We start from the raw sequence: 56822 nt of genomic DNA, 5'->3' as shown, positions 1-56822 counted from the left end.
GCGGCAAAGATGAAGCACAGCACGCTCGACCACAGCGCCGGCTCAGCGCGGCCGAACAGATCGAAGATCGCGCCGAAGGCCGCTGCTCCGGCGGCCATGCCGATGTAGAATCCCATGGCCAGCAGCCCGTAGATCGACGAGTAGGCGCGCAGATCGAACTGGCGGGCGCAGAAGAAGCTCATCAGGTCGAGTTCCGCCCCGACGCTGGCGCCGAACAGGACGATGCCGGCGGCGATGACGGCCACGTTCGTCCCGGCGACAGCAAGGATAGCGGCCCCGCCGGCGGCGATCAGCACGATAGCCGCCGCCCACAGAGCCGGCGCAGACCGGTCCAGCACGAGGCCGGTCACGATTCGGCTGGCCATGACGGAGCCGGCCAGAAGCGAGAGGAGCCATCCGCCCTGATGCATGGACAGGCCACGCAGCGCGAGGATCGGCTGGAATTGCGTCACGACGCCCAGCGAGCCCGCGCTCAGCGCGAAGACTGCGGCGATCAGCACCCAGAACGGACGACTGTGAATTGCCTCGCTCGTCAATTGCCGCACCAGTCGCGGATCAGCCTGCTCGCCGCCCGTCCTCGTCTGCGCGCCACCCGTCCTGTCCCGGCGCATGAGAATCTGCGCGACAGCGGCGCCGAGCGCGGTGAGACCGGCCAGGCCAAGGTAGGCAGTCCGCCACCCGCTGCCTTCGATCACGGCGGCAACCACCGGGGGAAGAATGACGGCAAATCCGGCAATGCCGAATTGCGCCAGCGCCAGCGCCGTGCCTCGGGCACGGCTGAAACGCCTCGTGATCAGGCGTGTGTACGTTACCGGGCCGGTCCCCGACCCCAATAGGTTGAGCACGAGAAAGGCGACGAAGTACCACGACAGCGCACCGCTTTGCGCGGCCAGGGCAAGGTATGCACAAAGTTGCGCGATGGCGGAGAGACCTGCCACAGCCGCAACGCCGAAGCGATCGGTCAGCCTGCCGACGAGAGGCAGGATGCAGGCGGTGAGTGGCAGGACCAGGAAGGCCACGCCCGCCGCGGAGCTGCTCCACCCGAACTCCTGCCTGAGCGACAGGAAGAACAGGCTGGAGATGGCGGTATAGCCTGCCACCCCGAAGGCCAGCCCGAAGGTGGCAGCGGCGAGTTCGTGCCATCCTTCGCGCAATTCGGCGCGAAAGGCGCTGCCGGCCTGCATTAGCTGTCGGCGCCGAGCGAAGCAGCGCCCGAGGCGATTTCCGCTGCGGCCTGCCGCATCTGGCCGAGGTATCGCGCGGCCGCTTCCTGCGGCCCCATGCTGCGGCGAATGAACGTCATGTTGACGCAGCCGAGCACGCGATCGCCGGCCAGGATCGGAACCGCGATGGCGCCGGATTCGTGCGGCTCCTCGCCGAAGCGTTCGCCATATCCATTGGCCCGGATCCGATCCAGCATGGCTTCGAAAGCCGGACGATCCGCGGCGAACTCGTGCCCCGGCTCGCGCGCCTCGATGAGATTGGCCACGATCTGGGCACGTTCATCGGCACCGCAGAAGGCCAGATAGGCGCGCCCCGTCGCGGCGCGCAGCACGGGCAGGCGATTTCCGACGACGCCGCGGTCGATCGTGAGGGTGCTGGAGGCGCGCGTCGTCTCCCGGATCCACATGAGGTTGTCCATGAAGATGCCCAGGTCGACCGGCCAGAGCACCTGCTTCTGCAGCTTCCTGAGAACCGGGCGCGCGACTTCCGTGATCCAGTCTTCCTCGTTGAAGCCTTCGGCCAGGCCGCGGATGAGCATGGTCAGACCATAGCGCCGCCGCGACAGGTCGAGCCCGACATAACCTGCCTCGCGCAGCGTCTCGAGCATGCGGTAGAGCGCGGGCCGCGATATGCCGGTGCGGCGGCTCAACTCGGTGACGGTCGCGCCGTTGCGCGTGTTGAGCGCACGCAGGACTTCCATGGTGCGCAGCACCGTTCGCATGGGAGCCGCATCGTCGCGCGGATCGGTCCGATTGGTTTGCCCGGCCATGCGGGCAAACGTAGCGCGTGGGGCCGTGGGTATGCAAACCGGGGGCACCTGCGTCGGGGCGCAGATCATTGTGCCTCCGGCTCGTCGCCATAGGTTTCCACCTCCAGCGTACCTATGCCTTCGATCTCCGCCCTGACCCGATCGCCCGGCTTCAGGAACTCGCTCTCGCTGCGCGCAGAGCCGGCGGGCGATCCGGAGAAGACCACGTCGCCCGGCTCGAGCGAGATGATGTGGCTGATGGTGGCGAGTTGTTCGGCGATCGGGAACAACATGTTGGCGGTTGTGCTGTCCTGCTTCAGCTCGCCGTTCACCCACAGCCGGAGTCTTAGGTCCTGCGGCGCGGCAATCTGCCCGGCCGGGCGGATGCACGGCCCCATCGGAGCCCAACTGTCCTGCGCCTTCGCGCGGACGAGGTCGATCCCGATGGCCGAGCCGCGGTCCAGCAGGTCGCGGGCGCCGAAGTCGATCCCGACCGTATACCCGGCAATCGCCGCAACGGCCTGAGCTTCCGTCGCGTTGCGGAGTGGCTGGGCCAGGACGACCGCCAGCTCGATCTCCCAGTCGAATTGCGAGACGTTCCAGGGGATCCGGATGGTGCGGCCCGGCCCGACGATAGATGTGGTGGGTGGGCGCAGGAACAGCGGCATCTTCTCCCAGCGTTCGGCCGGAAGGTTCATCTGCTCGAGATGGTCGCGATAGACCGCGCCGACACAGACCAGCTTGTTGGGGTAAAGCAGTGGCGCGAGCACCCGGGGTTGGTCTATCCGCGCCGCTGCGGGCAACGGTTCGTCCGGCAGGTGGTCGAGCGTGCCGATCAGTCTGCTCCAGTGTGGCATCATGGCGCGCAACCCTCCCTCGGCCACGTCCGCGACCACGCGATCAAGGCGCCACCAGCCATTCTGGGCGGCCAAGGCGGCGACCGGGCGAGAGTCGAGCAGCACAGTTCCCAGTGCATATTCCATCGGTTCTACCTTCGAATTTCCGGGTAATGGGGCCGCACGCCGGCGGGTTCAGTCGGCCAGCCAGGGATTGCCTTCGTCGGGCTTCATCTCGGGGCCATGTTTCTCTTCGGTGTAGAGGCGCAGGCGGTGTCCGTCGGGGTCCTCGACCACGATCAGCCAGGCCTGGATCGCGGTGATCTCCTCGGAGTGCGGCACGGCCAGCTCGGTCAGGTGCGCGCGCCACTCCTGCAGCGCTGCGCGGTCCGTCACCGAAAGGACAATGGGGTTGAAGCGGGCGTGGGCGCGCGCGCGCGACGGATCGAGCCGCAATTCGAGCAGCGTGCCCCAGCCCGGCATGATCAGGATGTGAGCGTAAAGCGCGCCATCCGCTTCGCGCCGATGGTCGGCTTCGGGAATGCGGCGCGCGGCGAACACGCGCTCGTAGAAGGCAAGCGACCGCGCCAGGTCGGACACCGGCAGCTTGAGGTGATGAATTCCTTGGACGATCGGCATGGGGCTCTCCGGGCGCTTTCGTTGAGCGGGCTATAAACGGGCTCCACGCGGGTCCGCGACCAACTTCCCACGTCTGTCCGGCTGCCGGACACATGCTCCGCCGCCGCTGGACAGCAGCGGCGCGCCGCGATCAAGAACCCGCAAAAGCCAAGGGAGAGAACCGCATGACGCGCTTTCATCACGGCGGAGCATCCGCGCTCTGCATCGCTGCCGCTCTCATGAGCCTGCCCCTGTCCGCAAGCGCGGCAGAGGCAGGCGCTGCCGAGGCAGACCAGCCGGCCAACGGTGGCGTGCCGGACATCGTCGTGACGGCTCAGCGGCGTTCGGAATCGGTGCAGCGCTCGTCGGTGGCGATCCAGGTGTTCTCGGGCGAGGCCCTTCGCTCGGCCGGCGTCAATCAGGCGCGTGACATCTCGAAGCTGGCTCCGGGCGTCGTCATCGGGCAAGGGGGCGCCGCAACCCAGATTTACATCCGTGGCGTGGGGGACTTCACCTCGACGCCGATCACCAATCCGGCGGTGGCGACCAACGTGGACGGCGTCTACGTTGCCCGGTCGCAAGCCATCGAAGGCAATTTCTTCGACCTGGAGCGCATCGAGGTGCTCAAGGGGCCGCAGGGGACGCTGTATGGCCGCAACGCCAGCGGCGGGGCGGTCAACCTCGTCACGGCCAAGCCCAAGCTCGGCGAAACCAGCGGCAACGTCGCTTTCGAGGGCGGTAACTTCGATCTGGTGAAAGCCGAAGGTGCAGTGAACTTGCCCCTGGGGTCGACCGTGGCGGCGCGCGGCGCCTTCCAGATCGTCCATCGCAACGGCTACTCGTATGGCGGCACCGACGACGACAAGCACGAAAGCGTCCGTCTGCAGCTCTACTGGGAGCCGAGCGCGAACTTCAACTTGCGCCTTTCGGGAGACTATTCGCACATCGGTGGAATGGGTTCGGCGGCCGTGTTCAAAGGGGTCGCTCCCTCGATCGCGGCAACCCTCGCGAAGCTTGGCGTTGCGCTGCCGTCCGATCCGCGCGCCAACGGCACCGACCCTTCACTTTCGGCGATCTACTATGGCATGGCGGCGGCCCTGAACCGGTGTGCGCCCAATGCCAACCTGGCCCTGGCCGCTACGTTGGCCGGCGTCGCTCCGATCGTGGGGCAACAGGGCTTCTGCCCGGCCGGCACGAGTTCGCTCTACTCTCCGCCGAGCGGATCCTACTTCGGCACGAACCTGCACGTGAACAACCGCTTCCTGAACTTCAGCGGCGAGGCCAACTGGAAGACCGGGAACGTCACCGTGACGGTCCTGCCGGCCTATCGGCGGACCCGGAACGACTACCGCAACAACATCATCTTCACCTTCGACAGCGCCCCCTTCGGCAAGCCCGAAGCGTCCGATGCCGCGTCGCTGGAGGCCCGGGTCGCCTATGACGACAGCCGGCTGAAAGCCGTGGCAGGGTTCTATCTGTTCGATGAGCGGCAGACGATCGCCACACGGGCCGATGCCGGCCTGGTGGCGGGCGGCAACGTCACGCTCTACCATCTCGGCACGACCGCTTACGCCGGCTTCGGTCAGGCCACGTTCAGCGTCACACCGGAGTTGCGCCTGATCGCCGGGCTGCGCTATTCGGTCGACCACAAGACCATCGAGGGCCAGGGGCTCGTCCAGTATCCGGCCACCGTCTTCTTCCCGGGTGGCCCCTGCTTCGGCGCTGCTGCGATCTGCCCTCGCGACAGCTTCTCCAACGTGCGGAATTTCCGCCGTGCCTCCTACAAGGTCGGCATCGAATACGACCTGGGGCCGCAGAACATGGTCTACGTGACCTACGCGACAGGTCACAAGTCCGGCGGGTTCAATCCCTTCTCGCTGCCCGGCACCGTGAATACCGCGTCGTTCTACAACCCCGAGCAGGTCGGCGCGCTTGAGGTAGGCTCGCGCAACCGCTTCGCGGGCGGGCGCATCCAGCTGAATCTCGAAGGCTTTTACTGGAAGTACAAGGACGCGCAGGAGTTCATCACCACGCTCAACCGGGTGGGTGGTGCCGCCAATGCGCTGACCAATGCGGGCCGGGCGACCGTGTATGGGCTTGACGCGCAACTGGCCCTGAGGCCCACCAGCAACGACAGCCTGCAGATCGGTGGGGAATACCTCCACACCAAGTTCGACTCGTTCGTGTACCCGGCGGGCGGTGCTGTCGCCGGCCTGACCACCGCCTGCGGCGTGACGCCGGCAGCGCCGTTCCCGATCATCGACTGCAGCGGCCGTCCCTTGCCGCGGGCGCCCAAATTCTCGGGCACTGCCAGCTACACTCACACCTTCCAGCTTGCCGGCGCAGGCCGGATCGATGCGACCGTAGCAACCCAGTTCTCGTCGTCGCGCTACCTCACCATCGATTTCACCGATGCCTCCCGGGCGAGGGGCTTCGCCACGCTCGACGCCAATCTGACCTGGGCCCCCAACGATACGTTCAAGGTCTATGCGTTCGGACGCAACATCACGAACCGCCTGGTCTATACGGGGGCCTTCACCCAGCCGCTGCTGCCTAGCCTGACGCTTGCCACGCTGGGCGCACCCCGCACCTATGGACTGGGCCTGTCCGCCAAGTTCTAGCACCGCCTGCAATACCCGCCCGTGGGTGGCCGGCGGGCGGTCCTGGGCCGGGCGAGCCCGACCACCGCCCGGCAGATCGCACCACGGCCGCTTCCTACAGGGGGACGGCCGTGGTGTACTTCACCTGGGCAAGGGCGAAGTGCGACGATCCCGTGGCGACCGAGGCATGTCTCAGCACCGTGCGCATGAGGAACCGGTTATAGTCCTCGACATCGGCGACGAGGATGCGAAGCATGTAGTCCCAATCGCCCGACATCGAATAGCACTCGATGATCTCGTCGCGCGATGCGATGAAGTTTTCGAAAGCCTCGGTAGTCTCGGCCGAGTGGTTCTTGATCTTGATGTGGCAGATGACGTTGACCCCGCGGCCTATGCGCGCGGCATCCACCAGGCGGACATGACGGCCGAGGATACCGTCTGCTTCCAGCGCACGCATCCTTCGCCAGCAGGACGCCGTAGAGGCACCGACCCGCTCCGCAAGCTCGGCGTGGCTGATCGACGCGTCGCGCTGAAGCTCGTGAAGCAACTTGCGGTCGATCGGATCGAGCGGCCGGCTGCTGGTCAAGCCACATCCCCATCGGCATCGGGCCGGTGCTCGGGCAAGGCCCGATCCAAGGTGCCCAGGTCCCTGCCGAGGCATCGGGCATTGGAGTTCTGCGGCACAAGGCCACGCGAGGCGATCGCGCGGTACCGTGGGCCGGACTGCTCGCCCTGACGCAGGTTCCACGCCCGCTGAAGGAAATCCAAACCTTTGAAATTAAGCGTGATTCGTGCCCGGTATGAAGCGGGCGAGCGCCCGCTGCCGTGGAGCGCCGCGCTCATCACAGACGGCCCGCGCGGGCGGCGAATCGCGGTGGTGCGGAACCACCATCATCGTGGCCCGGGCCTCCCACGGAAGGGTTGTGATGGAACGTCATCTCTATTCCTGCAAATATGATATAATTGCATCAATATTACCGAAATAATCGCAATATTTGAAACGTTTTTTCGTGCATGTACGCTACATTCTCATCATGGCAAATGCAAGTGAACTGCCGCCCGGCGCGGCTCCGGATTGGACCATCCCGCAGGGCTGGGAGACTTACACTCCGGCCGAGCACGCGATGTGGGATCGCCTTTTCGAGCGTCAGTCCGAAATGCTCCGGCCGCGCGTGGTACCGGCGTTCATGGAGGGGCTCGATGTGCTCAGGATGACGAAGCCGGGAATCCCGGACTTCGACGAGTTGAACGAGCGCCTCACCCGCGCGACCGGGTGGCAGGTCGTGGCGGTGCCGGGCCTGGTGCCGGACGAGGTGTTCTTCGAGCATCTGGCCAACCGTCGCTTCGTTGCCGGACGCTTCATCCGCAAGCCTGACCAGTTCGATTACCTGCAGGAACCGGACATCTTTCACGACGTGTTCGGTCACGTCCCGCTGCTCGTCCATCCCGTGTTCGCCGATTACATGCAGGCTTACGGCGAAGGTGGGCTGCGGGCCGCCCGGCTGGGCATGATAGAGGCCCTGGCGCGGCTTTACTGGTACACGGTCGAATTCGGGCTGATCCGCGACGGCAGCGATCTCAAGCTCTACGGCGCGGGCATCGTTTCGTCCTACGGCGAAAGCGTGTTTGCTCTCGACGATCCGTCTCCCCATCGCATCGCCTTCGATCTCGAACGGGTCATGCGCTCGCAGTACCGGATCGATGATTACCAGCAGAACTACTTCGTCATCGAGAGCTTCGAAGACCTGCTGCAGCAAACGCGCGACGCCGATCTGGGGCCGATCTACGAGCGCTTGCGCGGGCATGAGCCAATCGCGGTCGGGACCCTGCTTCCGGCCGACCGGGTTCTCCACGCGGGCACGCAGGACTATGCACGCACCAGGGCCGGCATATGACGCTTCGGAATCAGGCATTTGCGGGCCTTGAGCCGCAACAGCCGGACGGGCTGCTGGCCCTGATCGCGCAATGCCGCGCCGATCCAAGGCCCGACAAGGTCGATGTGGGTGTGGGCGTCTACCGGGGCGAGGCTGGCGGCACGCCCGTGATGCGCGCGGTCAAGGCCGCGGAGGTGGCCCTTGTCGCCGGGCAGGACAGCAAGTCTTACCTCGGGGCCGAAGGCGACGAGCGCTTCGCCCGGCTCGTGTGGCAGCTAGTGTCCGGCGAGGAGCGGTCTGGCGAACGTCGCTTCGGCCTCCAGGCCCCCGGCGGGACGGGCGCCTTGCGCGTCGGGGCCGAACTGATGGCTTGCGCGCGCCCTGGCGCGCGCATCTGGCTCGGCGAGCCAACCTGGCCCAACCATGAACCGATCTTCAGCGGCGCCGGTCTGGAGGTGCGAACTCATCCTTACTTCGACGCCACCACCGGGGGCATCGCTTTCGACGCGATGATTTCCGCGCTGTCGGACGCGCGGCAGGGTGACGTGCTGTTGCTTCACGGTTGTTGCCACAATCCAACCGGAACGCAGTTTTCGCGCGAGCAATGGCGGGCTCTTTCAGCGCTGTGCAACGAGCGCGGTGTGGTCCCCTTCATTGACCTGGCCTATCAAGGGCTGGGTGACGGGATGGAGGAGGACGCTTGGGGCACCAGGCTGATCCTGGACACCGTGCCCGATGTCCTCCTGGCCTACAGCTGCGACAAAAACTTCGCGATGTATCGCGATCGGGTTGGCGCGTTGTTTGTACAGGCCGGGAGTGCGGCGATGCTGAACCTCGCGAAAGCCAACGCGCTGACCATTGCCCGAAGGCTGTGGTCAATGCCGCCTGACCATGGGGCAGCGGTGGTCGGAACGATCCTCGACGATCCGGATCTGCGGGCAGCCTGGCAAGATGAACTTACCGGGATGCGCCAGCGGCTTCAGACGGTGCGGGAGAAGCTGGCGGCGGCCCACCCCGTTCTGGCTCTTGTGGCCCAGCAGCGCGGCCTGTTTTCCCGACTTCCCATCGCCCCCGATGCGGTCGCCGCCGTAAGGCGCACGCACGGCATCTACATGCCGGATGATGGCCGGATCAACATCGCCGGGCTCAACCAGGCCAACCTCGATCATTTTGTGGAAGGGGTGCTTCCCCATCTGATCGCTGGTCGGGATGCCAGCAACTGCAATTCGCGAAAATCGCAGGAAATTCCCGCATGAAGCTCGTTGTAACCGGCGCTAACGGCTCCCTGGGATTGGCGGTGATTGCGCTGCTGGAGCGGCAGGGGCACGAGGTTGCACGAATTGTCAGAGGAACAAGTGCCGATGAACCGCTCACGATCGTCTGTGAGGACCTGGCGGACGCGACTGCTGCGGAACGCTCGATAGGCAAAGCGGTAGAAGCTCTCGGCAGCCTTGATGGCGTCGTCCATCTTGCAGGGGCGTTCGAATGGCAGCCGGTCGTGGCGAGCGACGCGGCCTTGTGGCGGAAATTGTACCGCGCGAACCTCGAGACGACCCTTAATGTCGTTAATGCAACACTCCCACACCTGAAAGCCGGAGGGGCCATGGTCACGCTCGGCGCCGCTGCGGCGGAGCCGAGCGGGGCGGGTATGGCACCCTATGCTGCTTCGAAATCCGCGGTGGCGCGGCTGACGCAGAGTCTTTCTGCCGAGCTGGCCGGGAGCGGCCTTCGCATCAACACTTTGCTTCCGTCCATCATCGACACGCCGGCCAACCGCGCCGCGATGCCCGATGCCGACCGATCGAGCTGGACGCATCCCGATGCCATAGCCGAGGTTGTTTCGTTCCTGGTGTCGCCTGCTGCCCGCGCAATTCACGGTGCTCTGATTCCGGTGACCAATCGCGTTGCCCACTAACGCAATTTGAGAGGAAGAAGACGTGAGCCTGTTCGAGAACCTCATTGGCCTTGACGGCTTCGAGTTCATCCAGCGCAAGATGGACAAAGGCTTCGGCGAGGGCAATTTCTCGGCCCTGTTTGCAAGCATCGATCGCGATCAGTTGCGGCGTGGGGCCTTGAACGTGGCGGAGCTGGCGTGACAACGTCAACCCCCGCACTCAAGCGCATCCATCCTGCGGCCTATCGTTGCAATGGGCCGAAGCTGTGCGACACCATCCGCAGCGGGATGGAAGACGAAGCCGGACGTCACATTTTCGGTGCCATCAATCAGAAAGTCGGGATAGCATGATCAAGCGGCTTGCGGATCAGGAGCGCGTGGAAGCCTTGGCCGCGCTCCGTGGTTGGGCCCATGAGCCGGGGCGTGATGCGCTGGTCCAGACATTCAACTTCCCGGATTTCGTGACTGCCTTTGCGTTCATGACGGCCGTCGCGCTCGAAGCTGAAAAGGCAGACCACCATCCAGAATGGTCCAATGTTTATGGACGCGTTTCGATATTGCTCACAACGCACGATGCGAATGGGTTGTCTGAGCGGGACACGAAACTAGCAGCCAAGATTTCGGTTCTCGCAGCCGCCCTCACGTGAGGGTCAAGCGCCCCCAGCAAGCGTGAACGACCAACAGATCGTCGCGCGGTCCATTTCCTCTCGCTGGCTTGCCTCGCACAAGGAAGAGCGTCCCGCCGCCATCTCCGCAAAAGCGGTCGGCCATTGATCCGAAGCGACGCGGCTCATTGCCGCCGCCATCCGGCTCGCCTGACCGCATCCGGACGTGATCGGCTGATAGCCCTGATCGCGCAGGGCCAACTGCGCACGATAGCCGTGTTCGCGCATGATCCCGTTCGCGAGCAACTGATCCGCATGACGCGAGACGCCCCATAGCGAGACCGGCCTGCCGGCCAAAATCCTCCGGAGCAGCCTGACCCGGTCCTGCTCCAGCGGGATCGCCACCAAGCCCAGTTCGCGCGCGCGGATGGCAAACTGGCTGCCTGCGGCAAGCGTCGGGTCGTAAAGCGCGATCCTGGCGGCGGTCGCCGCATGGACGCGGCAGGCGCCCAGAAGCGGGACTGCGGCCGCGGCGGCCATGAACGTGCGTCGGCTAAGGTCGATCATCGCCCACCCCGCGCCTTCGGAGTGGTGAGGTAAGCCGCGATCTGCTTGATATCCGCGTCGCTGACTTCGCCTCTGGGGATGGGGGGCATGTTGCCGATGCCCGTCCGCGCCGCCTGGATCACGTAGTCGACCGTCAGGTCGTTCCGCTCTTCAAGCAGCGGGCGATCGGTGCGGCGCGCAAGCAGGCCGGTGCCCATCCCGCCCTTGCCATGGCACATCCCGCAGTATTGCACATAGAGCCGCTCACCGCCTTTCGCGCTTGGCCGGGCGGAAAGCGTCAGCGGTGGTGGCGGCGAGGGCGGGCCCGGGCGCGCTGCGGGAGCGGCAGCCGCTGCCGGATCCTTTTGCTCTGCCGGCTGCGCAGGCGCGGCGGACAGCACGGCGAGCAGGGCGAGGAGGCCGCCGCGCGTAACAGTGGCGAGGCCGTTCATCAGCGATCCCCCGATTGGCCTGCGGCAGTTCCTATCCCGCTCTTGCCCGGCGCGATGATGCCGAAGGGGTCCAGAGCGGCCTTGACCTTGGCGTTCAGCTTGCCAAGGGCGCCGCCGTTGAAATCATAGGTCGATGCGACAAGGTCCATATAGTCAAGGTGCGTGCGGTATTCCCCGTAACCATGCGCCTTCGCATCCGCCACCAGCGTGCGGATGAAAGGATCGACGCGGCGCATCATGTCCGGATCGTCCTTGTCCAGCAGGATGGCGTTGACGTTGATCAGGTGGCGTTCGCCGAACGCAAAGCTTGCCTGATAATCCATGCCGAATTCCTGGTAGCGCTGGTAGGTCCTGCGGAATTGCTCCATCGCCGCGGTGCCCGATTGCGGTAGCACCGGCGAGAAGCCGATATGCCCGCCCAGGCCACCGTGCCAGTTCGCGTTCTGCATCGGGAAGGTGAGCGGCGTACCGGTCCAGCCGGTCATTTCCAGCGGATCGCCACGTTTCCAGCTCGTGCGCTTCATGCTGAGCGGCTTGAGCTTGTTCATCTCGCTTTCGAGGATGGAATAGGCTTCGCGGTTGATCGTCTCGCGTCCGTAGAGGCGCAGGCTGACGCCCCACCAGCCCATCTGGAATTTCTTGCGGATCGCGGCGATCACCGTGTCGGAGAGTGCGCCTTTCTGGTCCGTCCATTCCGCGCGCGTGGTCAGGATGGCGGCGGCCCTCAACCAGTTGCCGATCGTGGGCGATTGCTGCAGCACGCCCTCCCGCCGGAGCGGCGCGATGGCATCGATCAGCGGCCCCAGATCTTCCGGCCGGTCGAATTCGAGGTCCATGCCCATGAGCGATTCGGGTTCCGGCATGAGCCACAGGCCGGCCTTGGTGACGATGCCCAGGTTGGACTGGACGAACATCTGGTCCCACGCCGGACCGAAACCGAAGCGATAGAGCTGCCAGGTGGGCGAGCCGGTGAGCGCGCCCATACCGGTGCGCACCAGCGTGCCGTCGGCAAGCACCACTTCCATCCCGCACAGCTTGGTCGTGTGTTCGCCATAGGGCGTGTAGCCGACCCCGCGATCCAGCGCGTTGCCGATGACCGAGCCCCAGCTGTTTCCGGGCGTCGAAAGCCAGTGCTTGAGCCCGCGCGCCTTCAGGAAATCATACAGATCGTAGAATCCGACACCCGGCTCCAGCAGCACGGTGCCGTTTTCCTCGTCGTATTCGATCTTCTTCATGCGGGACAGGTCGAGGATGACCGAACCTTCCAGCACCGGTGCGGAGCCGCCGTAGCCGAGGTTCTTGCCCCGGCTGATCGGCCAGAGCGGAATCCTGTGCTCGGCCGCGACGCGGACGATCGCCTGGATCTGCTCCACAGTGTCCGGGGCGATCGCGCCTGCGGGGCGGTGCCGGCTGTCATCGACCGCGAACGCGTCGGAATAGGAATCCTGGTCTTCGGCATCGAAGAACAGGTTTTGCGCGCCGACGATGGCGGCGAAGCTGCGGCGCGCGGCGGCCAGTCGTTCCGGCGGAATGCTGTAGGACGAAAGTGGCATGGTTTTATCCGGTCTTTGCTCCGCTTTCCGACGCATGGGCCGGGCGCCCATCCTTCATGGCGGCGTGGTCGGGAAGAAGAGGGAAAGGTTCTGGCGGTTGTCTCTTTATGCTTTGCCTCGGGATAATGCTGCGCCAGGATTTGCGCAGCATCGCTAGCTTTATCGCTACGTCGCGAGCCGGCGCTGATTGGGATCGAGCTTGAGCATCTCGGCGCTTTTCAATGCAGGATCCCAGTGCTCCACAATCTTGCCGTCCTCGATGCGGAAAAGATCGAACCAGCTGGTGTGGTAAGGAGCGTCGTCGGCATCCTGTTCCGGACGGACGAATGTGAACTGGACCATGTCGCGTTCGGCCACGATCGCGATCAGGGGCAGACGGATCGCCGGCTCGATCTCGCGCTCCGGCCGGGACGAACGGATGAAGGCTGCGAGCGCGTCGCGGCCGCTGACGACGTTGGGGTTGTGCTGGATATAGTCCGGCCCGATAAAATCGCTGACGCGGTCCGCGCGGCCAGCCTGCAGCACGATGCGGTACATGTCATAGCACAGCCGCTTGTTGCGCTCGATATCGGGATCGGTGCTGCGCAGCATCGCTTCGTGGTCCGCCGCGATGACCGGCGTGGTCAGCCCCGCGACCGGCTCTGCCGCCGCGATCAGTTCCGTCCTGCCGCTCAAGATGGCTGCTCCTCGTTCCAGGGGCGCGGCCATTTGCGGGTATCGTCCCAATGTTCGACGATCAGACCGTCCTCCAGACGGAACATGTCGAAGGCGTGGCCCAGATAGGTTTCGCCGGGGCGCGTGGGGTCGGGCTGCTCCTGCTCCCAGATGGCGACCACATAGTCGCCCTGCGCCACCGTCCGCAGCAGTTCCTTGCGCGCGGGCGGCGTGAACCCTTCGGGCAGGTTCCGGATGATCTTGACCAGGTGCAGAATGTGCTCGCGGCCGGACGGCATGTTCACATTGTGCTGGATGTAGTCCGGGTGGATGTATTTGAAGACGGCCTCGTCCTGGCCTTCATAGATCACGCCCTTCCACATCGCGATCACGATTTCGGCGTTGCGCTCTTCCAGCGTGCGTTGGTCGGTCATGCCAGCCTCACGTCAGCGCGTAGTAACGCAGGACGTTGCCCGAGACGAGGCGTTCGCCCACGCCCACGAACACGTGCTTGGTCAGCCAGTCGTGCTTGCCGACCGGAGTCTCGAAACTCGGCTGCCCGCGCAGGTAGTATTCCTCGTGTTCCACGGGTTGGCCGCCACGGAAGGCCCAGTCGCGGATGCGTTCCATCGTGTCGGGCTTGCGGCCCCACAAAAAGCCCTTGTTGTTGAGGAGAATGAGCGTTCCGTCCTCTTCTTCGAGCATGTACCGCGCATCGAACACGGCGACATCGTCCGGCCGGAAATAGGCGTAGTCGCCGCCCGAACCCGGCACGGCCTTGCCGCGAAGCCGCGGTCCCTCGAACGTTCCGCTTTCCACGTAAACGGCCCCCCGGTTGCCACCCCAGGGCGTGTTGTTGATCATCTGCACGCGCGGAAAGGAAAGGCGCACTTCCATCACGAATTCCAGCCGGGGGTTTTCCAGCGTGGAGAAGGGCGGGGAGAAGGCGTCAGTCATGAACCTTTCCTCCGGCCGGAAAGGCAAGGCCGGTGGCGGCGTTGCCTGGGTGGAGCGCCGGTTTTGTATTTGCGAACAGGGATTTACCCGGGCACGGTGACGGGAAAACCATAGGTGGGGCGCTCCTCTCTTCCTTTAATCGTTCGACGGTAATCGTAACGATCGTTAGATATTCTTGCAAGTGTGGATATGGCGGGCGCCGGCCGATTGCATTCGCCGACCACAGTCTGGAATGCGCGCGATCGATGGCTTTGCGCGCGCTGCCTGCAGTATTCCTGGCGTTGTGCCGATGCCGGTTTCCCTTCGATCATGGGTCTTGACGAAGACGGGCGCAGCGCCACAGTGAGCCGCTATGTCAAATCCATCCGATCCGTCTGAACCGCCACAGGCGTTACAATCCGACTTGAGCCCGGAAGCGGAAATGCTTCACAACATTCTCAAGCTCGCGAACCGTCTGATGGCTCCGTTTTCGACTTTCCTTGCTCACGAGCATCGGATCAGCCTGAACGAATTCCGGGTGCTGATGCAGATCGGCTTCTATCGATCCGCCGCGAGCCACGAGCTTGTCGAACTGACCGGCGTCAATCCCATGAGCATTTCGCGGGCTGTCGCCACGCTCGAAAAGAACGGTCGCGTCGTGACGGTGACCGATCCGGCGAATCGGCGGCGAAAGCGGCTGACGCTGACGGCGGAGGGCGAGCGGCTGTTCCGTGCGATGCGCCCGGCGACAAACCTTGTCGCGGAGTTCCTGCTTTCCCGGTTGAAGCCCCACGAACGGGCGACGCTGGATCATATTCTGCGCACGCTGATCGCAACGCTGGAAGCGAAGGATGAGCAGGGCCGGTCCCTGTTTCTGGAGAATACCCGGCTGGACCATCAGCCCGAGGAGTGAACCCGTTCAATGGCGATGGCTTGCCGCATCGCCATTGAGGGAAGGGGGTGGTGTGGCCGGGTGGGCACTCCAGCGCGTGAGTCCCGGTAGGGCGTTCGCTGCTTAACCCATGCCGCGGCCGCTGGCCGTGGTGGCGGGAACGGGCTGCGCCACATCCCAGTGCTCAACGATGAGCCCGTCCGCGAATCGGAAGATGTTCATCAGCGCATGCCCGGGATCTTCCGGCCCCTGGCGGCCAATCAGATGGACGAATCCATAATCGCCATCCACCAGGATGCGGCGGACGTCCATGCTGACCGTCGGCCGTGCGAGCAGGCCTTCCAGGTGCGCGATCGCGGCTTCCCGCCCGTCAGTGACGGCGGGGTTGTGCTGCATATAGTCAGGATGAACGTAACGTTCGAAGGCTTTGCGCACCTTCATTTCATCGTAGTAAAGCCGTACGAAATCCAGAAGGAGCGCGCGATTCCGCGCGGTGCGGGCGGCGTATTCCGGGCTTTGGGATTCAGTAATTCCGGCGGTTCTCGGCGGCATGGCGTGTTCTCTCCCTAGGGTTCCGGCACTTGGCGTGATTCACAAGTGCCAACGATGCGATCAGAAATCTGGCACGTGCTCGATTGACCAATCGTAACGATCGTTATATCAATCTCGAACTGGCTTCAAACCACTTTCAAAGTGGAGGGCAAGGAGAGGGTGTGACGAGAGCGACACAGGTTCCTATCGGGCGCTTTTCTGAACGGTGCCGTTCGTTTCGCGCAAAATGCAGGGCGGCCGATGGCCGCGTGTCGCGTGATTTCGCAGGCGCCGGGGGCGCCTGACGGCCAGCGCGTTTCGGATTGACCGGGGCTTGCGGCCACACTGCCGCCAGCCATCCGGCGAACAATCATCATGTGATATATGGGGAGGTAACATGAAAACTGAACTTTTGCGGGCGTGCGCCAGTGCCATGGTCATCGCCGCTGCTATTTCTGTTTCAAATCAGGCATTTGCCGCAGCGGACGAAGCTTCTTCGCCGCAGGCTGACGAAGCAGAAGCAACGTCCGGCGACATCGTCGTCACCGCCCAGCGGCGCACGGAGCGCCTGCGGGACGTGCCGATTTCCGTGTCTGTGGTGGGTGGCGAGCAGCTGGCGCGGGATAACCTGACCAACCTGTCCGCGGTCGCCGATCGTCTGGCCAACGTCCGGATCACGCCTGGGCCGTTCGACCAGCTCAACATTCGCGGTATCGGTTCGTCCAACAATACCGGGTTCGAACAATCGGTGGCGACCTTCGTCGACGGCGTTTACCGCTCGCGTCCCCGCGCGATCCGCGCCGCGCTGTTCGACGTCGAGCGGGTGGAAGTGCTCAAGGGGCCGCAGACGACCTTCTTCGGCAACAACGCGATCGCCGGCGCGCTCAACATCACGACCCGCAAGCCCGGGAAGGAACTGGCTGCCAACGGATCGGCGCTGTATGGCAGCTATGGCGAATACAACGTCGAAGCCGGTGTGACGGTGCCGGTGGGCGACATGTTCAGCGTGCGTGCTGCCGGCCGCCTGTCCGGCATGGACGGTTATGTGAAGAATGCCTTCACGCGCAAAGACGCTCCGCACGAACGCAACCGTGTCGGCCGCATTTCGCTGGCCTTCACGCCTTCGTCCAACTTCCGGTCGGACTTGCGCTACGACACCGGCAAGACGACTTCGGACGATTTCCTGCCGTTCGAGCTGGAAAGCTGCCCGCCGCCCGCGCCGTTCCCGGTGGGTGGAAGCTGCGCGAACTACATTGCGGCGAACGGAACGGCCGTCGACGACAAGCTCAACTGGCGGAACTCCAGCCGTCCCGGCAAGCTCGACTACGCGTTCAATGAGGTGGGCTGGACCAACGCGTTGAGCATGGGTGACTATACGCTCACGTCGATCACGGGTTTCTTCAACCACAATACCGAGTATCTGCAGCAGCTTATTCCGTCGCCCGTGCCCGGTATCGGTGGCGGCAGCCTGCTTCCGGTGTTCCAGCGCGAAACGTTCCGCCAGTGGTCGCAGGAAATCCGCCTGGCATCGCCGACGGGTGGTTTCTTCGAGTGGCAGCTGGGCGGCTACTATTCGAGCAGCAAGATGCGCAACAACGGCGTGACCGGCTTCTTCTTTGCGCCCTTCGGTGCTTCGGCTCCGCCCTATACCGCGCAGACGCCGGTTGCCGGGCGCCTGACCGTGCATGAAGACGCGACCACCAAGTCGGTGTTCGGCGCCGCCACGATCCGGCCGATCGATCGGGTCAAGCTGAACCTCGGCCTGCGCTATTCCGTGGTGGAGAAGGACGGCTTCCGCTTCCTGCGCAACGGCACGGCGGACCCGAATTATCCGACCCCGGAAAACTTCGTGCCGGCGAGCCAGCAGGTCAGCGATACGCTGAACACGATCCTGGGTTCGAACAACCAGAACTTCGCCAACCCGCACCGCAAGGATGACAAGCTCATGCCGTCGGTGAGCTTGCAGTTCGAAGCGACGCCGGATGTCACCGCTTATGCAAGCTATACCAAGGGCTTCAAGGCCGGTGGCTATAGCGGCGGTTCGGCCGGTGGCGATTTCGGCCCGGAAACGGTCAACGCCTATGAAGTCGGTATCAAGGGCAATCTGTTCGATCGCCGCGTTACCTTCTCGCTGAGCGCGTTCCGGGGCGATTATTCCGGCTTGCAGGAATCGGTTTCGGAAACGCTGCCCAGCGGCACCGTGCGCGTCAGCGTCGCCAATGCCGCGTCCGCCCGCTCGCAGGGTGTCGAGCTTTCGGCCAGCTGGCGCATGACGAGCTGGCTGACCGCGAGCACCGATCTTGCCTATCTGGATGCGATCTACCGCAACTATAACGGTGCGCCGTGTTCGTCGATCCAGACGCTGCTGGGTGCCTCTTCGGGCTGTATTGGCCGGCGGCAGGACCTTTCGGGCAAGCGGCGCGGCTTTGCCCCGGAATGGACCGGCAATTTCCGCCTCGACGCGACGATCCCGGCGGGCGACATGAACGTGCGGGTATCGCCGCTGCTCTATTTCAGCTCGTGGTACTTCCAGTCGTCGACTGCCGACGATCTGATCCGGCAGAAGGGTTATGCGAAAGTCGACCTTCGCGTCAGCGTCGGTCCGAAGGACGATCGCTGGGGCCTGGCGGTTATCGGCCAGAACCTGACCAACAAGGCCACGGCCGGCTTCCGGCAGACGGTCAGCGGTGCCAACGGTTCGGTTTCGGCCCTGGCTGAACGTCCTCGCACGGTCGCGGTTCAGCTCACAGCGCGGTACTGAGGGGGCATTACTGAAAAGTGGCGGCGGGGCTTTGGCCCCGCCGCGCTGCGTTGCGCATGAGGTGCTGCCCATGAAGTTCTACCCGATCCTGGCGCTGCTTGCCTGTGCCGCAGCGCCGTCAAGCCAGGCGCAGTCCATCCAGGCAGAGGATGCGCAAGCCGCGTTGCTGGCCAGCCCCGATCCTGTGCTCGCGTCCAACAAGAAGCTTGTTTACGACATGTATCGCGAAGTCCTGCTTGGCGGGCGCGCGGATCTGGTCGACCGCTATTTCACCGTGGAATACCTGCAGCATAACCCGAACGTCGCATCGGGGCGTGATGCGCTGGCGCGTTTCATCCGGGGGTCACGGCCCGAGCGCCCCGTGAAGCCGACGATCACTCTGCCGCTGATCACGATGATCGCCGAGCGGGATTTTGTTCTGGTTGTCACCCAGCGCCCGATGCGCGATGACAAGGACGAAGGGTACGTGACGAGCTGGTTCGATCTCTTCCGGATTGCCGGCGGGAAAATCGCCGAACATTGGGACCCGGCGCTAAAATCGTCCGCCATGCTGAAATTTGATCCCAACAGCGTGTCTGACGCGCTATCAAGGATCGAATCCGAGAAGGCCGGAGCGAGGGAACCGGCACGGCCCTAACCCCGTCGGGATCACTAAGCCTGAATGGGCATCGACCTGCCCACGCTTTGGTTCCGTTGCGGCACCAACTGGAGAGCGAATATGAAGCACGAATTCAAACTGCTGATCGACGGCCAATCCAGGGACGGGGTAACGACCTTCGACGTCGTCAACCCGGCGACCGGCGAGACTTTCGCGCAATGCCCGAAGGCCGATGCAGCCCAGCTTGAGGAAGCGGTCGCGGCTGCCAGGCGCGCTTTCCCGGCCTGGGCCGCGACGCCCGTTGAAGCGCGCGCCGCGCTGGTCGTGGCGCTGGCCGATGCGCTTGAGGCGCGGGCAGCCGAGTTCGCCAGCCTGCTGACGAGCGAGCAGGGCAAGCCGCTCGACCAGGCGATGTACGAGATCATGGGCAGCGTGTTCACGTTGCGCGCCTTCGCGGCCATGCGGGTCGAACCGAAAGTTCTGCGCGAAGAAGGCGGGAACAGCGTTGTCGAACACCGCACGCCGCTGGGCGTGGTGGGCGCGATCACGCCGTGGAATTTCCCGGTGATCCTGCTGATGAACAAGCTCGGGCCGGCGCTGGTGACAGGCAACTGCGTAGTGGCGAAGCCCGCGCCCACGACGCCGCTGACCACGCTTCTGTTCGGTGAACTGGCCAAGGACATCCTGCCGGCCGGCGTGTTCAACGTGTTGTGCGACCAGAACGAGCTGGGCCCCCTTCTGACCGGGCATCCCGATATTGCCAAGATCGCTTTCACCGGTTCCACCGCGACCGGCAAGAAGGTGATGGCGGCCGCTGCGGACAGCGTGAAGCGCGTCACGCTGGAACTCGGTGGCAACGATGCCGCGATCGTGCTGGATGACGTCAATCCGCAGGCCGTGGCACGCAAGGTCTATCAGGGCGCGATGGCGAATGCCGGGCAGATCTGCGTCGCGATCAAGCGGGCCTATGTGCCGTCTTCCATGTACGACGAGTTCTGCGACGAACTGGCGAAGCTGGCCAACGAAGCCGTGGTCGATGACGGATCGAAGCAGGGCGCCACGATCGGACCGGTCCAGAACAGGATGCAGTTCGAAAAAGTGGTGTCGTTGCTGGACAGCGCCCGTGCCGAGGGCACCGTGCTTGCCGGCGGCGCGCCGCTGGACCGGCCGGGCTATTTCATCCCACCCACGATCGTCCGCGATCTGGGCGACGATGCCGCGCTGGTGCGCGAGGAACAGTTCGGCCCGGTGCTGCCGGTGCTGCAATACGATGATATCGAAGACGTGATCGCCCGCGCCAACGACAGCGACTATGGCCTTGGCGGCACCGTATGGGGCAGGGACGTCGCCCGCGCGACGGAAGTGGCCAAGCGCATCGACACGGGCACGGTGTGGGTAAACCAGCACCTTGCGATCGATGCCAACATCCCGTTCCGTGGATCGAAGCAATCGGGCATCGGCGGCGAACTCGGCGAAGCCGGGCTGCTCGAATATACGCAGGCGCACATCATCAACGCCGTGCCGCTGGAAGATTGAAGACCCGGCCCGTCCTGTCCGGTAACGCGAGGACGGGCCATTCTTCCGTGAATGCAGATGAGGGCGGGTGACTTGGGTCGTCCGCCCTCACTGCGTTTGATCAGAGGCCCGCAGGCGCGGCATCCAGCAGGATGGACTTGGTTTCCAGATAGGGCTGGAGCCCTTCCACGCCGCCTTCGCGCCCGATCCCCGATTGCTTGAAGCCGCCGAACGGCATCCCGAATTCCAGGCGCATGCCGTTCTGGCCGATGCCGCCGGTCCGCATCTGACGCGCGATGCGATAGGCCGCGTCGGCATCATGGGTCAGGACCGAGCCGTTCAGGCCGTAGCTGCTTTCGTTGGCGATGCGGATCGCATCTTCCTCGTCTTCCGCCGGGATCAAGGCGAGGACCGGGCCGAAGATCTCTTCCTGCGCGATGCGGCTGCGGTTGTCGACGTTCGCAAACAGCGTCGGTTCGATGAAGTAGCCCTTGTTGAAGCTGGAGGGACGGCCGCCGCCTGTCACGAGATCGGCGCTCTCGCGGCCCAGCGCGATATATTCCTCCACCCGGTCGAGCTGGCGCTTCATGGCGAGCGGGCCAAGCTGCGTATCGGGCGCGTCGCTGTGCCCGATCTTGATGCCCTGCATCACGCGCGCGATGGCATCGGACAGTTCGTCATGGCGCTTCCGGGGTACGATCGCGCGGCTCAGCATGGCGCAGACCTGGCCCGACATCACGGTGATCGTGTTGCCCAGGATCGCGGCGGCAACCTCGATCGGGAAGTCATCGCGCACGATGGCCGCCGACTTGCCGCCTAGCTCGAGCGTGCAGCGCGCGACACGGCTGGCGCAAACCTGGCCGATGCGCTTGCCGGCGGCGGTGGAGCCGGTGAAGCTGACCTTGTCCACGTCCGGATTGTTGACGAGATGGTCGGACGCTTCGCGATCGCCACACACGAGGTTGAGGACGCCCGCCGGCAGCCCGGCCGCTTCTGCTGCTTCCGCCATGATATAGGCTTCGAGCGGCGTTTCCGGCGACGGTTTCATAACGACCGTGCAACCCGCGACGAGGGCGTAGGCCACCTTGCTCGACATCGTGCTGAACGGTGCGTTCCACGGCGCGATGCACGCGGTGACACCCACGGGCTCGCGCACGACGATCGCGGTGTCGACTTGCGAACTCGGCCGCCGTTCGACGAACGGGTAGCTTTCGCCGAGCGAGGCTATGAAATCGAGCGTCGCCACGCCCCCGCCGTGCATGATCGGGGCGAAGCTGGCCAAGCCACCAACCTGCGCCGTCCACGCGGCCGAGAGTTCGCCCACGCGCTCGCCCAGAATCGCAGCCCAGCGGCGGACAAACGCGCCGCGTTCGGCAGGAGTCAGGCCGGTCCAACCGCCGTTGTCGAACGCACGCCGGGCGGCGGCCACGGCGGCGTCCATGTCTTCGCTGGAGGCTTCCGCCACGCGCGCGATAACCTCCTCGCTGTTGGGCGAGGTGATTTCGATCGCGCCGCCCCGTGCCGGACGAACCCATTGTCCGTCGATGAAAAGCTTGTCGGGGTGCGTTATCCGGATGCCATCAGGGGTCATTTCTCATTCTCTCCTGCGTCTCGATAAAGTCATCGAGGTTCTTGCAATAATCATAACGAACGTTACGATGAGGCGCAACGAGATTGTCGCCCAAGCGACCAGCAGGAGAGTTCGGATGTCTGATGAAATCGCAGCGCTGCGCGAGTCGATCGCTGCCTTGAGGGACGAGGTTGGCGCGCTGAAGCGGAAGGCCTCGATCGCGGAATCCCATCTGGCGATCTGCAATCTGCAGGCGGCCTACGGCTATTATGTCGACAAGGGGCTGTGGGACGAGGCGGCCGACATGTTCGCGCCGGACGGCACGCTCGAAATCGCGGGCCGCGGCGTCTATACAGGGCAGGACCGGGTGCGGCAGTATCTTCACGCGCTGCCGCGTTACGAACGCGGCGTCCTGTTCAACCACATGCAGTTGCAGCCGGTGATTCACATCGACTCCGACGGCCAGCGGGCGCAGGGCCGGTGGCGCGCGTTCATCCTCATCGCCTGGCTGGGCGGAGAGGCCCGCTGGGGCGAAGCGGTCTACGAAAACGGCTATCGCCTGATCGATGGCGTCTGGCGCATCCAGTCGTTGCACGCCTTCATCACGTTCTACTGCGAATTCGATCGCGGCCCCAACCACGGCGGCGTGCCCATGGTGCGCAACATCGATGGCCTTCAACCGGATCGCCCGGCGACCCACGATTACGAAGCGTTCCCGGAGGTTTTCGTCCCGCCCTTCCACTATGCCAATCCGGTGAGTGGCAAGGCATGGTAAGCGCGGTGCCTTTCATCCACGAACGGGCGGCGCTCTATGCCGTCATGGACCAGTTCATGGAGGCGATCGTCGCGCGCGATCCGGGCCGGCTGCGCTGGGCCGACGATGTGCGCTCCACGGAAAACAACGTTGCCCTAATGATCGGCGACGGCCTTTGGGGAACCGCCACGGGGCGGGGCGACTACGATCTGCGGTTCGCCGACGTCCGTACCGGGCACGTCGGCCTGTTCACGACCGTGATCGAAACGGTCGAGGAATCGGCCGTCACGTTCCGGCTGGGGGTGGACCCGTCCGGCGCGATCAACGAGGTGGAAGTGCTGGTCGTGCGCGACAGCGACGAGGCGCTGAAGTTTCCCAACCCCAGGTTCGAGCGCAAGCCCATCATGGAAGCCTTCGTACCGGAGGCTGAACGGATGAGTCGGGAGCGGTTGCTGACCATCGCCGATGGCTATTTCAACACGCTGGAACAGAACGACGGGCAGATTTTCACGCGCTTTCATCCCGATTGCAATCGCGTTGAAAACGGTGTGCAGACCACCAACAACCCCGATTTCATCCTGCCGATAGCGGGCCTCCCCTGCGAGGAGCAATTCAAGCTCGGCTGGTATCGCTATGACGATCGCCTGCGTGGGCGGCGCTATCCGCTGATCGACGAGGAGCGAGGGCTGGTGATGGCCTATGGCTTTATCGACCATTGCGGCCGGCTGGCGGAATACACGCTGACCAATGGCGAGCATGTCTCGTCGCTGATCCGGCGTCCGCACACGTTCTATCTCGCCGAACTGTTCAAGATCGAGGACGGCGCGCTGCGCCAGATCGAGGCGAACTTCATCACGGTTCCCTACCACATGCCTTCGCCCTGGGATCGGCCGTGAGCGCACGGCTGGCGAACACGGTCGCCTTCGTGACTGGCGGCGGGCGTGGGCTGGGTGCCGGCATCGCCACCGCGCTGGCGGACGCTGGCGCGGCGGTGGCCGTGGCGGCGCGTACGATGGCGCAGGTCGAGGAAACGGTCGCGTCCATCGGCGCTGCCGGGGGGCGGGCCTTGGCGGTCCGCTGCGACGTCACAGATCGCGAGAGTGTGGCCGCCGCCTATGCGGAGGCGAAGGCCGCTTTTGGCGTGCCCAACCTGCTGGTCAACAATGCCGGCGTGCAGGGGCCGCTTGGCCCCGCCGGGTTGGTCGATACGCAGGCCTGGTGGGATACGCAGAGCGTTCACGTGCTGGGCGCGCTGTTGTGCATCTCGGCCGCCTTGCCCGACATGATCGCGAACGGCGGCGGACGGATACTGAACATCGCTTCGCAGGCCGGTACGTTCGTGGCGCCGTTCGCCTCGGCCTATGCCGTGGCGAAGGCCAGCCTCATTCGCCTGACCGAGCATATCGATGTCGAGCAGCAGGATGCCGGCGTCCGCGCCTTTGCCATCCAGCCGGGCACGATCATGACGGCGATGGCGGAAGAAACGCTGCGCTCTGAGCAGGCGCGCGCCTTCGCGAAGCCGCTGGTCTCGCTGCTGGAAGCGACGACCGAAGAGGAAAGCGCGGAAGGCATGGCGCGGCTGCGCCTGTTCGCCGTGGCATTGGCCGCTGGCGAACACGATGCGCTGGCAGGGCGCTACGTGGATATCGAAAAGGATATCCCCGGCAACGTTACGGGGAATTGATGATCGTGAAATCGGAAACACCTTCCGCCGGGGCGCGGGCATTCCTGCCGCTGCTGCTGTGCGCGCTCGTCATGTGCATCGATGGCTATGACCTTTATGCCTTGCCACTGGTCGTGCCGCATTTGTCGGCTCAACTGGGCGTGCCGCCGCAGTCGTTCGGCGTGGCGCTGTCGGCGGTGTTGCTCGGGCTGGGGCTGGGCGCCGTGCTGATCGCGCCAATCGGCGATCGCGTGGGGCGCAGGCCTGTCATTCTTACCGCGTCCGCCCTGATGGCGTTCACATCGCTGGGGACGGCGGCCGGGGGGACGGTTACGGGATTCGCGCTCTGGCGTCTGGCGACGGGATTGTCGCTGGGGGCATGCCTTCCCAACGTCACGGCGCTCGTGGCCGAATTGGCGCCGCCCGGCAAAAGCGCGCGGACGTTGACCGTCGTCTCCATGGGCATTTCGGCCGGCGGCATCGTGGCGGGATTGCTCGCGCCACCGCTCATCGCGGCCGGGGGGTGGCAAGCCCTGTTCATGGCGGGTGGCGCGGCCACGCTTGCCCTGCTGGGCGTGCTGGCCTGGCAACTGCCGGAATCGCCCACGTTCCGAAACCGGGCGCGGCAACCGCGCGAAAAGAAGAACTCCATCGCATTCGTCCAGTTGCTCAGCCCGCCACTGCTCTTTTCGACGGTCCTGTTCGCCGGTCTTTATGCGGTGAATGCGCTGGTGCTGTATTACGTGACGAGCTGGGTGCCCACGATCCTGCCGCTTGCGGGATTCAGCATGGATACCGCATCGCGCTTCCTTTCCCTGATCCAGTTCGGCGGCCTGACGATCGGGTTGGGGCTTTCCCTGCTGCTCGATCGCGGTTGGGCGGTTCCGGCGATCGTCGGGACCTACTCGAGCGCGGTCGTGGCGCTGCTGCTGCTGGGCGTGGTTGCGCCTGGGCTGTGGAGCTGGGGCGTCCTGCTGCTGGTCGCGGGGGGTGGCATCTCGGCCGCGCACCTTGTCGTCATGGCGGTGGCGGTCGGCTTCTTTCCGCCGCACTTGCGCTCCTCCGCTATCGGCATCGCGGTTGCCGTCGCGCGGCTTGGCGCGATCGGCGGGCCGATGTTGGGAGGCCTTGTTATCGGAGCTGGTGCAAGCACGTCGCTGTTTTTCGTGCTGGCCGTGGCGCCGGCCTGTCTGTGCATCGTCGGGGCACTGCTGATCTCCCGCGCCCTGCGCATCGCGAAAGCGATGACCGAAGCGGACGCCTTCGCTTAGCGGAACCGCGCGCGCCCGGAAACAAGAAGCGCCCGGCGGGAACGTTCCGCCGGGCGCTTCTTGTTTCGTCCGGGGAAAGGGGAAACGCAACCGCGCTTCCCCTTTCGCTTCAGGCTGCCTGCGCGTGGGCCTGTGCCTCAGCGAGCCGCTCGCTCGAAACCCAGGCGCCGTGGACCTGCGCGCGCAAGGGAACAGGAACCGTTACCCGCGCGACCGGTCCGGCTGCGATGTTGCCCGCGTCCACAATCCAAAGCTCGGATGTGAAGCGATTGGGTTCGACCTGGCGATCAACCACCGCCAGCAGCCAGCCTTCGTGATCGCCCTGTGACGAGGGAACGTGCACAGGCTCGCTGATGGCCATGCCGAACTCCAGCGGCATCATGTCCAGCCGGCCGTTGCCGGGTTCCACGCGCAGCATCGCGTTGAACGCGGCGCCGACCGGACCGCCGGGGAGCGGTGGGCCGCCTTGTGGATTGATGGTCAGATACCATGCCGCGCGATAGGCGCGGCCCTGATCGGCATCGCGCAGCCGCGGCATGTCGCCCGGTGGGCCGATAAGGCGCGATTCGAAGCCTTCGTCCTCGCTGGCGAGATCGAAGGTCCAGCGGGTCAACCCGCCGCCCAGTTCGTTCTGCGCGCGGTGGATGCCGCCCGCCTCGCGCATGAAGGCGAACGCGTTGGTGTCGGACAGGCAGATGTCGAGGTGGACCTTGTCGCCGTCATCGTAGGCATTTACGAAATGGAACGCGGAAACGCCCTTCGGCCCCTTGAACCAGCGCATTTCCTCGACTTTGCCATAGCGCGGCATGATGCCGACCCAGCTCTCCAGGTCCTGCTGATGTGCCCAGTGCGGGCCGCCGGCTTTCACGCGGTCGAGGTCCGTCGTGGTCGGAAAGATCGGGAAGACGGCGTATTTCTCGGTGATCGTGAAATCATGGATCGTCGAACAATAGGGTTGCTGGAACCACTGCTCCGAAACGAGGTTGCCGTCCTTGTCGGCGATGCAATAGGCCACGTCCGCCGTGCACAGGCCGCCGGCCTCGTAGCCGAAGAAGAACATCTCCCCCGTTTCGGCATCGACGCGGGGATGCGCGGTGAAGGTCTTGGATTTCAGCGCGCCGTGATAGTCCCAGCGCCCGACCGTTGCGAGCGTTTCGGGATCGATCTCGTAGGCAAGGCCGTCCTCCTTGGTCATGAACAGGCGGCCGGCATGCCAGACGGGCGTGGTGTTCGACACCGTGCCCTCGATCCCCTGGACTACTGCGTCGTCGGTAAACGGGTTGCGATATTTGCCAAACAAGGCGCGCCCCGCGGCCTTCTCGGCCTTGTAGCGCGCGGTTTCGACGTAGCGGATCGCGAAATTCACCTTGCCGTCGCGGATGGCGAATTTGGAGACCATGCCATCGCCCGAAAGGACGATCTCGTCCTCGAACTTGGGCGGGTAGGCCGGGTCGGGCACGGCCCGGAAAAAGGCGCCGTCGATTTCCCGCGGGATCTCGCCGACCACGTCCAGATCGTGCGCCGACCATTCCAGGCGGACCGGGGTGTTCAGGCCAGTGAAGTGAATTGTCTCGGGGAAACTCGCCATGGGCTTGATCCTCTCATGCAGGGGAATGCTGTTTCAGGTGTTGCGCCGCAGGGTCTTGAGGACGTGGTCGGCGCCCTTGTCGCCCACCATGATCGCGGTTGCGTTGGTGTTGCCGGCAGGCAGGGACGGAAAGATCGACGCGTCCGCGACCCACAGCCCATTGACGCCGATGACTTGCAGGTCCGGGTCCACCACCGCCATGGGATCCGTGGGGGCACCGATCTTGGCGGTGCCCACCGGGTGGAACATCGGGATGGCCGCCGCCCGGACGTAGCTCCGCAACTCTTCCTTGCCGGTGAGGGCGGGGCCTGGGCGCAGCTCTTCGGTGATGAACGGCGCGATCGGCGTTTGCGCCAGGATGTTCCTGGCCATGGCAATGCCTTCGACGATCTGGTCGACGTCGTCCTCGGTCGAAAGCTGCTGGTGATGGATCACCGGCGGCGCCATGGGATCGGCGGACTTCAGCGTGATCCGTCCGCGATAGCTGGGGCGCATCAGCCCGACCAGGGTCGAGACCGATGCGTTTTTACGCAGCATGAGCCTGCCTTGGTCGTCGAAGTCGAACGCGAAGGCGGCGAAGGACAGCTGGAGGTTGGGGGCGGGCAGGCCAGGGCGGCTCTTTACGAACGCCTGGGCGTGGCCGATGGACGTGCTGAGCGCACCCTGCCGCGATAGCGCGTAGCGGAATACGGACAGCGCGCCACGCAGTCCTCGCGCATCGTCGTTCAAGGTATGCGCGCTCACCGCGTTGACGATGTGCGTGCCCACGTGATCCTGCAGGTTGCGGCCCACGCCCTCGCGGTTGCACACCAGCGGCACGCCGACTTCGGCAAGATGGCCGGCCGGGCCGACGCCGGACAACATCAGCAGCCGCGGCGTGTTCATGGCGCCGGCACTCAGGACAACGCCGTGCCGGGCGAGCAGCTTCTTTTCCTCGCCGTCCTGAAGATAGGCAATACCCACGGCGCGCCCATGTTCGATCAGGACGCGAAGAACCTGCGCGCCCAGCAATGTCCGCGGCGGGGTCGATCCCTTGAAGTCATGAAGATAACCGCGCGCCGACGAACAGCGCGTTCCGTCCCGCTGCGACACTTGCACGTAGTCGACGCCTTCGGCCTTTTCGCCGTTCAGGTCGCGTCTTTCGATGCCGGTCTGCTCGGCGGCGGCGATCCATGCATCGGTAATGGGATAGCGCGCGCGCCCTTCGGAGACGGCGATGGGGCCGCCCGTCCCGCGCCAGGCATCCGCGCCGCGCTCGTTGTCCTCCATGCGCCGGAAGTAGGGCAGGACGGACTCGTAGTCCCAGCCGGCGGCGCCAAGCGCGCGCCAGTTATCGTAGTCCCACCGGTGTCCGCGGATGAACATCATCCCGTTCAATGCGCTGCCGCCGCCCAGCAGCTTGCCTGCCGGCCAGATGTCCGCGCGGCCGCCCAGGGATTCGTCGGGTTCGACCTGGTAGCACCAGTCGAACGCGGGGTTCTGGACAATCGAGCTGGTCAGGGCCGGGATACGGGAGCGGAAATGTTGATCGGACACACCCGCTTCAACGAGCGTTACATTCAATCCGGCCGAGGCAAGGCGGCCGGTCATTGCCGCGCCGGCCGATCCGCCGCCAATCACGATTATATCGGTTTCGCTCACGCGCTGCGTCTTTCTGTATCGGTTTGCTGGAATTTCTCGAATAGAGGCGTAGCGCGGAGCGACTTTTTCACGCCACATACGGCTGCTTTCGCCGACGATGCCGTGCATCCCGTGCGGCTTCGCACCTTGGAACTCCTTTGCGATTTCAGGCTACCTCTTGCATTTGAAAATAACGATCGTTACGGTTGTGTCAACAGAATGGAGAGGAATACGATGGCTCTTTCGGTTGAGGATCGCTTCGCACTGGAGGACCTGCTGGCTGCCTATGCGTGGGCTCTGGATACAGGGGATGTCGAAGGCCTGGTGGCCTGCTTCACGCCCGACGCCCGCATGGTCGAAGAGGTTTTCGAGGAGCCCGACATCTGGGAAGGCCATGACGGCATTCGCGGAATCGCCGAGCACTACCGCAACGCCGAAGGCTTTCCCGGCCGCCAGCACCATGTGTCGCAGGTGCAGTACATGCCGCAGGAAGACGGCACGGTGAAAATGCGATCGTTCGCGTTCGTGACCGAGTGCGCCGGCGATACGCCGTTCGACCTGCGCTTTGTGGGCTATTACGAGGATCACGCGATGAAGGGCGAAGACGGCTGCTGGCGTTTGCACCGCCGCGTGGCCCGGTTGTGGGACGGCGAAATCCTCAAGAATTTCCCGGGCCGTGGCCAGTGGACGCCACGCAAGCGTCCCGCTTCGCTGATTATAAAGCGGTGAGCCGGGATGCCGGCTTCACGCACCGGTTCATGTGGTGCTGTTGAGCCGAAGCAAGGCCGCTGGATAGCCCGCAACCGGCTCCGTCTCAGCGGAGCGGCGTTGCATGACGGCTGCGTTCTGTCGGCTTCCTGGTAACGGGCGGTATCGCGTCACTTTACGATCCCGATAACGGCATTGACCACCGCGGAATGCGTATCCTGGCGCCGCTCTCCCTTGGTAGCGGTCCACCACCGGATCACGAGTTGCACGTCCAGTCCCGCCACGCCCTCGCAAATCACCTGGGGGGCGGGCTGGTCAAGCACGCCCGTCAGGCCTTTCAGCCGTTGCCGGAGCGTGGCGATAAGCGTGCCCAGATCCTCGCCGCCTGGCGCGGTGACGGAAATCTGATCGCGGCGGGGCCCGTCGACCGGGTCGATCGTCAACGGCGAGGTATAGATCGTGGCATTGGGCATGGCGACGAGGCGGCCGTCGGCCGTGCGAATGATCGTGGCCCGCGCCTCCACCCGTTCGACCTCGCCTTCCGCCCCGGCCACGGCGATGATGTCGCCCCGCGCAAAGGGCTGGTTGATAACGGTCAGGATGCCGGCGAACAGGTTCTGGAGAATGTCGCGGAACGCGAAACCGATGGCGACCGATCCGATGCCCAGCGTGGACAGGATGCCCGAGGGCGAGACGCTGGGAAACACGATCGCCATCGCGACGAGCACAGCAAGCGTCATCATCGAAATGGTCGCGATCGACGATAGCAGGCCGCCGAGATCGGAGCGGTTGCGGCGCGCGGTCAATGAACAGATCCAGCGGCGGATCAACCGGGTAATGCCCCAGCACACCAACAGGAAGACCAGCCCGCCGACGATGTTGGGCAGGATGCTGAAAAACGAGTTCCAGATGCCGGCAAGCGTGTTTTCAACCAGTCTGTAGGGGCTGACGAGTACGGACCGGGCGGGCATGGTTCCCTCTTTCGCGGTTGCTGGATGACGGAACTGGAAACAATGCGTCTGCCAAGGGGGATTTCCGCTTTCCTGTCACAGGTTAGGATCGGCGCGCATTTGGCAAGAGGCCGCGGTCGGCCGGAACCTGAGCATTGCTGGGGCATTGTTTGGCGACGGCAACGGAAGGCCAGAACATGCCTGCAAGACCATACTGGCAGGGCCAGATCAGGCTGGCGCTCGTTTCGATCCCGGTCGAAATCTATCCCGCGACCGAAAGCGGCGCGCAGATCGCGTTCCATCAAATTCACGAGCCGACCGGCAAGCGCATCCGCTATGAAAAGGTCGTGCCCGGCCTCGGGCCGGTCGATGCCGACGACATCGTGAAGGGGTACGAGATCGACAAGGGCGATTACGTCCTGCTGGAGCCCGAGGAAATCGAGGGCGTGAAACTCGAAAGCAAGAAGACGCTGGACCTGATTCAGTTCGTGAGCGCGGATGAGGTCGACGCTCTGTATTTCGAGCGGCCCTATTACGTCGTGCCGGCGGATGAATTGGCCGGGGAGGCATTCGTGGTGATGCGCGAGGCGCTGCGGCGCACGCGGCGCGTGGGCATCGGGCAGCTCGCCATGCGCGGGCGGGAATACCTGGTGGCATTGAAGCCCTGCGGGCGCGGCATGATGCTTGAAACGCTGCGCTATGCCGACGAAGTGCGCCGGGCGCAGGGCTATTTCCGCGATGTCCCTGACGGCAAGCCCGATCCCGAACTGCTCGACCTTGCCGAAACCCTGATCGACCGGAAGACCGCTCCCTTCGATGCGGACCGCTTTCACGACCGCTACGAAGACGCGCTGCTGCGCCTGATCGAAAAGAAGAAGGCCCAGGGCGGACGGATCATCGAGGAGGCCAGCGAAGACAAGCCCGCGCGCCGTGGCGGCAACGTGCTCGACTTGATGGCCGCGCTCAAGAAATCGGTAGGGAAAGCAGGCAAGGACGATGCGCCGCCGAAACCGGCGCGGAAACGGACGCGGAAGGACCGCCCCACCCCGCGGCCGCGCAAACGGGCCTGACCCGATGCCGAAGCCCGATCCGCTCGAAGCTTACAACAGCCGGCGCGACTTTTCGCGGACGCGGGAACCCGAGGGGAAAGCTGCCCCAAGGGCAAGCGGCAAGACGTCCGGCCATCGCTTCGTTGTGCAGAAGCATGCGGCATCGCGGCTGCATTTCGATTTCCGGCTGGAGATGGACGGCGTGCTGAAAAGCTGGGCCGTCACGCGCGGCCCCAGCGCCGATCCCGCGGACAAGCGGCTGGCGGTGCGGACGGAGGATCACCCCCTCTCGTACGCCGGCTTCGAAGGCGTCATTCCCCAGGGCGAATACGGCGGCGGCACCGTGATGCTGTGGGACGAAGGCACATGGGAGCCGGTTGAAGGCAAATCGGCCGCGAAGGGATTGAAGGAAGGCCACCTCCATTTTGTCCTTCACGGCGCGCGGATGAAAGGCGAATGGATACTCATCCGGCTGAAGCCGCGCGGCAAGGAAACGCGCGAGAACTGGCTGTTGCGCAAGGTCGAGGATGCCCATGTCGACGGCGGAGATGATCTGACCGGGCAGGAGCTGACCAGCATCCGCAGCGGCCGCACGATGGCGGCGATCGCCGATGGCGCGACTCCGGTCTCACTGAAAGGGAAAAAAGGCGCGGCCTTCGACGTGGCGATGCGGCGAGCGGAGCGCATCGCCAGACCGGCTCCGCGCGAACGGGCAAAAAGCGTCCGAAAGAAAGGCCGTGCCGGCAAGCTGCCCGCTTTCCGCGCCCTGCAGCTCGCCACCGCCGTCGATGCGGTGCCCAAGGGCGCGGGCTGGATGCACGAGATCAAGTACGATGGGTATCGCTGCCTGATCGCGGTGGCGGGACCGGACATCAAAATCCATTCGCGCAGCGGATTGGACTGGACGCACCGGTTCGGCGGCATCGCCGGCGAGCTGGCCGGATTGAACCTGCCGCCCGCGCTGATCGATGGCGAGATCGTCGCGCTCGACAGCGATGGAAATCCCGACTTCTCGCTGCTCCAGCAACGGCTGGACGCGGATGATCGCGGCATGCTCGATCTGTTCGCTTTCGACCTGCTCGAACTGGATGGCGAGGATCTGACCGACATCCCCAACATCGCGCGCAAGGACCGGCTTGCGGCGTTGTTGCACGATGCCATCGATGCCGGGCACGTCCATGTCGCCGATCACTTGACCGGGGCGGGGGCCACGCTGTTCGGCACCATCTGCAACATGGAGCAGGAAGGTATCCTCTCCAAGCGCGCCGACGCGCCCTATCGGGCCGGGCGGACGCACAACTGGCTCAAGGTGAAATGCGTCAACCGGCAGGAATTCGTCGTGATCGGCTGGACGCGCAGCTCGGCGGCGGGGCGCGGGGTCCGCAACCTGCTGCTGGCACAGCACGATGCGGAGGACCGCCTGGTATATGTCGGCAAGGTTGGAACCGGCTTCAATGCGGGGAATACCGATAGCCTGATGGACGCGCTGGCGCGGTTACAAGCGAAGCGGCCGGCGGCCGAGGTGCCGCGTGCTGAAGCGCGGGACGCGGAATGGGTTACGCCTTCGCTCGTCGCCGAAGTGGCCTTCGCTGAACGCACCGCTGGCGGACGGGTGCGGCACGCGCGCTTTCTCGGTCTGCGACAGGACAAGCCCGCCCGCGAGGTGAGGCCGGAGACGAACATGCCGAGCACGGAGACCGGGCAACCGCAATTCGAGATCAGCCACCGCGACCGGGTGATCTTTCCCGAAGCCAACGTGACCAAGGGCGCGCTGGCGGATTACTACGCCACGATGGGCGCGGCTATGCTACCCTGGCTCGCGCGGCGGCCGGTCAGCCTGGTACGCTGCCCACAGGGCACATCGGGCCACTGCTTCTTCCAGAAGCACGACAAGGGCGGCTTCACTTCCGCCGTGCATCATGTCCCCATCCGCGAGAAAGACGGCGGCGAGTCCGACTATCTCTATGTCGAAGACCTGGAAGGCATCGAAGCCTGCGTGCAGATGGGAACGATCGAATTCCACGGCTGGGGCTCCACCATTGATGATCTCGAACGCCCCGACCGCATGGTGTTCGATCTCGATCCGGATGAAGGCCTCGATTTCGCCGACGTGCGCCGCGCCGCAATCGACCTGCGGGAAAATCTTGCCGACATCGGGCTGACCAGCTTCGCCATGCTGTCCGGCGGCAAGGGCGTGCATGTGGTCGTGCCCCTGCGACCGGTGGCGGAATGGCCGGAGGTAAAGGACTTCGCCAGCCGCTTCGCCCATGCCCTGAGCGAGAATGCTCCCGACCGCTATACCGCGACCATGAGCAAGGCGAAGCGGAAAGGGCGCATCTTCATCGACTGGCTGCGCAACCAGCGCGGATCGACCTCGGTCCTGTCTTATGTGGTCCGTGCCCGCCCCGGCGCACCGGTGGCCACGCCGGTCAGCTGGCGGGAACTGGAAGAGGCGCCATCGGCGCAGATGTTCACCATCGCCGACGAACAGGAACTGGCGAAACGCGCCACGGGGAAGAAGCTGCGCGATTGGGGCAAGGCCGAACAGGATCTGCCCAAAGTCTGAACCGTCAACGGCGAAACAGGCGCAGGACGGATCGCTCCAGCGTGCTGAGCGCCGGTTTGATCTGCGGCTCCCGTCGCGTGGAAACGTCTTGGTGCCGTGCGCCGCGCAACGGCGTGAGGCTCTGGTCCATCCAGGCATCGATTACCGCCGGGTGAATATAGCATTTCCGGCAAACAGCCGGCGTGTTCCCAAGCGCCGATGCCACCGCCGTCACGGCATCGCGGACGGCACGAGTGGCCGCCGCCGTGCTTTCGCACGGTTCGGCCAGCGCCAGGATGCGGGCGGCCATCATCGTTCCCGCCCATGTGCGAAAATCCTTCGCGGTAGCATCGATGCCGGCAATTTCGCGCAGGTAAACATTGACGTCCTCCGACGACACCGCGCGGATGTGTCCTTCTCCATCCTCGTATTCGAACAGGTGCTGTCCCGGCAGTTCCTGGCACTGCCGCACGATGCGCGCGACGCGTCGGTCGTGAAGGCGCAGGTTCCATTGCCTGCCGCTCTTGCCCCGGAAGCGGAACCGCAGTTCCCCGCCTTCGACCCGCACATGGCGCCTGCCCAGCGTAGTCAGTCCGAAGCTGCGGTTGGTGCGCGCATATTCGGCATTGCCGACCCGGATCAGGGTTTTTTCAAGCAGGTAGACCACGGTGGCCAGAACCTTCTCGCGCGGGAGGCCGGCCAGGCGCATATGCGCGTCGACAGCACCACGAATTCTGGGAAGCCGCCGCGCGAAGTCCAGCATGTGCGCGTACTTCGCCTCATCGCGCCACGCCCGGAAATCCTGGTGATAGATGTACTGCTTGCGACCGCGGACATCCCGTCCGGTTGCCTGGATATGCCCATTGCTCCGCGGACATATCCAAACTTCGGTCCACGCCGGCGGTATGGCGAGCGCCCGGACCCGCCGGAGCGTTGAACCTTCCGGGATGGCTTGGCCTTTCGGGTCGCGATAGCTCCAACCCTTGCCCCGGCGACGGCGCGTGATCCCGGCTGCGGTATCGGCACTGTAGACCAGGCCCGCTTCGTCGATGCTCCCGGCCACCACCGGTTCCCTGTTATCCATGCGGGAAAAGCGAAGAACGCACCATCCGGTTCCGCCGATGCCACGGAAAAGGAACACACACACATGCGTTAGCAATGGCCGGCCTGATGGATCGCAGGGCGTTCCGCCCTGTTGATGGCTTGCACAAGCGGCACATTCCCCGGGTGCAGATCCAGGGAACGATACCCGTCTTTAGTTTGGAGATCATCGATGACGGACGAACCGAAAGACGCCGGAAAGCATCAGGACCGGCATACTGACCAAGATCAGCAAAGCCACCCGATCGTCGTTCACAACCACGCCGGGGAAGCCGAGGCGACGGGGGCGGAGCGTGCCCGCGTGCGGCCCAGAAATGCTCCGCTGGTAGCGGAGGATACGCCTGACACGGTCGATCGCATGAACGAAATGCTTCGCTCCGGGCGCCTTGACTACACGGCTTACGAGGGCGAGCCCGCGCATGACGACGAGGAAGACCGGTTCGGCCTCCGCGACGATTGATGCCTTCAATCTTGCAGGGCTATCTGCCGTTCTGTCTATCGCGCGCGGGTCACTTCTCTGCGGCGATCGGCATCGGGATCGAAGGACGGATCACCGCCTTTTTGCCTAGCCAGCCCGAGAAGAGCTTTCGTCCTTTACGCATCGATCAGATCGCCAATCCCCCGCAGCAATGCCGCCATTCGTATCGGCTTCTGGAAGTTCCCTATCCCGCCGAACCGGTCGGGAATTGCCGCGGGGGAATATCCGGTTGTGAACAGATAGGGGATGGAGTGTTCGTCGAGATATTCGGCGACGGCATACGTCATGCCGCCCTCCAGCCCAATATCGACCAAGGCGCAGGCAATGTCCTGCTCCGATCCGGCAAGGTTCAGGGCATCCTCGAGCACGCCGACTGGGCCGATCACGTCCGCCCCCGCTTCAAGCAGACAGATCCGTAGCTCCTCCGCGATCAAGCATTCGTCTTCAACGACAAGGATTTTCGGTCGATTCAACAAGGTCGTGGACATGCATTTATTCCACATCGCCGTGGAATGGGAATCCGGCGGATGCACAAGGCGATGACATGCAACGGGGATTGGGGGAGGGCGACACCACGCGAAAGCTCCCGGCAACGGGTATCGGCTTTGCGCGCTATTCCGTCAATTGACGAAGTACTGATCTATGTTGGTCCGCCGGAACCGGGGCATCGTTTGACTGAGGCACTCCCGATCGGCGCGCAGTAGAAGTTAAGCCGGGTGACCGGAGTGCTGACGAGAAAACGCCCTTGGGGCGCTGGAGCAACCGGCAGAGCCATGTTCGCCAGCGGCTTGCCGTTCGGTCGCCGCTTGCATACCAATCTCTCGCGGTCCGCCGTCAGCGCATATGACCGGCGCTTTTGCAGCCGACCTCAGGCGTGCGTGACAGGCTTTCGCAGGAGGGATGACCAAGCGTTGCGCTATCTGGATTGGGTCTATCACGTTTCGGGCAGGGGCGGACTGTCGTTGTATGACAGTTCCGTCAGCGCGCCCGATGCGTTGTTGGCCGAGGCCGCGCGCAAGACGTTCGGCAGCTCCGGGCAGGCATCCCTCCCGCCGGTGTTCGGCGGCGGCAGCATGGCGATGCGGAGTCATCTGGCAGATGCCTATGGCATCAGCAATGATCGCGTAGTGGCCACCTCCGGCGTTTCGTCGGGGCTCGCGCTTGTATTCGCCGCGCTGGCGCGCCGGGATGACCATGTGCTGGTCGAGCTGCCGGGCTATCAGCCGTTCGAGGACATGGCCCGAGCCGCCGGATTGCAGGCCGAATGCTTCGTGCGCAGCGGCCCGCAAATGCGACCCGATCTGGCCGATCTGCGCAAGCGCCTGCGCCCGGAAACGCGGATGATCGTGCTGTCTCACCTGCATAATCCCACCGGGCTGCCATTGCTGGATAGCGATCTGGCTGCGCTGGCCGAGTTGTGCGAGGCGGCCGGAATCTGGCTGGTGCTGGACGAGATCTATGGAGCGTTTGCCGATGATCGAGGCCTCGCTGCGCTGCGATCGCCCGCGGTCATCAGCCTGTCGGGTCTGTCGAAGATTTTCGGCCTGGGGGCGCTGCGCTGCGGTTGGATCGTGGCTTCCGCTCCCGTGGCGCAAATCCTGCGCCATGCCAGCGTGCATCACGATACCGGGCTTTCGGCGGTGTCCCACGCGATCGGCCTTGCGGTGTTGCGGGACTGGCGCCGGTTTCGGGCGCGCACGCAGGACATCCTTGATGCCAACCGTCCGATCATGGAGGACTGGCTGACCCGGATGGCGGGGGAAGGCCTGGTATCAGGCGGTCTTTCGCCCTGGGGATGCCTTGCCTTTCCCCGCCTTGAGGGCATGGCGCGCACCGATGGGTTTGCCGCCTGGCTGCTGGCGACGCGCGGCGTGATCGTGGCGCCGGGGCACTATTGGGGAGCGCCCGCCCACATTCGCCTGGGTTTCGGCATGGCGCAGGACAACCTGGTGCGGGGGCTGGCGGAACTGGAGCAGTCCTTGCGCGACTATGCCACCATGGACGAACCGCGGCGGCGCGAGGTTGATGCCTTCAGCCTGTGACCTTGCGCTTGGGCAACAATACCATCAGCGCAAGCCCCGAACCCAGCGCCACAGCCGCGATCATGATCCCGGGCACTTCCGTCAGGCCGGTCGCCTGTTGCAGGTGGTGCGCCAGATAGGGCGTCAGCCCGCCGAACAGGGCGGTGGCGCTGGTGGCGCCCAGGGCGAGGCCGCTCAACCGCGCCCGCGCCGAAAATTGCTCGGCGGTAGCCACGGTGCCCACTGCGCTGACCCCGCCCGCCAGCGCCGCCAGCGTCGCGATCGCTCCCAGCGCGGCCGTGGCCGATCCGCCGGCGATAAGCCGGAACAGTGCCATGGGCAGCAGGGCACAGCCCGCGCACAGGCACAGCAGCACCCAGCGGCGACCGGCGAGGTCCGACAGCCAGCCCACCAGCGGGGTCACCGCAATCACCACCAGCGCGGCCAGGGTGGAATATTCCAGCGCCACCCCTTCGTTGTGCCAGCCGACCGAGGCCATGTAGGACGGGACATAGGTGATGCCGACATAATAGGAGATCGAGCCCAGCGCGGAAATCGCGAAGCCGGTGGCGATCCCCCTGCGTTCGTGGCGCAGAGCATAGGCCAGCGGCGAACCCTGGCCTGCCGCTGGCTGGTGAAAGGCCGGCGTTTCCGCAATCATCCCCCGCGCCAGCCAGATCGCGCCAGCCAGCACCGCACCGAACAGGAACGGCACCCGCCAGCCCCAGCCATCGAGGCTGGCCGCGTCCAGCGTGCTTGTCAGCACGGCGCACAGGCCCACCGCCAGCAAGCCGCCGATCTCGCTAGCCGCCGCGGCCAGCGAGGTTATCAGTCCGCGCCGGTGGGCGGGCGCGGTTTCGTAAAGGTAGGTCACGACCGAGGTATATTCGCCCCCCACGCTGAATCCCATCAGGCAGCGCATCACGATCAGGCCCCAGCCCGCCCATGCGCCCGCCTGCCGATAAGTGGGCAGCAGGGCGATGCACAGCATGGCCAGTGTCATGGCCGCCATTGAGAGCAGCAGCGCGGGCTTGCGGCCCTTGCGATCACCCAGCACCCCCAGCAGCACCGCGCCGAAGGGGCGCATCAGATAGGCGATGGCAAAGCCCGCCAGCGTATTGCCCAGGGCATCCTTGCCCGGTCCGAAGAACACCCGCGACAGGGTGGGCGCGAAATAGAGGCACAGCGTGAAATCATACCATTCCACCACGGTGGAGCCTCCCACCGCCAGCATGGCCAGCTTGCGACGGGGCGTCATGCCGGAGCCGTCCCCCCGTCCCTGGTCCCGTCTTTAGCAAGGCGCAGCCCCATGAATTGCCAGCGCTGGTGGGGGTAGAAGAAGTTGCGATAGGTGGCGCGGGCGTGGCCGCGCGGCGTGGCACAACTGCTGCCGCGCAGCACGAACTGGCTACTCATGAACTTGCCGTTGTATTCGCCGATCGCGCCGTCGGCGATCCGAAAACCGGGATAGGGCCGATAGGCGCTGCCGGTCCATTCCCACACGTCGCCAAAGAAGGACGCACCACCCGCGCGGGGGCGGATGTCGCCGCCTGCGTCCAACTGGTTGCCTCCGGACGGATCGTGGGCCGCCGCAGCGCTTTCCCATTCCGCTTCGGTGGGCAACCGGGCGCCGGCCCAGGTGGCGAAGGCATCGGCCTCGTACAGGCTGATGTGGCAGACGGGCGCATACGGGTCGACGGCGTGCCGTCCGCTCAGGCCAAAGCTGGAAAAGGCGCCATCGTTCTCGCGCCAATAGAGCGGCGCGGTGATCGCCTGGGCCTGCACCCATGCCCAGCCATCGGCCAGCCACAGGCGCGGATCGCGATAGCCGCCATCGCGGATGAATTCGATCCATTCGCCATTGGTGACGCGCCGGTCCGCCAGCGCGTGTGGCGCCAGCATGGTCTGGTGGCGGGGGCCTTCGCAATCAAACGCGAAGCCCTGGCCATCATGGCCGATCTCCACGATGCCGCCGGCGTTTTGGATCCAGCCGATGGGCGCGGGTGCTGCGCCGGGTGCTTGTGCGTGTGGCCAGATCGCCCATTCCAGCGGGTTCTGGGCGAACGCGTGGAGAATGTCGGTCAGCAGCAGTTCCTGGTGCTGTTGCTCGTGGTGGCAGCCCAGTTCGACCAGCGCCAGCACATCGGGCGGCAGATCGCCGATTGCAGCCAGCAACGCCTCGTCAACCGCATGGCGATAGGCCAGTATCTCCGGCAACGAAGGGCGCGAGAGCATGCCGCGTGCCGCGCGCATCATGCGCTGGCCTTCGGCTTCGTAGTAGCTGTTGAACAGAAAGGGCCACTCGGCGCGATAGGGGCGATAGCCCGCCACATGATCGCGCAGGACGAAGGTTTCAAAGAACCAGGTGGTATGCGCCAGATGCCATTTGGCGGGCGATGCATCGGGCATGGACTGAATGGTGGCATCGGCATCCGACAGCGGCGCAGCCAGTTGTTCGGTCAGGGCACGCACCGCGCGGTAGTGTCGCGCCAGCGCGACCGGATCCTGCGAAACATTCATGCCAACACCACGTCTTGCCCACCGTCCGATTGCCTGGTCAGCATCGCATGGAGCCTTGCGGTGCGTGACGGCAGGGACCTTTGTCTGCCTGCGCTCAGGCTCGATAGCACGATTTTGCGGCATTGCGTGGGCACGGCGGCCTAACGCCCTTCCAGCAGATAGGTGCAGAACGTGCCCGCGTGACCCGGCGATAAGGGCGCGGGATCGCTTTCCTGCCACACCTGCCGGACGGCCCAGCCAGCGCGGCTGGCCAGGGCGCTGAGGAAATCGGGCTGATACTTGTAGCTGTTCTCGGTGTGGATCGTCTCGTGCGGGGCAAACGGCACGCGCGTGTCCGCGATTCTCACCTCTTGCCGGGCAAGGCTGACGAGATGCATTTCGATGCGGCTCTCGCCCGCATTCCACACGGCGCGATGCTCGAACCGGCCAAGGTCGAAATCGGCGCCGCATTCGCGGTTGAGGCGGGTCAGCAGGTTCAAGTTGAAAGCGGCTGTAACACCGCTCCTGTCATCATAGGCCGGTCCCAGCACGGCTGGATCGTTGGTAGAATCCGCGCCCAGCATCAGGCAGGCGCCGGCGCCCAGCAAGCGGCGGACGTTGGCAAGGAAGGTTTCCGCTTCGTCCGGCGTGAAATTGCCGATGGTCGATCCGGGAAAGAAGCCGACCAGCGGCCTGGCCCCGAACCTTTCGGGCAGCGTGATATCGGCGGTGAAGTCCGCCCGGATGGGCGCCACCTCCAGCGCGGGATAGCTGGCGCGAATGCGGGCGGCGGCATGTGCAAGCGCGGCCTCGCTGATGTCGATGGGGAGATAGGCGGACAGTTGAGGGCTTGCGTCCAGGATGCGGCGCGTCTTCACGCTGGCGCCACTGCCGAATTCAACCAGCGCCGCGCCCGGCGGAATGGCGCGGGACAGGGTAGTCGCGATCTTGCGCAACTGGGCTTCTTCGGTGCGCGTGACGTAATATTCGTCCAGCAGGCAGATTTCCTCGAACAGATCGGATCCGTGCGCGTCGTAAAAGTGCTTGCTGGGCAATGTCTTGGGAGTGCGCGACAGCCCGGCCAACGCATCGCGGCAGAGCAAATCGGGACCGGGCAACTCGTCTTCCGCCGTGCTGGCCATGCACTGGATCAGGTCTGTCACGCGGTTCTCCTTGATCGTTCACGGGGCATCGGCGGCTGACGCCATTATCGATAAAGTGGCATCAAGACGGGTCTTTGAACATCGGTCTCAGGTATGGGGCGCACGCTCTCGCGCTGCTCCTCAACCCATGGTCGCATGTTTCGGGATTTTTACCATCCGGTGAGACGACGTGCCGCATGGCGGCGTTGCGAAGGGTTCACGGCTACTTCGTCCGCACACCCCTGGCAACGTCAACCCGGCAGCGCATAGGCAATCACGCTGTCGCCTGCGGGCGTCTCCATGAAATGGTGCCCGCCGGCAAAGATGACGAGGTATTCCCGGCCCCCCTGCTGGTAGATGATCGGTGTCGCCTGGCCGCCTGCTGGCAGACTGGCCGACCACACTGTCTTCCCCGTCCGCAGATCGATCGCCCTTATCAGGTCGTCGGTGGCGGCGGCGATGAATACCAGGCCACTGGCGGTTGTCACCGCGCCGCCGTTGTTGGGCGTGCCGATCGTAAGCGGCAGCATCGTCGGCACGCCGAAAGGACCGTTGCGGCGCGCCGTGCCAAGGGGGCGGTCCCACAGCGTCCTGCCGGTGGCGATGTCGATGGCGCGAATGCCGCCATATGGGGGGCGTTTGCACATCAGCCCGGTGAACGGCATGCGCCACCCCGCGTTCACCTCGATCGCGTAGGGCGCACCCCATTGCGGATCGACCGAATGAGACTTGGTGGAAATGTCCTTTGCCGCGAAACGCGGCTTGATGTCGCGCCGATCCGCTTCCGCCCGGGTTATCAGCCGTACATAGTTGGGCATGTCGTTGTAGTTGGCGACGATCACCCCGCGCAGCGGATCAATCGACACGCCGCCCCAATCGCTGCCACCGTTGTAACCGGGATATTCCACACTGCTCCGATCGACGCTGGGCGGCGTGAAGTAACCGCGGTAGTCCGCTTCGCGGAACTGGATGCGGCAGATCATCTGGTCGATCGGCGACATGCCCCACATGTCGGATTCGTGAAGCGGCGCCTTGCGCAGCGTGTTCCACAGCGAAACGATCTGCTGTGCCGCGCGCTGGGCAGGTTCCGCGCCGCCTTGCGGGGCGGCGATCGTGCCGATCGGCGTCAAAGGCCGGCCGGTGGCGCGATCCAGGATGTATAAGTCCCCCTGTTTCGACGGGACGAGCACCGCCGCTGTGCCCTTGTAGTCGATCAGGGATGGCTGACTGCCGAAGTCATAGTCCCACACGTCCTTCTTGACGGCCTGGAAGCTCCAGCGCGGCTTGCCCGTGGCGACGTCGAGCGCCACGAGCGAGCTCGAATAAGCATTCTCGAGCGGGGTGCGGCCGCTTGACCAGTAGTCGTTCGCCGCATTGCCGAGCGGGACATAGACGAGGCCAAGCCGTTCGTCGCCCGCGGCGCTGGTCCACATGTTCGGTGTTCCCCGCGCCCAGGTCTGGCCGGCCGGCGGATAGCCGCTCCAATCGGGGTGAGCCATGTCCCAGGCCCACACGAGCTTGCCCGTCCGCGCATCGAACCCCTGAACCACGCCGGAAGGCGCCCGGCTGTATTGCCCGTCGAGGATCTGGTGCCCCACAACGATCACCCCGCGCACGATGGTTGGCGCCGAGTTGATGGAGGCGAGGCCCGGATAGACCGGCCCCATGCCGATCTTGGTATCCTGTTCCCCCGTGCCGTTGAACTCGCGGCATGGCTCGCCCGATAGGGCGTCCAGGGCGATCAGGCGCGAATCCAGGGTGCCCTCGATCACGCGGGTGGCGCAAGGCGCGGCGCTGTCTGCGCCGGGAACCGCATAGACCACAACTCCGCGGCAAGCGGTGGTATAGGGAATCCATGCGTCGGGCACTTTGGGATCGTGACGCCAAGCTACGCGCCCGGTGGCCGCATCGAGCGCGACCACCACATTCTTGGCGGTGCAGGTATAGAGCAGGTTGCCCACTTTTATCGGCGTGTTTTCGGTGCCGTAGAGCTTCTGGAACTTCGCGGATTGCGGCGTGCCGCCGGTATGCGTCTCCCAGACTTTGTGCAGGCTTCCGACATTGCCGCGATCGATCTGCGTGAGGGGAGAATAGCGCCAGTTCGCGTAAGTTCCGCCATAGGTAGGCCAGTCGCGCCCAGTCGCCAGGCCAGAGGGATCACCCAGCGCCTGCGAGCTCTGCGGAGGCAACGCGAGCACAGGCGACGACAAGCCCGAACCGGGCAAGGCAAAGCAGGCGATAACGGCGAGCAGCCCCGCCGCGATGCCGCCGCCCGACCACTTCCAGCGGTGCGGGCTGTCCACCAGCGTGGGCATGACCAGCAGCATGGCGACCAGCAGCACGAAGGGCGCGATCAGCCAGGGGATCATCGCCCAGGCGTTTCCTTGCGCTTCCGAGAGGCCCCAAACCATGCTCAGCAGGAACAGAGCGGCATACAGCCAAACCGCAAGCGGGCGCCGGCGAAATAGCAACCAGGCCGTGCCGAGCAGCCCAAGACCGGCCAGCAAATAGTAGATCGATCCGCCGAGCTCGACGAGGTAGGCGCCCCCGCCAGTCATAATGACGCCCGCCAAGGCAATTACAACGCCCAGTACAAGGGCTGGCCAAGCGCCTCTCATGCCGTTTTCCTCGTTTGGCCGAGGGGACGACCCGGCCTTCAGCTTTAGATAGCCAACGGCATTGCGTTCTCGTCGTTCCCCGAATGCATCGTGGGTTAGCGCCACGCGGAGGAGATCGTGCTCGGCGTGACCCCTTAAATAGTCCGAAACGGAGTAACTTGTGCGAACGCGCCACCGATTCTGATGACGGGACGGGACTGGCGCGCGTGTTGGCCTGGCAAGATTCTGTTTTTCCGCGTACTTTCGCCATCCGCCTGGGGCCATGGCGGCAATTGCGTATGACCCCAGGCTTCAGGCGACCCGACAAGGCCCCCGTTGAGGGTTGGTCCAGAAGCAGATACGTAATGACACCGTGATCGTTGCGTATGCGCTTAGTCGGTTATCCAGACATCCGCGTTATAAGCGTCCTGTAAACGTGATCGGTGTAAAAGGTTGTAACACCTGCTTCCCGGGAACGACGTGTTGCCCGATGGGGTGGGGTATGCGCGATGACGGTAAAGGACTTGCATGATGCATATCGCCATCGTTGATGATGATGAAACAGTGCAGGCTTTCGTTGCGGAAACCTTGCGTGGGGAAGGGCACTCGTGTTCGTGCTATCGCAGTGGTCTGGATCTGCTCGCTGCCGCGCAGCGCGAAACTTTTGATCTGCTGATAGTAGACTGGAACATGCCGGGGATGAGCGGCATCCATCTTATGGAACTGGCCAAGTCGCGGATCGCGGCGTGCCCGCCGGTCATCATGCTGACCAACCGCTCGGACAAGGATGATATCGCGCTGGCGCTCAATACCGGGGCGGACGATTTCATCATCAAGCCGGAAAGCCCTGTGGTGATCCTGGCCCGTGTGAACGCCCTGTTGCGGCGCAGCGCCGTCGGGGGAACGGCGGTGCAGGGGCCGTTGCAGTTCGGCGCCTATCTGTTCGATGCGCAACGTAATGTCGTGAAGTTCGGTGGAGAGGACGTTGCGTTGACAGCGAAGGAATTTGCGCTGGCCATGCTCTTTTTCGCGAACCAGAACAGGCCGCTTTCGCGCGCCTATATCATGGAAGCGGTCTGGAAGAGCGTGGCCGAGCTTTCCACGCGCACGCTCGACATGCACGTTTCGCGCATTCGCACGAAGCTTTCGTTACGGCTGGAAAACGGCTTTTCGCTGCGAACGGTGTTCGGCTACGGCTACAGACTGGAGACCGACCATGCGCAAGACTAACCGGATCGCTCGCCCGTTTGCGGCCCTCGCCCTTGCCCTGCCCGCAATGACGGGTCAGCAAGGCCATGCCGCATCCGCGCCGGTTGTGGCGGTGGCGCAGGATCAGATCGAATATACCGTGCGCGCGGGCGACAATCTCTATCAGATCGCGTCGCGCTACCTTGTCCGGCAGGCCGATTATCGAGAGGTCCAGCGTATCAACCGCGTGGCCGATCCCTTGCGCCTGCCCGTGGGATCGCGGCTGCGCGTGCCGTTGCGCCTGCTGAGAACAGAGCCGTTGCAGGCCCGCATCCTGGCGGCGCGCGGCACCGTGACGCTGGAAAGCGGCGGCGCGCCGATCCGGCCGACCGCCGGTCTCACCGTGATGCCGGGTGCCGTGCTGGAGACGGGAGCCGATGGTTTCATCGGGCTCGCCCTGTCCAACGGCTCGCAAGTGTCGTTGCCTACCCGCACGCGTGTGCGGCTGGTGGCGATGCGGCGCATCCTGCTGACGGGCAGCGTCGATTTCGATGTCGCGGTGGAACGCGGCAAGATCGAGACGCAAGCTACCCCGCTGCAAGCGGACGGCAGCCGTTTTCGCCTGCGCACGCCGCGCGCGGTTTCCGCCATTCGCGGCACCGTCCTGCGTGTCGCTTATGACGATGCCGGCGCTTCGGCCACGGAAGTGGTCGAGGGCAAGGTTGCGGTGCAGGGCGATCCCTCGGCTGCCGAAACCATGCTGGCGCAAGGGTTCGGCGCGCAGGTCTCTCCCGGTGGCGCGGTGAAGGTGGAAGCGCTGTTGCCGGCGCCCGAACTGGTGGACGCGGGCAAGGTGCTGGTCGATCCCGTGGTAGCCTTGCAGGCGCGCCAGGAGGCGGGAGCAAAGGGATATCACGTCCAGGTCGCGGCCGATTCCAGCTTTGCCGATCTGGTGACCGAGGCCAGCGCCGACGGCGATACGGTGACGTTGCCGGCTTTGGCCGACGGGCGTTGGTTCGTGCGCCTTACCGCTCTGTCGGCCACCGGGATCGAGGGCTTGCCGCAGGTCTATTCCCTGCGCCGCTCGCTGACCGGACTGAGTGCCAGCGCTGCGCAGGATGGCGACCGGATCACGATCAAGTGGCTGGGGCAGGGGGCAAGCGACGCGCGCCGGCTCTATCGCTTCCAGTTGGTGCGTGGTGACGCCAAGGCGGCGCCGATGATCGACGAGCCTGGATTGCAGGACGCGCAGGTGGGCGTGGCGGGTCTGGCCGATGGAGTCTATTTCTGGCGCGTCGGCGTGCAGCAATATGCCGCTGGCGATGTTACTGAAAACTGGACTCCTTTCCAGAAGTTCACGGTCACGGGTGCGGGCCGATAGGCGCCGCGCGCGATGCTCTATCGCCGGCTGCTGATCGAATGGCTGGTCGTGGTGATCGCGGCCAGCCTGCTGGTAACGGCATCGGTACGCGGACGCTGGACCGCGCCGCTCGATAATATCCTGCTGGATTCGATGACGCTGATCCGTCCCGCCAACGCGGACGACCGGATTATGCTCGTCGAAATCGACGAAGGCAGCCTGGCGCGGGTCGGAAACTGGCCCTGGCCCCGCTCCGTCCATGCCCAGGCGCTCGAAATGGCGGCGAAGGCGCGGCCAGCCGCGATCGGTTACGACGTCCTGTTCATCGAGCCGACGGCCGAGGACGGGCGTTTCGCGGAAGGGTTGCGCGCGGCGGCGCCGGTCTATCTTCCCATGCTGCCGGGCTTGCCGGATGCCGATGGCCGCGCGGCGACCACGGCGGACCAGAAGCCACCCCCGCCGATCAGCGCGGCGGCGGCTGGGCTGGGGTCGGTGGACGTCAACTTCGATGACGATGGCGTTGTGCGCCGCTTCGAACCCCGGCTCAACGGGGCGGTCCCGCATCTGACGGAATTGCTTGTCCGGCGCATAGATCCGCAAGCCTACCAGGCCCATCCGCCCGCGATCACGCAGATCATCCCGTTCCAGCGGCCCGGCGCGTTCCGGCGCGTGTCGTTCGATGATCTGCAGGCGGGAAGAGTGCCGGACGCCTTGATCCGCGGAAAGGTCCTGCTGTTCGGCGGGATCGCATCCGGCTTCGGCGATCGTTTCCTCGTGCCGTTTTCAGCCGGTACGCTGATGTCGGGCGTGGAACTGCAGGCCAACATGCTCAATGCCCTGCTGCATGGCGATTTCTACCACGATGTGGGCACGCCATGGGTGCTTGCGTTCAGCCTGCTTCCGGTGTTGCTGCTGTTGCTTGCCTTCCTGCATTTCGGGCCGATGACGAACCTGCGCCTGTCGCTGGCGGGGCTGGTCGTGGTGTCGGCCGCGTCGGTGGCCTTGCTGCTGACGATCGGCTGGTGGATTCCGCCGGGCTCGGCCCTGCTGGGGCTGGTGGTGGTCTATTCGCTGTGGGGCTGGCGGCGGCTGGCGGCGGTGAGCGAGTTCCTGACCGCCGAAGTGGTCCAGCTCCAGAAGGAGCCCGACCTTGTCCCCGCAGCGGTGCCCGCGTCCGGGCGTGGCGACCTCGTCAACGTGGAGACCAACCGCTTGCATGACGTGATCGCGCAGCTGCGTGCCTTGCGCGCCTTCATCGCGGAAATTCTGGCCCGGTTGCCCGATGCGGTCTGCGTGGTCGACGACGATGGCGCGGTGGTGATGGGGAACATCGCGGCCGACCGCCTGTTCGGGCGCGCGGTGCGTGACCAGCCCTTGCTGCCTCTGCTGGCCGGGATCGGGCTGGGCGGGGCCGTGCGCGAAGGCGAGGTGACGTTGCCCGATGGGCGGACGCTGGTGTTATCGCGCGCGGCGATCGAGGGGGTCGGCACGATCATCCGCTTTGCCGATATTACCGAGCTGAAAGCGGCATCCCGCGCACGGGAAGAGGCGCTGCAGTTCCTTAGCCACGACATGCGCGCGCCGTTCTCCGCCGTAATCGCGCTGCTGCAGGATCGGACATCGGGCGATAGCGGAGCGGTAACCGCCGATACCGCCTTGCGCATACGCCAGCATGCCGGGCGCGGGTTGCAGCTGGCGGACGATTTCGTGCAACTCGCCCGCCTTGAGAACGCGCGCGTGGTGGCGGAACCGGTCGATCTCGCGGGTGCGCTGGCGGAAGCGACGGACCTGGTCTGGCAGCGCGCGCGTCAGCGCAGCGTGGCGATCCGCGAGCGTATCGACGATGACGATCTGTGGGTGATGGGGGACCCGGCCCTGGTCCAGCGCGCACTGCTCAACCTGCTGGGGAATGCAGTGAAGTTCGCGCCGGAAGGTGGAACCGTCGAATGTCGCATCGTGCGCGAGGGCGCGCTGGCCGCCTGCTCGATCACGGGACAGGGGCCGCCGATGCCGCCGGAGCGCGCGCGCGATCCGTTTATCCCCTTCGCGCCCGGCACCGATGCGGCGGGCGAGGCCAGCCGGGGGCTGGGGCTGGCGTTCGTGAGAATGGCGGCGGAACGGCAGAACGGGAGCGTAGGCTATCGCGAGATGCCGGATGGCATGAAGGAGTTCACCATCCGCCTGCCTCTCGCCACTGACGATTGAGTGGGCTTCAGTCGCGCGTCCACGACAGCTCCGATCCTTCGGGCACGGGATGGACCAGCATGTCCGCAGCGCGGGCGGCGAGCGAGGCCAGCACGGGCTTGCCCGTGCCGTGGCAGTGATCTTCCTCGGCCCAGCCGCGCCCGAGCAGAGTGCCGGTGGCGTGGTCCACGACCGTCAGGACGAGGCGATACCGGGTGTCGTGGCAGGATTGCAGGAAGCGCTGCTTCTTGGCTCCAGAAAGCGGCGGGGCCGCGTTGTCGACCAGCACGGCCACGTTCGACGGGCGCTGGGTATAGGCCGCGGTCAACTCGTTCCGGCTGTCATCGGCGATGCCGATGCCGGTGGTGCGCAGCGCGTTGACGATGACCGTCCGGTCGCCGTTGTCTTCGGGCATTGCGGTTGGCTTCACGGTATAGGGCGTGGCCGGCGTCTCCGGCGCGGCCATTCCACCGAAGCGGGTTCGCACCGGACCGGCGCAGCCGGAGGCAAGGCAGGCCAAAACGACCAGCGTGGTCAGGCGGCGCGACACAGGCAGGTGATGAAAGGCTTTGGCGCGCGGCGCTTCGGGCATGTTGGCGGTCTCGTCTCGGGATGTCGGGCGGAGCTATGGTATCCATCGCCAATATCGATCGCCCGCGCAATCGGGAAGATTGCGGACTCGACGGGATAGGTCGGTGGGCGCGCGCAGCCCTAGCGCCCACGCGGCGCCTTGCAAATTTACATCATTTTACACCGAAATGCCCGAAATTCTGGCACTTATCATCGCATGTGCGTGGTTCTTCATGCGCTTTCCGCAAGCCGCTCGCGGCCCGCCGCGTGATGCCGGGCCAGGGTGTGAACTGCGGGATGCGTGACGGGAACCACGGGGTCAGGATGGGTTGCGACATGAAGGCTTTCGAAATCGGAGGAATTGCCCTCGAACCTGCCAGGATGGGTATCCCGCTGCTGGCCTGTGAAGGGGACATCATCGTTTCGCCCCCGCTGCCCGAACGCACGGCGCGCGCGCATCTGGCTCTGGCACGCGAGCTCTATTCGGCGCGTCGGCGGCGCGAGCGCTTCTTTCCCGCCGACTTGTTCGGCGAGGCGGCGTGGGACATCCTGCTGGATCTCTATATCGCCCGCCACGAAAAGCGCGAAGTCGCCACCACCAGCGCCTGTATCGGTGCCTATGTTCCGCCGACCACGGCCCTGCGCTGGCTGCGCCATCTGATGGAGCATGACTACGTCCATCGTGAAGACGACGGCAAGGATCGGCGCCGGACGTTCGTGCGGCTTTCCGCCAAGGGCAACGCGGCGATGGACGCCTTCCTGGCGAACATGCTGAAGACGATGGCCCGCAACCTTGGCGCGGTGCTGATGGCCGAAATGGAAGGCGACTGCCAGTAAGGGGGAGCTCTATCCTGCATCCCTGACCTGGTTGCCCCAAAGGGCGATACTGCCAGATTGGCACGTTCTTAACGATTGATGGGCCAAGCATCCACTGTCCGACCGGAAAGTGGATCCCTGATGTTCGATATCCTGTTTTGCATTCGCGATCAGCATGATTTCAGCCTCGTGCTGCTCGCTGCTGGCGTGTGCCTCCTGTCGACCGTAACGGCCGTCCTCCTGCTGCGCCAATCGCGCGTGGCAACGGGACGCGGTGCTCGCAACTGGGCGGTGATCGGCGGAGCGGTAACCGGGTTCGGTATCTGGTCCACGCACTTCATCGCGATGCTCGGCTACGATCCCGGCGTGGTGATGGGGTACAAGGCGGGGCTGACGGTCGGTTCGCTCGGCATTGTCGTCGTCAGCATGGCGGTCGCGTTCCTGCTCGCGATGAGAGCAACCACGCGAACCGGCCGCTTTGGAGCAAGCGTGCTGGCGGGCGCAGGTTTCGCGACGATGCACTATGTCGGCATGGCGGCAGTAGAGATGCCGGCCGTCATCCAATGGCGGTTGCCTTATGTCGCACTTTCGCTCGTGCTCGCGATTGTGCCGTTTTTCGCCGGGCTGGATAGGGCGGTGCGGCATAGTGGACGGGGGCAGGGTTTCGCCGCGGCGCTGATGATGACCGTCGCGGTGGTTGGCCTGCACTTTTCCGGGATGGCCGCGATCCGGCTGATTCCCGCCCGTCTGCATACCGAAGCGATGCTGCTTTCCCCCAGCATGATGGCCGTCCTGGTCGGCAGCGTTTCGGTGCTGCTGCTGGCGCTGTGCATCGGGAGCTGGGCAATCACACGCCGGGCTACGGCCGCGATCGAGGTTAGCGAACGGCAGTTCAGCATCCTGGTCAAGGGCATCTCCGACTGCGCGCTCTACATGCTCGATCTCGACGGGCGGGTGGCCAGCTGGAATGCCGGAGCGCAGCGCCTGAAGGGGTATCAGGCCAGCGAGGTTCTTGGCCTTCCGCTTGGGCGTTTCTATTCCCCGGAAGACCGCGCGGCCGGTGCGCCGCAACGGGCGCTGGCGCAGGCGCTGGCCGAAGGCAAGTTTACCGGCGAGGGCTGGCGCATGCGCCGCGATGGTTCGCGCTTCTGGGCGCATGTCACCATCGAGCGGATCGTCGATGCCGCGGGCGAACACGTCGGCTTCGCCAAGATCACGCGCGACATGACGCGCTTCAAGGAAGACCAGGACCGGATCAAGGAGGCGCACCATCGTCTCGATGCCGCGCTGGAGCACATGCACCAGGGCCTTTGCCTGTTCGATGCCAGCCAGCGGCTGATGCTGCGCAATCGCCGGTTCGCCGAACTCTGGCAGTTGCCCGAAGACAGCTGCCAGCCGGGCTGGACGCTGGAGGACGTGGCGCGGGCTGCGCTGGAGGCGCGAACGGGTGGCCGGGTTTCCGACGAACGGCTGGAAAACATGAAGCTTCTGCTCCAGCGCTCGTTCGCATCGCCGGAACTGCCGCCCGTGATTTCCGAATTCGGCGAGGATTTCGTGGTCTCGATTTCCAGCAGGCCCATGCCGAACGGCGGATGGGTGACGACCTTTGAGGACATTACCGAGCGCAGCCGTTCGGAGGCCCGAATCGCGCATATGGCCATGCACGATGATCTCACCGGGCTTCCCAATCGCGCCAGCTTCAACCACTGGCTGGATCGGGAACTGGAACTGGCGGAACTGCGCGACGAGCAGGTCGCTCTGGCGATCATCGACCTCGATCGCTTCAAGGAAATCAACGATACGCAAGGCCATGTTGCCGGTGACATGCTGCTGCAGCGGATCGCGGATGCGATGTCGGCCGTGCTGGGTGACGGGGAGACGGTGGCGCGGATCGGGGGTGATGAATTCGCGGCCGCCAAGCACTTTTCCTCGCCCGCCGAACTGTCGGATTTCGTGGCCCGGCTGAGCCGTTGCTTCGACATTCCCTTCGGCGCGCAGGACGGTATTGCCGTGGGCGCCAGTCTCGGCATCGCGATATACCCCACCGATGCGACGGGCCGCGAGGCGCTGCTCAACAATGCCGATCTCGCGATGTATCGGGCCAAGGGCAACCTGGGCGAGCGCATCTGCTATTACGAACAGGGCATGGACGAAAGCGCCCGTCATCGTCGCCAACTGGCAAACGACCTGCGGCACGCTGTGGCGCGGGGAGAGCTTGCTGTCCTGTATCAGCCGCAACACTCGCTCAAGAACGGGGAAATCAGCGGCTATGAAGCGCTGTTGCGCTGGCACCATCCCCGCTTCGGCATTGTGTCGCCCGTGGAGTTCATCCCGATCGCCGAGGAAAACGGCGAGATCATGAAGCTGGGCGAATGGGTCTTGCGCATGGCCTGTGCGGAAGCGGTCTTCTGGCCGCAGAAGCACAAGATCGCCGTAAATCTCTCGCCCGTGCAGTTGTTGCAGGCCGATCTGCCGGAAATCGTCACGCGCGTACTGGTGGAAACAGGCCTTTCGCCTCAGCGCCTCGAACTGGAGATCACCGAGACGGCGCTGATTGCCGACAAGGTGCGGTCGCTACACACGCTGCGCCGCATCAAGGCGCTGGGCGTCAGCGTTGCCATGGACGATTTCGGCACGGGCTATTCCTCGCTGGACACGCTGCATTCGTTCCCGTTCGACAAGATCAAGATCGACAAGTCGTTCCTGCTTGAATCCGAACACAACGAACAGGCCCGCGCGATCATCCGAGCCGTGCTGGCGCTGGGCAAGAGCCTGCAGATCCCGGTGCTGGCGGAAGGCGTGGAAACGATCGGTCAGCTCGAACTGCTCGTCTCCGCAGGTTGCGAGGAAGCCCAGGGGTATTACTTCGGCAAGCCGGCCGTGGCTCCCAGCGTGCCCCTGCAAGGTGCAAAGGCGGGATAGCGCCTGGGGGCACCGGGAGCGCGATGGCAGGGACGGGCGCGGGAACGGACAGGTCGGACTTGCGCGGCACGCCACTTCCGCCTAAGGCCCCCCTCCATCGTTCCATGTTGGCTTCCAACTTGAAACGAAGGTGGAAAGGTTTCAGCTCGCCCTGATATTTTTCCAGTAAAATCAGCGCCTTTGCGGGTGTAGCTCAATGGTAGAGCAGAAGCTTCCCAAGCTTACGACGAGGGTTCGATTCCCTTCACCCGCTCCATCCTCCCTTCAAAAATTGTCCCGATGGTGGTATAAAAGCCCGCAAATCCGGGACTTTAGCGTCCCGATTTGTCCAGACGTGATCGGCCCTTTCCGCCTGCATCCATGAATTTCTGGGGGTACTTCGGGGTTTTGTCGTCTGGGCCAGTGAGAGAGACCCCCACGGTGGGGGTTCCTGGCGGGAAAGGCGCAGAACCATGCCACTTACCGACATTGCGATCCGGAACGCGAAGCCCCGAGAGAAGTCTTATAAGCTGGGCGATGCCCTTGGCCTCTTCCTGCTGGTGAAACCCACCGGGGGTAAGCTGTGGCGCGTGAAGTATCGAATCCACGGCAAAGAAAAGGCGCTCGCGATTGGCACCTATCCAGCGGTCGGTCTGGCCGAAGCCCGTCGCCGCCGCGATAATGCGCGTGAGCTGGTTTCCGATGGACGCGATCCGTCGATAGAAAAGCGCCGCGACAAGATGCGCGCGGAAATGGCATCGGCCACGACATTCACAGCCGTTGCCGGGGAGTACTGCGCCAAGCGCAAACGTGACGGCGCCAAGGCCTGGGCACCCGCGACAGCCAACCGCAGCGAGTATCTCCTCTCGCTGCTGAGAGGTTCGATCGGCTGCATGCCGATCGCGGATATTCAACCGATAGACGTTTTGGCGGCGGTTCGCAGGATCGAGCGAAAGGGGCAGCTGGAAAGCGCGCGCCGGACTCTCCAGCTTGCCGGTGCTGTCTTCCGGTATGCGGTCGCCACCGCTCGGATTCCTTCGGATCCGACTCGCGACCTTCGTGGCGCCCTGACCACGCCGACGGTCACCCATTATGGGGCGATCATCGAGCCCGAACGGGTTGGCCAACTGCTGCGCGCGATCGAGGGCTATGAAGGCCAGCCCATGACGAAACTGGCGATGCAGTTAGCACCGCACGTCTTCGTCCGCCCTGGCGAACTGCGCCATGCCGAATGGTCCGAGTTCGACTTCGATGCAGCGCTGTGGAAGATCCCCGCCACCAAGACGAAGATGCGGAAGGACCATCTGGTCCCGTTGTCCCGCCAAAGCCTCGCCCTCCTCAAGGACGCCAAGGCGCTGACGGGGCCGGACGGCTACGTCTTTCCATCCATCCGGTCGCGGCGGCGACCTATGAGCGACAATACGATCAACGGTGCGCTCCGCCGTCTTGGCTACGCCACAAATGAAATGACCGCCCACGGTTTCCGGGCAATGGCGTCCACCCTGCTCAATGAAAGTGGCAAGTGGCATCCCGATGCGATCGAACGGGCGCTGGCGCATGGCGACAGTGACAGGATCAGGGCCGCTTATCACCGTGGCGCGCACTGGAAGGAGCGCGTCGAGATGGCGCAGTGGTGGAGCGATTATCTCGATGAGATGCGCGATGCTGGTGCATCCAAGCGCGTTTCGAAGAAACGCTTTTAAAATCGTACGCCCGTTGACGCGTGAATTGTGTCACTTCAGGCGGGCAGGTCTCCGCCGAACAGGTCATCTCCACGATCACGCGGCGGTTGCTTGCTCCGCTCCTTGCGCGTCACCCCTTCGGCGGTGAGAATGTCGTAGGCATCGACAAACCTCTGAAAGAACGCCTCCATCTCATTCGCTTCCAGAAGTGGAAGATCAGCAAGGGTATAAGGCTTGATACTGCGCTTCTTGCATCCCTCAGGTGCGCTCAGATCAAGCAACAGCAACTCCGCGTCGCTGAGCTGATCAACAGCAAAACGCGACATGATCGCACTGGCAATCATCCGCAAGCCATCGCGGCCAGGCACGTGGCCCCGCCGAGGTTGAAGGTAGAAAAGCGTGGTCTTGCCGTTTTCGCGAAAGAAAAACAGAGGATCTACTGTGATCGCGAAGTCAGGGCGCAGGTTAAGCTGCTGCGGCGAAAGCGGATGGCACATCAGGTCTCCGCGCCCCTGCGCGGCATCCCAGATCAGCCCACCAACTTCCTCGTTGTACGGTCGCCCCAATTTATTGCCGGTCGAACCACAGGCGCGAACGGCGGCCTCTCGCGGAATGGACGAACTGAAAACAGCCTTCGCCAGTCTCTTGGCAGGCGCGTAGCTCCAATTGGAGCCGGTCCCGCCATAATACCGCCGGAGATTGGCGATCGTCGAATTGACGTCATGACCAGTTAACCTGACCACGTCTTGAAGTGGGGGAATCGGTAAAGCCATGACGGGACCTTTACCATCATGCAGACGTCGAACAAAGATGTCCACTACTGGACGGTTGCGGTTTTCCCCTGCGCAATGAAATGATGACGAATGGACTCATTCGATATTTCCATGTTCAGTCGTACCTTACCGTCTCCGGCATTCCATACCCGATCCCATGGCCCACCACGTATATGCGTAAGGTCAGAAAGCTCGAAAGCGCCAAAGCCCGAGTAATATCGCAAGATGGAGCGGAGCAGTTTCTCGGTCTCAGCCGGGAAATCGGCCCGCGCCTCCATGAACTCGCCCGTATCCAGGTCCATCATGGTGGCACGGCTGGTGATCGGCCCTGCTCCGTGAACCTTGAAGCTGTCGTACACGACCTTGATCACAGGCCCGTACTCCCACGCTTCGATACGATTCGAAATCAGCGGTAGATTGAACGAAGCCAAGTGCCAGCCGTGGGCAAAGTATATGTGTTTGAGTATGCCCATGTTTGTGAGCACGGTTCCACAATCCCGTGCGCAGTCCAGAAGATAGTTGGCGACTTGCCTGGCGTCGTACATTGCTCTCTCGCGAGCTCTACAGTGGCCCCGTGCGCGGCTGCCGTTATAGATGAAGATGGTCCCGCGCAATCGAAGCTACCACCGGTCTGTCAGCGATACGAGTAGGCATAAGGGGCTTTTCGGAATGAAGTCGTAGATTTGATGCGTGGGCATTCGTATCGCGGCTTGGCGGCCATTTCCTGGCCCGCGCATAAGCGCGACCAGGCTCTATTGCGCTTGCGCTCAACCGAGCCAGCGGTGCACCGCTGTCTCGTCGGCACAGCCGTGACGATCCCTGTCAGGGGCGGGCTGTCTTCGCCATCCCTTCAGTCGTCGCCGCGCTGAGGCGCGCGGCGGCGTCGAGCCTTGCCGGCTCCAGGGTAGCGGGGGGCGTCGCTGCCCGTTAGCCCCGCCGCGCCGGCGCGCAACCC

General features: G+C 64.5%; 50 protein-coding genes and 1 tRNA gene (1 of these 51 running past the window's edge). 26 read left to right on the top strand and 25 right to left on the bottom strand.

All coding sequences use genetic code 11. The features are described from left to right. The 4 genes from NMD1_RS20310 to NMD1_RS20295 form a co-directional block, all read right to left on the bottom strand. Window positions 1-1184: the 5' portion of an MFS transporter gene (locus tag NMD1_RS20310; RefSeq protein ID WP_124810236.1), read on the bottom strand. Its footprint begins 31 nt before the window's first position; only the first 1184 of its 1215 coding nucleotides appear in the window; its start codon is at window positions 1182-1184; its stop codon lies off the left edge, out of view. After that, the gene (locus NMD1_RS20305; RefSeq protein ID WP_158454032.1) at window positions 1184-1993 is read right to left on the bottom strand and encodes an IclR family transcriptional regulator C-terminal domain-containing protein; all 810 of its coding nucleotides are present in this window, start codon (window positions 1991-1993) and stop codon (window positions 1184-1186) included. The genes NMD1_RS20310 and NMD1_RS20305 overlap by 1 nt, the downstream gene beginning before the upstream one ends. Window positions 1994-2058: 65 nt before the next feature. Then, on the bottom strand, window positions 2059-2955 hold the full coding sequence (locus NMD1_RS20300) for a fumarylacetoacetate hydrolase family protein (protein WP_125957001.1): 897 nt from the start codon (window positions 2953-2955) through the stop codon (window positions 2059-2061). Between the two features lie 48 nt (window positions 2956-3003). Next, a complete protein-coding gene (locus NMD1_RS20295; protein ID WP_125956998.1) occupies window positions 3004-3447 on the bottom strand; it encodes a VOC family protein in 444 nt (147 codons plus the stop codon). Window positions 3448-3611: 164 nt separating this feature from the next. Between NMD1_RS20295 and NMD1_RS20290 the strand changes: the two genes are divergently transcribed. Then, window positions 3612-6047 carry a TonB-dependent receptor gene (locus NMD1_RS20290; RefSeq protein WP_158454031.1) on the top strand — a complete coding sequence of 812 codons (2436 nt, stop codon included), beginning with the start codon at window positions 3612-3614 and terminating at the stop codon, window positions 6045-6047. Window positions 6048-6141: 94 nt separating this feature from the next. Here NMD1_RS20290 and NMD1_RS20285 read toward each other — a convergent pair whose 3' ends face one another. Beyond that, a complete protein-coding gene (locus NMD1_RS20285) occupies window positions 6142-6612 on the bottom strand; it encodes an Lrp/AsnC family transcriptional regulator (protein WP_223806710.1) in 471 nt (156 codons plus the stop codon). 448 nt (window positions 6613-7060) lie between these two features. Between NMD1_RS20285 and phhA the strand changes: the two genes are divergently transcribed. The 5 genes from phhA (at window position 7061) to NMD1_RS20260 (ending at window position 10441) form a co-directional block, all read left to right on the top strand. Continuing rightward, the gene (phhA, locus tag NMD1_RS20280; protein WP_125956990.1) at window positions 7061-7921 is read left to right on the top strand and encodes a phenylalanine 4-monooxygenase; all 861 of its coding nucleotides are present in this window, start codon (window positions 7061-7063) and stop codon (window positions 7919-7921) included. After that, on the top strand, window positions 7918-9156 hold the full coding sequence (locus NMD1_RS20275) for an amino acid aminotransferase (RefSeq protein WP_125956987.1): 1239 nt from the start codon (window positions 7918-7920) through the stop codon (window positions 9154-9156). The genes phhA and NMD1_RS20275 overlap by 4 nt, the downstream gene beginning before the upstream one ends. Beyond that, window positions 9153-9815, top strand: a complete 663-nt coding sequence (locus NMD1_RS20270) for an SDR family oxidoreductase (protein WP_125956985.1) — start codon at window positions 9153-9155, stop codon at window positions 9813-9815. The genes NMD1_RS20275 and NMD1_RS20270 overlap by 4 nt, the downstream gene beginning before the upstream one ends. Before the next feature lie 22 nt (window positions 9816-9837). Then, complete coding sequence (locus tag NMD1_RS20265; RefSeq protein ID WP_375600813.1) at window positions 9838-9996, top strand: hypothetical protein; 159 nt, start codon at window positions 9838-9840, stop codon at window positions 9994-9996. Window positions 9997-10141: 145 nt separating this feature from the next. Beyond that, window positions 10142-10441 carry a 4a-hydroxytetrahydrobiopterin dehydratase gene (locus NMD1_RS20260; RefSeq protein WP_125956983.1) on the top strand — a complete coding sequence of 100 codons (300 nt, stop codon included), beginning with the start codon at window positions 10142-10144 and terminating at the stop codon, window positions 10439-10441. Between the two features lie 3 nt (window positions 10442-10444). Here the strand turns inward: NMD1_RS20260 and NMD1_RS20255 are convergent, their stop codons facing one another. The 6 genes from NMD1_RS20255 to NMD1_RS20230 form a co-directional block, all read right to left on the bottom strand. Next, entirely contained in the window at window positions 10445-10966 is a 522-nt protein-coding gene (locus tag NMD1_RS20255; RefSeq protein ID WP_125956980.1) for a hypothetical protein, read from the bottom strand. Further along, window positions 10963-11397 (bottom strand): cytochrome c, encoded by a 435-nt coding sequence (locus NMD1_RS20250; RefSeq protein ID WP_125956977.1) that lies wholly within the window; start codon window positions 11395-11397, stop codon window positions 10963-10965. Before NMD1_RS20250 ends, NMD1_RS20255 begins: the two co-directional genes overlap by 4 nt. Further along, window positions 11397-12950: an FAD-binding oxidoreductase gene (locus tag NMD1_RS20245; protein WP_125956974.1), complete on the bottom strand. Its 1554-nt coding sequence runs from the start codon at window positions 12948-12950 to the stop codon at window positions 11397-11399. The genes NMD1_RS20250 and NMD1_RS20245 overlap by 1 nt, the downstream gene beginning before the upstream one ends. Before the next feature lie 165 nt (window positions 12951-13115). Next, on the bottom strand, window positions 13116-13625 hold the full coding sequence (locus NMD1_RS20240; protein WP_233497886.1) for a nuclear transport factor 2 family protein: 510 nt from the start codon (window positions 13623-13625) through the stop codon (window positions 13116-13118). Next, window positions 13622-14038 (bottom strand): nuclear transport factor 2 family protein, encoded by a 417-nt coding sequence (locus NMD1_RS20235; protein WP_124810249.1) that lies wholly within the window; start codon window positions 14036-14038, stop codon window positions 13622-13624. Before NMD1_RS20235 ends, NMD1_RS20240 begins: the two co-directional genes overlap by 4 nt. A 7-nt stretch (window positions 14039-14045) precedes the next feature. After that, window positions 14046-14561 (bottom strand): DUF3237 domain-containing protein, encoded by a 516-nt coding sequence (locus NMD1_RS20230; protein WP_124810250.1) that lies wholly within the window; start codon window positions 14559-14561, stop codon window positions 14046-14048. 421 nt (window positions 14562-14982) lie between these two features. Here NMD1_RS20230 and NMD1_RS20225 point away from each other — a divergent pair, with 421 nt between their 5' ends. After that, on the top strand, window positions 14983-15453 hold the full coding sequence (locus NMD1_RS20225) for a MarR family winged helix-turn-helix transcriptional regulator (RefSeq protein ID WP_124810251.1): 471 nt from the start codon (window positions 14983-14985) through the stop codon (window positions 15451-15453). 102 nt (window positions 15454-15555) lie between these two features. Here NMD1_RS20225 and NMD1_RS20220 read toward each other — a convergent pair whose 3' ends face one another. Continuing rightward, window positions 15556-15984 (bottom strand): nuclear transport factor 2 family protein, encoded by a 429-nt coding sequence (locus NMD1_RS20220; protein ID WP_125956969.1) that lies wholly within the window; start codon window positions 15982-15984, stop codon window positions 15556-15558. A gap of 376 nt (window positions 15985-16360) precedes the next feature. On the opposite strand from NMD1_RS20220, the gene NMD1_RS20215 reads away from it, so the two are divergent. The 3 genes from NMD1_RS20215 (at window position 16361) to NMD1_RS20205 (ending at window position 20858) form a co-directional block, all read left to right on the top strand. After that, entirely contained in the window at window positions 16361-18724 is a 2364-nt protein-coding gene (locus tag NMD1_RS20215) for a TonB-dependent receptor (RefSeq protein ID WP_125956967.1), read from the top strand. 31 nt (window positions 18725-18755) lie between these two features. Continuing rightward, window positions 18756-19361, top strand: coding sequence for a nuclear transport factor 2 family protein (locus NMD1_RS20210; protein WP_233497885.1), 606 nt, complete (start codon window positions 18756-18758; stop codon window positions 19359-19361). An 81-nt stretch (window positions 19362-19442) separates the two neighbouring features. Further along, the gene (locus NMD1_RS20205; RefSeq protein WP_125956964.1) at window positions 19443-20858 is read left to right on the top strand and encodes an aldehyde dehydrogenase family protein; all 1416 of its coding nucleotides are present in this window, start codon (window positions 19443-19445) and stop codon (window positions 20856-20858) included. 100 nt (window positions 20859-20958) lie between these two features. Here NMD1_RS20205 and NMD1_RS20200 read toward each other — a convergent pair whose 3' ends face one another. Continuing rightward, complete coding sequence (locus NMD1_RS20200; RefSeq protein WP_125956962.1) at window positions 20959-22428, bottom strand: aldehyde dehydrogenase; 1470 nt, start codon at window positions 22426-22428, stop codon at window positions 20959-20961. A 115-nt stretch (window positions 22429-22543) separates the two neighbouring features. Here NMD1_RS20200 and NMD1_RS20195 point away from each other — a divergent pair, with 115 nt between their 5' ends. The 4 genes from NMD1_RS20195 to NMD1_RS20180 are packed head-to-tail and all read left to right on the top strand — an operon-like array spanning window position 22544 to window position 26095. Continuing rightward, on the top strand, window positions 22544-23182 hold the full coding sequence (locus tag NMD1_RS20195; protein ID WP_125956959.1) for a nuclear transport factor 2 family protein: 639 nt from the start codon (window positions 22544-22546) through the stop codon (window positions 23180-23182). 5 nt (window positions 23183-23187) lie between these two features. Further along, complete coding sequence (locus NMD1_RS20190) at window positions 23188-24057, top strand: hypothetical protein (RefSeq protein ID WP_233497883.1); 870 nt, start codon at window positions 23188-23190, stop codon at window positions 24055-24057. After that, a complete protein-coding gene (locus NMD1_RS20185) occupies window positions 24054-24845 on the top strand; it encodes an SDR family NAD(P)-dependent oxidoreductase (RefSeq protein ID WP_158454030.1) in 792 nt (263 codons plus the stop codon). The genes NMD1_RS20190 and NMD1_RS20185 overlap by 4 nt, the downstream gene beginning before the upstream one ends. Further along, window positions 24845-26095, top strand: a complete 1251-nt coding sequence (locus NMD1_RS20180; RefSeq protein WP_125956951.1) for an MFS transporter — start codon at window positions 24845-24847, stop codon at window positions 26093-26095. The genes NMD1_RS20185 and NMD1_RS20180 overlap by 1 nt, the downstream gene beginning before the upstream one ends. Before the next feature lie 109 nt (window positions 26096-26204). Here NMD1_RS20180 and NMD1_RS20175 read toward each other — a convergent pair whose 3' ends face one another. After that, the gene (locus NMD1_RS20175) at window positions 26205-27683 is read right to left on the bottom strand and encodes a carotenoid oxygenase family protein (RefSeq protein WP_125956949.1); all 1479 of its coding nucleotides are present in this window, start codon (window positions 27681-27683) and stop codon (window positions 26205-26207) included. 33 nt (window positions 27684-27716) lie between these two features. Then, complete coding sequence (locus NMD1_RS20170; RefSeq protein ID WP_233497881.1) at window positions 27717-29432, bottom strand: GMC family oxidoreductase; 1716 nt, start codon at window positions 29430-29432, stop codon at window positions 27717-27719. Window positions 29433-29537: 105 nt separating this feature from the next. Here NMD1_RS20170 and NMD1_RS20165 point away from each other — a divergent pair, with 105 nt between their 5' ends. Beyond that, window positions 29538-30032: a nuclear transport factor 2 family protein gene (locus tag NMD1_RS20165; RefSeq protein WP_125956946.1), complete on the top strand. Its 495-nt coding sequence runs from the start codon at window positions 29538-29540 to the stop codon at window positions 30030-30032. 149 nt (window positions 30033-30181) lie between these two features. Here NMD1_RS20165 and NMD1_RS20160 read toward each other — a convergent pair whose 3' ends face one another. Beyond that, window positions 30182-30982: a mechanosensitive ion channel family protein gene (locus tag NMD1_RS20160; RefSeq protein ID WP_125956944.1), complete on the bottom strand. Its 801-nt coding sequence runs from the start codon at window positions 30980-30982 to the stop codon at window positions 30182-30184. Window positions 30983-31158: 176 nt separating this feature from the next. Here NMD1_RS20160 and NMD1_RS20155 point away from each other — a divergent pair, with 176 nt between their 5' ends. Then, the gene (locus NMD1_RS20155; protein ID WP_125956942.1) at window positions 31159-32031 is read left to right on the top strand and encodes a Ku protein; all 873 of its coding nucleotides are present in this window, start codon (window positions 31159-31161) and stop codon (window positions 32029-32031) included. A gap of 4 nt (window positions 32032-32035) precedes the next feature. Then, the gene (gene ligD, locus NMD1_RS20150; protein ID WP_125956940.1) at window positions 32036-34576 is read left to right on the top strand and encodes a DNA ligase D; all 2541 of its coding nucleotides are present in this window, start codon (window positions 32036-32038) and stop codon (window positions 34574-34576) included. A gap of 4 nt (window positions 34577-34580) precedes the next feature. Here the strand turns inward: ligD and NMD1_RS20145 are convergent, their stop codons facing one another. After that, window positions 34581-35618, bottom strand: coding sequence for a DNA topoisomerase IB (locus tag NMD1_RS20145; RefSeq protein WP_233497879.1), 1038 nt, complete (start codon window positions 35616-35618; stop codon window positions 34581-34583). Window positions 35619-35828: 210 nt separating this feature from the next. Between NMD1_RS20145 and NMD1_RS20140 the strand changes: the two genes are divergently transcribed. Continuing rightward, window positions 35829-36116 carry a hypothetical protein gene (locus NMD1_RS20140; protein WP_125956937.1) on the top strand — a complete coding sequence of 96 codons (288 nt, stop codon included), beginning with the start codon at window positions 35829-35831 and terminating at the stop codon, window positions 36114-36116. 134 nt (window positions 36117-36250) lie between these two features. Here the strand turns inward: NMD1_RS20140 and NMD1_RS20135 are convergent, their stop codons facing one another. Beyond that, window positions 36251-36622, bottom strand: coding sequence for a response regulator (locus tag NMD1_RS20135; RefSeq protein WP_125956935.1), 372 nt, complete (start codon window positions 36620-36622; stop codon window positions 36251-36253). A gap of 423 nt (window positions 36623-37045) precedes the next feature. Between NMD1_RS20135 and NMD1_RS20130 the strand changes: the two genes are divergently transcribed. Beyond that, window positions 37046-38176, top strand: coding sequence for a pyridoxal phosphate-dependent aminotransferase (locus NMD1_RS20130; protein WP_158454029.1), 1131 nt, complete (start codon window positions 37046-37048; stop codon window positions 38174-38176). Here NMD1_RS20130 and NMD1_RS20125 read toward each other — a convergent pair. The 4 genes from NMD1_RS20125 to NMD1_RS20110 form a co-directional block, all read right to left on the bottom strand. Continuing rightward, window positions 38166-39413 carry an MFS transporter gene (locus tag NMD1_RS20125; RefSeq protein ID WP_233497877.1) on the bottom strand — a complete coding sequence of 416 codons (1248 nt, stop codon included), beginning with the start codon at window positions 39411-39413 and terminating at the stop codon, window positions 38166-38168. The two genes, NMD1_RS20130 and NMD1_RS20125, sit on opposite strands and share 11 nt — an antisense overlap. Continuing rightward, complete coding sequence (gene egtB / locus NMD1_RS20120; RefSeq protein WP_125956930.1) at window positions 39410-40675, bottom strand: ergothioneine biosynthesis protein EgtB; 1266 nt, start codon at window positions 40673-40675, stop codon at window positions 39410-39412. Before egtB ends, NMD1_RS20125 begins: the two co-directional genes overlap by 4 nt. 140 nt (window positions 40676-40815) lie before the next feature. Further along, the gene (gene egtD, locus NMD1_RS20115; protein WP_199558179.1) at window positions 40816-41817 is read right to left on the bottom strand and encodes an L-histidine N(alpha)-methyltransferase; all 1002 of its coding nucleotides are present in this window, start codon (window positions 41815-41817) and stop codon (window positions 40816-40818) included. Window positions 41818-42047: 230 nt separating this feature from the next. After that, a complete protein-coding gene (locus NMD1_RS20110; RefSeq protein WP_125956928.1) occupies window positions 42048-44414 on the bottom strand; it encodes a membrane-bound PQQ-dependent dehydrogenase, glucose/quinate/shikimate family in 2367 nt (788 codons plus the stop codon). Between the two features lie 507 nt (window positions 44415-44921). Here NMD1_RS20110 and NMD1_RS20105 point away from each other — a divergent pair. From NMD1_RS20105 to NMD1_RS20095, 3 genes are read left to right on the top strand one after another with little or no spacing between them, the layout of a single operon-like run. Then, window positions 44922-45623, top strand: coding sequence for a response regulator transcription factor (locus NMD1_RS20105; protein ID WP_233497873.1), 702 nt, complete (start codon window positions 44922-44924; stop codon window positions 45621-45623). Then, window positions 45610-46962, top strand: coding sequence for a FecR domain-containing protein (locus NMD1_RS20100; protein WP_125956926.1), 1353 nt, complete (start codon window positions 45610-45612; stop codon window positions 46960-46962). Before NMD1_RS20105 ends, NMD1_RS20100 begins: the two co-directional genes overlap by 14 nt. A gap of 12 nt (window positions 46963-46974) precedes the next feature. Next, window positions 46975-49146, top strand: a complete 2172-nt coding sequence (locus NMD1_RS20095; RefSeq protein WP_125956923.1) for a CHASE2 domain-containing protein — start codon at window positions 46975-46977, stop codon at window positions 49144-49146. Window positions 49147-49153: 7 nt separating this feature from the next. On the opposite strand, the gene NMD1_RS20090 is transcribed toward NMD1_RS20095, so the two are convergent. After that, complete coding sequence (locus NMD1_RS20090; protein ID WP_125956921.1) at window positions 49154-49717, bottom strand: hypothetical protein; 564 nt, start codon at window positions 49715-49717, stop codon at window positions 49154-49156. A gap of 314 nt (window positions 49718-50031) precedes the next feature. Between NMD1_RS20090 and NMD1_RS20085 the strand changes: the two genes are divergently transcribed. From NMD1_RS20085 to NMD1_RS20070, 4 genes are all read left to right on the top strand, one after another. After that, window positions 50032-50532 (top strand): MarR family transcriptional regulator, encoded by a 501-nt coding sequence (locus NMD1_RS20085; protein WP_233497871.1) that lies wholly within the window; start codon window positions 50032-50034, stop codon window positions 50530-50532. 120 nt (window positions 50533-50652) lie between these two features. Continuing rightward, window positions 50653-53433, top strand: coding sequence for an EAL domain-containing protein (locus NMD1_RS20080; protein WP_125956918.1), 2781 nt, complete (start codon window positions 50653-50655; stop codon window positions 53431-53433). A gap of 182 nt (window positions 53434-53615) precedes the next feature. Continuing rightward, window positions 53616-53689 (top strand) — tRNA-Gly (locus tag NMD1_RS20075). A 196-nt stretch (window positions 53690-53885) separates the two neighbouring features. Further along, complete coding sequence (locus tag NMD1_RS20070; protein ID WP_125956915.1) at window positions 53886-55115, top strand: integrase arm-type DNA-binding domain-containing protein; 1230 nt, start codon at window positions 53886-53888, stop codon at window positions 55113-55115. 35 nt (window positions 55116-55150) lie between these two features. Here NMD1_RS20070 and NMD1_RS20065 read toward each other — a convergent pair whose 3' ends face one another. Then, window positions 55151-55867 (bottom strand): hypothetical protein, encoded by a 717-nt coding sequence (locus tag NMD1_RS20065; RefSeq protein ID WP_125956913.1) that lies wholly within the window; start codon window positions 55865-55867, stop codon window positions 55151-55153. A gap of 44 nt (window positions 55868-55911) precedes the next feature. Next, window positions 55912-56412, bottom strand: a complete 501-nt coding sequence (locus NMD1_RS20060; protein ID WP_125956911.1) for a Panacea domain-containing protein — start codon at window positions 56410-56412, stop codon at window positions 55912-55914. Window positions 56413-56822: the final 410 nt, after the last annotated feature.

The organism is Novosphingobium sp. MD-1, assembly GCF_001014975.1.
GTDB lineage: Bacteria > Pseudomonadota > Alphaproteobacteria > Sphingomonadales > Sphingomonadaceae > Novosphingobium.
Note: the sequence above shows the minus strand (reverse complement) of the source record. Positions and strands in the feature narration are given on the sequence as shown.

Bases quoted from the DNA above. Each gene is read 5' to 3' on its own strand.
- NMD1_RS20245 (WP_125956974.1), bottom strand. From the start codon at position 12,950: ATGCCACTTTCGTCCTACAGCATTCCGCCGGAACGACTGGCCGCCGCG.
- NMD1_RS20165 (WP_125956946.1), top strand. From the start codon at position 29,538: ATGGCTCTTTCGGTTGAGGATCGCTTCGCACTGGAGGACCTGCTGGCT.
- NMD1_RS20270 (WP_125956985.1), top strand. From the start codon at position 9,153: ATGAAGCTCGTTGTAACCGGCGCTAACGGCTCCCTGGGATTGGCGGTG.
- NMD1_RS20205 (WP_125956964.1), top strand. From the start codon at position 19,443: ATGAAGCACGAATTCAAACTGCTGATCGACGGCCAATCCAGGGACGGG.
- NMD1_RS20220 (WP_125956969.1), bottom strand. From the start codon at position 15,984: ATGCCGCCGAGAACCGCCGGAATTACTGAATCCCAAAGCCCGGAATAC.
- NMD1_RS20225 (WP_124810251.1), top strand. From the start codon at position 14,983: ATGCTTCACAACATTCTCAAGCTCGCGAACCGTCTGATGGCTCCGTTT.
- NMD1_RS20305 (WP_158454032.1), bottom strand. From the start codon at position 1,993: ATGGCCGGGCAAACCAATCGGACCGATCCGCGCGACGATGCGGCTCCC.
- NMD1_RS20260 (WP_125956983.1), top strand. From the start codon at position 10,142: ATGATCAAGCGGCTTGCGGATCAGGAGCGCGTGGAAGCCTTGGCCGCG.
- NMD1_RS20175 (WP_125956949.1), bottom strand. From the start codon at position 27,683: ATGGCGAGTTTCCCCGAGACAATTCACTTCACTGGCCTGAACACCCCG.
- NMD1_RS20295 (WP_125956998.1), bottom strand. From the start codon at position 3,447: ATGCCGATCGTCCAAGGAATTCATCACCTCAAGCTGCCGGTGTCCGAC.
- NMD1_RS20070 (WP_125956915.1), top strand. From the start codon at position 53,886: ATGCCACTTACCGACATTGCGATCCGGAACGCGAAGCCCCGAGAGAAG.
- NMD1_RS20250 (WP_125956977.1), bottom strand. From the start codon at position 11,397: ATGAACGGCCTCGCCACTGTTACGCGCGGCGGCCTCCTCGCCCTGCTC.
- NMD1_RS20110 (WP_125956928.1), bottom strand. From the start codon at position 44,414: ATGAGAGGCGCTTGGCCAGCCCTTGTACTGGGCGTTGTAATTGCCTTG.
- NMD1_RS20160 (WP_125956944.1), bottom strand. From the start codon at position 30,982: ATGCCCGCCCGGTCCGTACTCGTCAGCCCCTACAGACTGGTTGAAAAC.
- phhA (WP_125956990.1), top strand. From the start codon at position 7,061: ATGGCAAATGCAAGTGAACTGCCGCCCGGCGCGGCTCCGGATTGGACC.
- NMD1_RS20080 (WP_125956918.1), top strand. From the start codon at position 50,653: ATGTTCGATATCCTGTTTTGCATTCGCGATCAGCATGATTTCAGCCTC.
- NMD1_RS20200 (WP_125956962.1), bottom strand. From the start codon at position 22,428: ATGACCCCTGATGGCATCCGGATAACGCACCCCGACAAGCTTTTCATC.
- NMD1_RS20180 (WP_125956951.1), top strand. From the start codon at position 24,845: ATGATCGTGAAATCGGAAACACCTTCCGCCGGGGCGCGGGCATTCCTG.
- NMD1_RS20090 (WP_125956921.1), bottom strand. From the start codon at position 49,717: ATGCCCGAAGCGCCGCGCGCCAAAGCCTTTCATCACCTGCCTGTGTCG.
- NMD1_RS20235 (WP_124810249.1), bottom strand. From the start codon at position 14,038: ATGACCGACCAACGCACGCTGGAAGAGCGCAACGCCGAAATCGTGATC.
- NMD1_RS20300 (WP_125957001.1), bottom strand. From the start codon at position 2,955: ATGGAATATGCACTGGGAACTGTGCTGCTCGACTCTCGCCCGGTCGCC.
- NMD1_RS20155 (WP_125956942.1), top strand. From the start codon at position 31,159: ATGCCTGCAAGACCATACTGGCAGGGCCAGATCAGGCTGGCGCTCGTT.
- NMD1_RS20195 (WP_125956959.1), top strand. From the start codon at position 22,544: ATGTCTGATGAAATCGCAGCGCTGCGCGAGTCGATCGCTGCCTTGAGG.
- ligD (WP_125956940.1), top strand. From the start codon at position 32,036: ATGCCGAAGCCCGATCCGCTCGAAGCTTACAACAGCCGGCGCGACTTT.
- NMD1_RS20255 (WP_125956980.1), bottom strand. From the start codon at position 10,966: ATGATCGACCTTAGCCGACGCACGTTCATGGCCGCCGCGGCCGCAGTC.
- NMD1_RS20140 (WP_125956937.1), top strand. From the start codon at position 35,829: ATGACGGACGAACCGAAAGACGCCGGAAAGCATCAGGACCGGCATACT.
- NMD1_RS20170 (WP_233497881.1), bottom strand. From the start codon at position 29,432: ATGCACGGCATCGTCGGCGAAAGCAGCCGTATGTGGCGTGAAAAAGTC.
- NMD1_RS20060 (WP_125956911.1), bottom strand. From the start codon at position 56,412: ATGTACGACGCCAGGCAAGTCGCCAACTATCTTCTGGACTGCGCACGG.
- NMD1_RS20135 (WP_125956935.1), bottom strand. From the start codon at position 36,622: ATGTCCACGACCTTGTTGAATCGACCGAAAATCCTTGTCGTTGAAGAC.
- NMD1_RS20105 (WP_233497873.1), top strand. From the start codon at position 44,922: ATGATGCATATCGCCATCGTTGATGATGATGAAACAGTGCAGGCTTTC.
- egtB (WP_125956930.1), bottom strand. From the start codon at position 40,675: ATGAATGTTTCGCAGGATCCGGTCGCGCTGGCGCGACACTACCGCGCG.
- NMD1_RS20085 (WP_233497871.1), top strand. From the start codon at position 50,032: ATGAAGGCTTTCGAAATCGGAGGAATTGCCCTCGAACCTGCCAGGATG.
- NMD1_RS20290 (WP_158454031.1), top strand. From the start codon at position 3,612: ATGACGCGCTTTCATCACGGCGGAGCATCCGCGCTCTGCATCGCTGCC.
- NMD1_RS20125 (WP_233497877.1), bottom strand. From the start codon at position 39,413: ATGACGCCCCGTCGCAAGCTGGCCATGCTGGCGGTGGGAGGCTCCACC.
- NMD1_RS20275 (WP_125956987.1), top strand. From the start codon at position 7,918: ATGACGCTTCGGAATCAGGCATTTGCGGGCCTTGAGCCGCAACAGCCG.
- NMD1_RS20100 (WP_125956926.1), top strand. From the start codon at position 45,610: ATGCGCAAGACTAACCGGATCGCTCGCCCGTTTGCGGCCCTCGCCCTT.
- NMD1_RS20230 (WP_124810250.1), bottom strand. From the start codon at position 14,561: ATGACTGACGCCTTCTCCCCGCCCTTCTCCACGCTGGAAAACCCCCGG.
- NMD1_RS20065 (WP_125956913.1), bottom strand. From the start codon at position 55,867: ATGGCTTTACCGATTCCCCCACTTCAAGACGTGGTCAGGTTAACTGGT.
- NMD1_RS20215 (WP_125956967.1), top strand. From the start codon at position 16,361: ATGAAAACTGAACTTTTGCGGGCGTGCGCCAGTGCCATGGTCATCGCC.
- NMD1_RS20095 (WP_125956923.1), top strand. From the start codon at position 46,975: ATGCTCTATCGCCGGCTGCTGATCGAATGGCTGGTCGTGGTGATCGCG.